The organism is Vibrio sp. Vb0937, from assembly GCF_033338855.1.
The window spans coordinates 749,730-793,126 of record NZ_JAWOTK010000002.1 but is presented as its reverse complement, the minus strand read 5'-3'; the positions used below and the strand labels follow the sequence as shown (position 1 = coordinate 793,126).

Annotated in this window: 37 protein-coding genes and 1 pseudogene (1 of these 38 only partly in view); 14 read left to right on the top strand and 24 right to left on the bottom strand. The window is 45.6% G+C overall.

From position 1 onward, the window contains the following. Positions 1-71 precede the first annotated feature (71 nt). Entirely contained in the window at positions 72-338 is a 267-nt protein-coding gene (locus tag R7P67_RS06900) for a hypothetical protein (RefSeq protein WP_262592067.1), read from the top strand. 395 nt (positions 339-733) lie between these two features. Next, positions 734-1,573 (top strand): DNAase, encoded by an 840-nt coding sequence (locus tag R7P67_RS06895; RefSeq protein ID WP_318085923.1) that lies wholly within the window; start codon positions 734-736, stop codon positions 1,571-1,573. A 507-nt stretch (positions 1,574-2,080) separates the two neighbouring features. Here the strand turns inward: R7P67_RS06895 and R7P67_RS06890 are convergent. The 9 genes and pseudogenes from R7P67_RS06890 to R7P67_RS06850 all read right to left on the bottom strand — a co-directional run bounded on the left by R7P67_RS06890 (position 2,081) and on the right by R7P67_RS06850 (position 12,603). Beyond that, a complete protein-coding gene (locus R7P67_RS06890; protein ID WP_318085922.1) occupies positions 2,081-5,182 on the bottom strand; it encodes an efflux RND transporter permease subunit in 3,102 nt (1,033 codons plus the stop codon). Further along, positions 5,179-6,507, bottom strand: a complete 1,329-nt coding sequence (locus R7P67_RS06885) for an HlyD family secretion protein (protein ID WP_318085921.1) — start codon at positions 6,505-6,507, stop codon at positions 5,179-5,181. The genes R7P67_RS06890 and R7P67_RS06885 overlap by 4 nt, the downstream gene beginning before the upstream one ends. Beyond that, complete coding sequence (locus R7P67_RS06880; RefSeq protein ID WP_021707693.1) at positions 6,494-7,150, bottom strand: TetR/AcrR family transcriptional regulator; 657 nt, start codon at positions 7,148-7,150, stop codon at positions 6,494-6,496. Before R7P67_RS06880 ends, R7P67_RS06885 begins: the two co-directional genes overlap by 14 nt. 192 nt (positions 7,151-7,342) lie before the next feature. After that, on the bottom strand, positions 7,343-8,002 hold the full coding sequence (locus R7P67_RS06875) for an HAD family hydrolase (protein ID WP_104976271.1): 660 nt from the start codon (positions 8,000-8,002) through the stop codon (positions 7,343-7,345). Between the two features lie 2 nt (positions 8,003-8,004). After that, positions 8,005-9,024 carry an ABC transporter ATP-binding protein gene (locus R7P67_RS06870; RefSeq protein ID WP_005373862.1) on the bottom strand — a complete coding sequence of 340 codons (1,020 nt, stop codon included), beginning with the start codon at positions 9,022-9,024 and terminating at the stop codon, positions 8,005-8,007. Further along, positions 9,021-9,809: an ABC transporter permease gene (locus R7P67_RS06865; RefSeq protein WP_005373859.1), complete on the bottom strand. Its 789-nt coding sequence runs from the start codon at positions 9,807-9,809 to the stop codon at positions 9,021-9,023. The genes R7P67_RS06870 and R7P67_RS06865 overlap by 4 nt, the downstream gene beginning before the upstream one ends. Positions 9,810-9,811: 2 nt before the next feature. Next, complete coding sequence (locus R7P67_RS06860) at positions 9,812-10,702, bottom strand: ABC transporter permease (protein WP_170893089.1); 891 nt, start codon at positions 10,700-10,702, stop codon at positions 9,812-9,814. Continuing rightward, positions 10,699-11,523, bottom strand: coding sequence for an alkaline phosphatase family protein (locus R7P67_RS06855; RefSeq protein WP_054574544.1), 825 nt, complete (start codon positions 11,521-11,523; stop codon positions 10,699-10,701). The genes R7P67_RS06860 and R7P67_RS06855 overlap by 4 nt, the downstream gene beginning before the upstream one ends. A gap of 12 nt (positions 11,524-11,535) precedes the next feature. After that, positions 11,536-12,603: pseudogene (locus tag R7P67_RS06850) on the bottom strand (ABC transporter substrate-binding protein). A gap of 210 nt (positions 12,604-12,813) precedes the next feature. On the opposite strand from R7P67_RS06850, the gene R7P67_RS06845 reads away from it, so the two are divergent. Next, positions 12,814-13,542: a UTRA domain-containing protein gene (locus R7P67_RS06845; protein WP_054574545.1), complete on the top strand. Its 729-nt coding sequence runs from the start codon at positions 12,814-12,816 to the stop codon at positions 13,540-13,542. Between the two features lie 61 nt (positions 13,543-13,603). Here the strand turns inward: R7P67_RS06845 and R7P67_RS06840 are convergent, their stop codons facing one another. Beyond that, entirely contained in the window at positions 13,604-15,190 is a 1,587-nt protein-coding gene (locus tag R7P67_RS06840) for a BCCT family transporter (protein WP_005373846.1), read from the bottom strand. A 303-nt stretch (positions 15,191-15,493) separates the two neighbouring features. Between R7P67_RS06840 and R7P67_RS06835 the strand changes: the two genes are divergently transcribed. Then, entirely contained in the window at positions 15,494-17,902 is a 2,409-nt protein-coding gene (locus R7P67_RS06835) for a beta-mannosidase (RefSeq protein ID WP_213903215.1), read from the top strand. Between the two features lie 101 nt (positions 17,903-18,003). Here R7P67_RS06835 and R7P67_RS06830 read toward each other — a convergent pair whose 3' ends face one another. Next, on the bottom strand, positions 18,004-18,258 hold the full coding sequence (locus tag R7P67_RS06830; RefSeq protein WP_017819806.1) for a hypothetical protein: 255 nt from the start codon (positions 18,256-18,258) through the stop codon (positions 18,004-18,006). A 166-nt stretch (positions 18,259-18,424) separates the two neighbouring features. On the opposite strand from R7P67_RS06830, the gene R7P67_RS06825 reads away from it, so the two are divergent. Continuing rightward, the gene (locus R7P67_RS06825) at positions 18,425-18,790 is read left to right on the top strand and encodes a DUF6559 family protein (protein ID WP_054576155.1); all 366 of its coding nucleotides are present in this window, start codon (positions 18,425-18,427) and stop codon (positions 18,788-18,790) included. Between the two features lie 137 nt (positions 18,791-18,927). After that, the gene (locus R7P67_RS06820) at positions 18,928-19,962 is read left to right on the top strand and encodes a PotD/PotF family extracellular solute-binding protein (RefSeq protein WP_064369399.1); all 1,035 of its coding nucleotides are present in this window, start codon (positions 18,928-18,930) and stop codon (positions 19,960-19,962) included. 107 nt (positions 19,963-20,069) lie between these two features. Here the strand turns inward: R7P67_RS06820 and tyrS are convergent, their stop codons facing one another. The 4 genes from tyrS to ppsA form a co-directional block, all read right to left on the bottom strand. Continuing rightward, positions 20,070-21,329: a tyrosine--tRNA ligase gene (gene tyrS, locus R7P67_RS06815; RefSeq protein ID WP_053304596.1), complete on the bottom strand. Its 1,260-nt coding sequence runs from the start codon at positions 21,327-21,329 to the stop codon at positions 20,070-20,072. Positions 21,330-21,411: 82 nt separating this feature from the next. Further along, complete coding sequence (locus R7P67_RS06810; protein ID WP_021707696.1) at positions 21,412-22,218, bottom strand: response regulator transcription factor; 807 nt, start codon at positions 22,216-22,218, stop codon at positions 21,412-21,414. Between the two features lie 193 nt (positions 22,219-22,411). After that, positions 22,412-23,191, bottom strand: coding sequence for a hypothetical protein (locus R7P67_RS06805; RefSeq protein WP_005373824.1), 780 nt, complete (start codon positions 23,189-23,191; stop codon positions 22,412-22,414). A gap of 170 nt (positions 23,192-23,361) precedes the next feature. Beyond that, entirely contained in the window at positions 23,362-25,734 is a 2,373-nt protein-coding gene (gene ppsA / locus R7P67_RS06800) for a phosphoenolpyruvate synthase (protein WP_206953403.1), read from the bottom strand. A 251-nt stretch (positions 25,735-25,985) separates the two neighbouring features. On the opposite strand from ppsA, the gene R7P67_RS06795 reads away from it, so the two are divergent. Further along, complete coding sequence (locus tag R7P67_RS06795; protein WP_005373820.1) at positions 25,986-26,822, top strand: pyruvate, water dikinase regulatory protein; 837 nt, start codon at positions 25,986-25,988, stop codon at positions 26,820-26,822. A gap of 76 nt (positions 26,823-26,898) precedes the next feature. On the opposite strand, the gene ansB is transcribed toward R7P67_RS06795, so the two are convergent. After that, positions 26,899-27,963: an L-asparaginase 2 gene (gene ansB / locus R7P67_RS06790; RefSeq protein ID WP_318085920.1), complete on the bottom strand. Its 1,065-nt coding sequence runs from the start codon at positions 27,961-27,963 to the stop codon at positions 26,899-26,901. 370 nt (positions 27,964-28,333) lie between these two features. After that, positions 28,334-29,590 carry an adenylosuccinate synthase gene (locus R7P67_RS06785; RefSeq protein WP_005373814.1) on the bottom strand — a complete coding sequence of 419 codons (1,257 nt, stop codon included), beginning with the start codon at positions 29,588-29,590 and terminating at the stop codon, positions 28,334-28,336. A 105-nt stretch (positions 29,591-29,695) separates the two neighbouring features. Between R7P67_RS06785 and R7P67_RS06780 the strand changes: the two genes are divergently transcribed. From R7P67_RS06780 to R7P67_RS06770, 3 genes are all read left to right on the top strand, one after another. Next, positions 29,696-30,565, top strand: coding sequence for a LysR family transcriptional regulator (locus tag R7P67_RS06780; RefSeq protein ID WP_005373812.1), 870 nt, complete (start codon positions 29,696-29,698; stop codon positions 30,563-30,565). A gap of 19 nt (positions 30,566-30,584) precedes the next feature. Continuing rightward, complete coding sequence (locus R7P67_RS06775) at positions 30,585-30,977, top strand: ribosome recycling factor family protein (RefSeq protein ID WP_262652663.1); 393 nt, start codon at positions 30,585-30,587, stop codon at positions 30,975-30,977. Positions 30,978-31,054: 77 nt separating this feature from the next. Beyond that, a complete protein-coding gene (locus R7P67_RS06770) occupies positions 31,055-31,669 on the top strand; it encodes a LysE family translocator (RefSeq protein WP_017633575.1) in 615 nt (204 codons plus the stop codon). Positions 31,670-31,762: 93 nt separating this feature from the next. Here the strand turns inward: R7P67_RS06770 and R7P67_RS06765 are convergent, their stop codons facing one another. From R7P67_RS06765 to doeA, 6 genes are all read right to left on the bottom strand, one after another. Then, a complete protein-coding gene (locus tag R7P67_RS06765) occupies positions 31,763-32,284 on the bottom strand; it encodes a DUF2058 domain-containing protein (protein WP_054574550.1) in 522 nt (173 codons plus the stop codon). 171 nt (positions 32,285-32,455) lie between these two features. Continuing rightward, positions 32,456-33,859 (bottom strand): aspartate aminotransferase family protein, encoded by a 1,404-nt coding sequence (locus R7P67_RS06760; protein ID WP_262652665.1) that lies wholly within the window; start codon positions 33,857-33,859, stop codon positions 32,456-32,458. Between the two features lie 41 nt (positions 33,860-33,900). Further along, on the bottom strand, positions 33,901-35,421 hold the full coding sequence (locus R7P67_RS06755) for an NAD-dependent succinate-semialdehyde dehydrogenase (protein WP_262652666.1): 1,521 nt from the start codon (positions 35,419-35,421) through the stop codon (positions 33,901-33,903). 155 nt (positions 35,422-35,576) lie between these two features. Then, complete coding sequence (locus tag R7P67_RS06750; RefSeq protein ID WP_005373784.1) at positions 35,577-36,056, bottom strand: Lrp/AsnC family transcriptional regulator; 480 nt, start codon at positions 36,054-36,056, stop codon at positions 35,577-35,579. A 124-nt stretch (positions 36,057-36,180) separates the two neighbouring features. Continuing rightward, positions 36,181-37,188, bottom strand: coding sequence for a N(2)-acetyl-L-2,4-diaminobutanoate deacetylase DoeB (gene doeB / locus R7P67_RS06745; protein ID WP_115386511.1), 1,008 nt, complete (start codon positions 37,186-37,188; stop codon positions 36,181-36,183). A gap of 54 nt (positions 37,189-37,242) precedes the next feature. Next, positions 37,243-38,430, bottom strand: a complete 1,188-nt coding sequence (gene doeA / locus R7P67_RS06740) for an ectoine hydrolase DoeA (RefSeq protein ID WP_005373780.1) — start codon at positions 38,428-38,430, stop codon at positions 37,243-37,245. A gap of 271 nt (positions 38,431-38,701) precedes the next feature. On the opposite strand from doeA, the gene R7P67_RS06735 reads away from it, so the two are divergent. After that, a complete protein-coding gene (locus R7P67_RS06735; protein WP_080996739.1) occupies positions 38,702-40,135 on the top strand; it encodes a PLP-dependent aminotransferase family protein in 1,434 nt (477 codons plus the stop codon). A 20-nt stretch (positions 40,136-40,155) separates the two neighbouring features. Here the strand turns inward: R7P67_RS06735 and R7P67_RS06730 are convergent, their stop codons facing one another. Next, positions 40,156-41,178, bottom strand: coding sequence for a helix-turn-helix domain-containing protein (locus R7P67_RS06730; RefSeq protein ID WP_262652668.1), 1,023 nt, complete (start codon positions 41,176-41,178; stop codon positions 40,156-40,158). 131 nt (positions 41,179-41,309) lie between these two features. On the opposite strand from R7P67_RS06730, the gene R7P67_RS06725 reads away from it, so the two are divergent. The 3 genes in view from R7P67_RS06725 to R7P67_RS06715 are tightly spaced (at most 40 nt apart) and all read left to right on the top strand, a layout consistent with a single transcriptional unit that may run on beyond the window. Beyond that, entirely contained in the window at positions 41,310-42,071 is a 762-nt protein-coding gene (locus tag R7P67_RS06725; RefSeq protein WP_054574554.1) for an SDR family NAD(P)-dependent oxidoreductase, read from the top strand. A gap of 40 nt (positions 42,072-42,111) precedes the next feature. Then, positions 42,112-42,624 carry a 2,4'-dihydroxyacetophenone dioxygenase family protein gene (locus R7P67_RS06720; protein ID WP_262681479.1) on the top strand — a complete coding sequence of 171 codons (513 nt, stop codon included), beginning with the start codon at positions 42,112-42,114 and terminating at the stop codon, positions 42,622-42,624. A gap of 4 nt (positions 42,625-42,628) precedes the next feature. Next, a protein-coding gene (locus tag R7P67_RS06715) for a zinc-binding dehydrogenase (RefSeq protein ID WP_262681481.1) crosses the window boundary here: on the top strand, positions 42,629-43,397 show its 5' portion. It continues 290 nt past the right edge of the window; only the first 769 of its 1,059 coding nucleotides appear in the window; its start codon is at positions 42,629-42,631; its stop codon lies off the right edge, out of view.

Genomic DNA, 43,397 nt, shown 5'->3' with positions numbered 1-43,397 from the left:
AAAAGTTGGCATCGTATGTGCAATATATAAATTGTAATTAAAATTAACTGCTAATCCTCAAGGAGCTTATTATGAAAAGCGTATTTCTATCTACTCTAAGTCTTATTGCTGTAATGTCATCACCAATCGCTGCTGCTAACACTTTAGACAAACAGGAGTGGAGCTCAGATTTACGTCAGGACTTTTCTGAGATGAAACATGAAGCTATAGCAGATATTCAGCAAATGAACATGGATGCCATTCACGCACGTGGTGAGCGTATCGTGAAAAACATTAAAGATGAGCAAGAACAGTTAGTAAAGGTAACGTGCCACAAAGAGAAAGCAAGCAAGTCATAAACGCCGCTAAAAGAGACTAACAGACGAAAATGAATCCAATACGAGTTCGGTGTTAGTTAGCAGTAAGCACTGACCTTGTTGCTCTACTTGCCAGCCTTTTAAGGCTGGCTTTTTTGTTTCTCATTTCATGGGTGGAGATCAGATCCTCAAGCTTATTATCAATAGTTGGCGTGTTTGATGAGCTATTGCTGGATGGAGCGGATGTAACTTTCAAAAGTGTAGATTTCAGTAAAGTGGAGGTGATGTTAGATATTTAAAATTTAGAAAAGATCCGATCTCCTTTTTGACCTTCATAATACCTTAGTATGTGGCTTACCTTTACTTGAATTAGAACTCATATTGCAGGCTCTCGTTTAAAGGTATTGATGCATATTTGAAGAGTAAGAGATAGACATATGAGTTTTATTAAAATGTGTAAAGATGGTTTTAGAGGAAAGCCGGATTTCTCTGACTTATTACATAATGCGTTCCAGATAGATGACTTAGTGCTGTCATTTGAGTGTCCGAACAACATATATGAAGGACATGTATACCAGGATCTTGTTAATTTAGAACAGTTCGATGTTGAATCAAAAATAGAGAGGCATGAAAGGTTTATAAACTTGGCCACGATTTATTTCTCTTTTCAAAATAAAATAATAAATCCACTATTACCAATCAATAAACAAGGTAGCTTATATATTCGGTTAAGGATTAAATCTTCAGATAAATATATTACTAGTGTTAATCAACTATCTTCATTTATAGAGAAAGAGTACGTGGATTTTTATCATGCTGTAGAGTCACCTGACGGTTCTCAAAAAGGTGATCATACAGAGTTGATGAATGATGCCATTGCGTATGCAAATCATCGTTGGGGAATGGACCCGATAAACGAAGAAAAAAAGAGAGCGAAAGAAGAGTTCCTTGTAGGAGAGTTTCTTCGTGGTTATCCTCCAATCAAATGCCAAGATATCAAGATTGGTGAAAATACATTTTCAAAATATGTAGAAGGAAATTTGGAGTATAAAAAAGACTATCGAAGAGTGTACAATTTGCCTATCAAAAATGAGTTTTACTTTAGTATTGAATTTTTATATGAAATCGAGCCTATGTTTGCTCAAAAAAAGTTTTTAGATTGGGTAAGACACGCGGATGAAATCTTTGAAAAAAATGTTTTAGAGTTGCTAGCACTGTCTCCGCTTATTGATTCGCATACTACCTCCAAATCCGAAAGGTTGGCAAAAAAAAGTTGATCCAGAGCGTTCATACTTAACTTAAAGAAAAAAGCCCGCGAAGAATACCTTCACGGGCGAAAAAAGGGCACCAAATTGGGTGTCTATTCATTTTGGAGGTGGTCGAACGTCCATATAAAACTGACAATAGGCTTGGTGAGAGGCTTACCACCAGCGCGACCAACGAGGCTAAAGTTAACATTGTTGTAATGATTGTTAAAATGTTAATTCTTCAATCAATGTTTTCATTATCGTGAGTTTAAATTGTGAATGTGTTGCCTACGTGTATTTTTACTCTGTGAAATTCCGTTTTTGACAATAAGACATATTATAAATCTTGTGTTGGTTATTTGATTTGGTTATATAAAACTCAACATACTTAATCCTTAACTGTTCATATTCACACTTAATGAGACACAATAACCCTCTGTTTGTTAAGTGATTGTGTGTTTTTTAACGCATTGGTATTGAACAAAAAGCGACCTAAGCCGCTCTTGTTCATTTTGATAAGTTTACTTATCAGTCGTTTTAGATTTCTTCGTGCTTATGGACTAGGCCGAAGTCAGCTAAAATGGCATACGCAGCAGGGATCATAAACAACACCAGCAGAGTGGATGCGAAAATACCAAACACGATGGAGATAACCAGTGGTTGGATAACCTGTGCTTGCAAACTGGTTTCAGTCAGTAACGGAAGCAAACCTGCTGCAGTGGTCATTGATGTTAGGAATACTGCTCTAAAGCGTTCCCGACTGGCTTTGACTACTGAGTCATGCACATTATCCCCTTCATCCACATGATGGCGTATGTACTGAACTAACAGAATCGAGTCATTCACCACAATCCCTGCTAATGAGACGAAGCCCATCATACTTGGCATACTTAATGAGTGACCGAGTAGGATGTGTCCCCATACCACGCCAATAAAAGCGAGGGGAATCGCAAGCATGACGACGAATGGTTCCAAATAACTGCGGAATTGGTAACTCAGAATCGCAAACACGCCAAACAAACCAAGCAAGAAGCCTTTACCCATTGATGCGCCAGTTTCAGCGGTATCTTTGGCTTCACCTTCAAAATCAAAGCGAAGATCAGGATACTTTTGCATAAGCTTTGGTGCTTCATTCTGTTGGAACTGACGAATAATGGCGGTTGAGTTGGCTTTCGTATTGTCGATATCGCCGAATACGCTCACAGTGCGCAAGCCATCAATGCGCTGGATTCTTACGTAATTACGCTGGAAATCCAAAGTTGCAATGGTCGCGAGTGGGATTTGACTGCCATCGGACAAGATTATTGGGAAGTTTGCCAATTGCTGTAAGTCACCAGCTTGCGCTTTATCGAGGCGAACTTCGATGGAAATGTTTTCTACCCCAACTTGGATCTCGTCTGCGGTTTGGCCAAAGAAAGCCGCACGCAATTGATTGGCAATGAGCTGACCGTTAATACCATAAGCTTCCGCCCCAGGACGAAGTTTAACCAAGACTTCTTCTTTACCCATGCGCATGTCATCTAATACGCCATGGACACCGTCAAATTCATTCAAGTATTGCTGAATGTCGATAGAGGCGGCTTTAAGCGCATCCAGATCATCATGCTTCGCTCGAATCTCAATCGCCCGGCCACCCGGTCCCATGGTCGGTTGTTTAAATACCAGCGAGATAGGATCGGTAAGTTCACCAATGTCTTCACGCCATGCATCGATAAATTCATCGATGAGTGTGTTACGACTCTCTGCACCCAGCAAATCCAGACGTACCGTGGCAATGTGAGGGCCAGATTCATTCGCGTCGGCGTTAGCGTTGAATTGACTGGTGATGTGCAGAACCAATGGATTGCCGTCTTCCACTTTTTCTGTCCATTCTTTATCTAGCTTTTGAGCGGAAGCAACGATCTTACCGACGACAGCTTCAGTTTGAGACAGAGAAGAACCCGGAGGAAGAATAATACGCGCTTCTGCAATGTCGCCATCCAGTTCAGGGAAGGGTTGGAACTTGAGCAAACCACCTACTAACGTGGCAGCGGACATAAGAAGCAAGGCAACCACACCGCCCATAAAGGCATAGCGATACTCGACCACTTTATCCACTGCGTTGACCAAGGTGGTGTTGCGGAAGTTTTCAAAAGAAGCGAGCAGCTTTTGTTTGAACTTCGGTGTTTTTCGCTCTTGCTTTTTTTTATGCAGAGAATGAGAAAGGTGGTTAGGTAGGATCAAGAAGGCTTCCACCAAACTCAAACTCAAAACGAGGATCAGAACTTGAGGAACTGCTTTAAGTACCGCACCCATTTCACCTTGCAAGAATAACAAGCTACCGAAAATACACACCGTGGTTAGGAAGGAAGAAATTACCCCCGGCAGTACCTTTTTCACGCCTTTAATTACGGCATCATCGATCTCTTCTCCTCGGTCGAGGTGAGCGGCGATCGATTCGGCAATAACGATGGCATCATCCATCATGATACCGATGGCCATGAGTAACCCGACCAAAGACATGATGTTGATGGACAGGCCAAGTTGCGCCATCAAAAATAACCCACCCAAGAAGGCAACGGGCAAACCAGCCGCGACCCAAAAAGAGTAGCGAAAACTAAAGAACAACCACATGGTGGCGAAGACCAGAATGATACCTTGCCAACCGTTTTTGACCATCATGGTCAGGCGATCCCAAAGTACGGATGAAAGGTCATTGGTCATTTGTAGCATCACACCGTCTGGCGCGATAGCTTGTTGTTCTTCTACAAATTGAGCAACCCGTTCCTTGATACGCAGTGCGTCATCTTCTTTGTTTTTGCTGACTTTTAGTAGGGCAGAAGGGTGACTATCGAAGAGGACTTTCTGTTCGTCCAATTCAAACCGGTCGGTAATCGTCGCAATGTCTCTTAGACGGATGATTGATCCATTTGGACCAGAGCCCACGACGATAGTCTCAAGTTCTTCTGGCGTAACGCGACGTTCGTCGAAGCGGATCAGAAAGTTCTTATCTGGTGTTTCGACATTACCACTTGGCAACTTGACGTTTTGACGACCAATCTGCTCCGCAATATCACCAACACTCAAACCAAGTTGTCGGATAGCTTGAGTGTCTAACTCTACTCGGTATTGGTGGTCAGAGAAGCCAGCAACTTCAACCAAAGAGACATCGTAATCGATTTTTAACGTGCGTTTAAGCTGTTCGGCATACGCTTTTAGCTCTGGCCATGTGGTATCTGCGGTGATGGCGACATCCACAACTGGCTCATTCCAATCTAGCTCTTGGACCACAGGAGACTCAATTTCTTGAGGGAAGTCGTTTATCGAATTGATCTGAGTTTGAACATCAACCAGCATGCGGCCGATGTCGGCTTCTTCATTCAGTTTTAAGATAAGACGCGCAGAGCCTTCAATCGCTTCACACTGAGTTTCTTTAATGTTGGCAAGGCCATCGACAGCATCTTCCATTCGGATACAGATGCTCTCTTCTACCTCTTGAGGGGAAGCGCCGGGGTAAACCACACCAGCTAGGATGTAGGGCGGATCAAACTCAGGAAAAGTTTCACGCTTAATCGTGGAAAGTGAAGAAATCCCCAATATCAGCAGCGTTAGCATCAGCAAGTTGGCTGCTGTTGGATGCTTGGCGAAGAATCGGATCATGAATCAGACTCCTCAATAGCCGTTTCTGACTGGTCAGGTGACTCTTTCAATAGCATGCCGTTAATCGCAGGGAGCAAATCGTTGATGATCAGCTTCTGACCTTGCTCTAGTTCACCATCGATCACCACTTGGTTATTGCGGCGATATAACACTTCAACCGTCACGACTTGCAGACGATTGTCATCGCCCATCAGGTAAATCTTATCGCCATGAAGCGCACGCTCTGGGATGACCCAACTCGGGTTCTCTTGTCCCTCAATCAAGGCACGCACAAACATGCCGTTCACCAATGGAGGCGCAGACGTTGGGTTTAATGCACGGTAGTCTTGTTCAATTTCCAGAATCACACCGGCAGTCGCTTGGCTTGGATCAACCGTTTCACTGATGCGTGCAACTTTCGCAGGCCAGCTTGCAGAGAGGTTACCGCTGCTGAGTTCAATGTTGGCATTAATCGCATTCATATCAGGTTGTGGAATACCAGATTCATCGCGGACAAACTCACCGATGCTCGCCGCCAAAGTTTGCATGTCATGAATGGATAGTTGAGCTTCCACTTCCATGACATCAATACCATGTCCTGTCACCATGGTTTGTTGGAGGTTAACCACTTGCTTTTTCTCAATTTCTACGTCAGCAATACGCAAATCGTAAGGAAGCGTGATGATGGTCTTATCAAGCGAGCGTTCGGCCTCATCCACTTTTGATGCATTAACTTTAACTAGGGCTTCCGCGACTCGTTTCTCATCCGGCATCAAACCAATTTGATTTTCAATATCCAGTACTAACTTACGTTGAGAGAGCGCGCTTTGCTCTTGCTGATCTACATCCGATTGCGAGGTTAAGCCTTTCTTACGTAGGTTTTGTTTACGGTCTAACTCTTTGTTGGCGATAACCAGACGGTTGGCTTCTATCTTGAGTGTGCTTTTGAGATTCGCTTCTTCTTGGTTCAGCTTAGCCAGAGAGGTTTGGGCAGATTTGAGATCGGCTTGAGCTTGAACCAGTTTCAGTTCGTAATCGAGTGGGTCGATTCGCAAGATTTCTGTCCCTGCTTGCAACACTTGTCCTTTTTCCAGCTGCGGATGGCGGTAGACCACTTTACCCGTCACTTCGGCTATCGCTTTCCATTCCACTTTTGGGGCGATCTTGCCAAACCCTACGGCTACTGGAGCAATGGCTTTGAGCTCAAGAGGAATTGTCTCGACCAACCGTGCACGATCTCCAGCGGGTTTTACGGGCAAATCTGGTTTGAGGCTAATCGCCAAAAACAGAATGACGACCCCCACCGCAAGAGCAGGAAAGAACAGCAGCTTTTTATTTATCTTCATATTGGTCGCCCGAGTCTAAAAATCCATGTTTCATCAGTTGTATGTTGTGTTCGAATAATCGGTTCAAGAAGGCTTCAGAAAGTTCAATGCCATGAATGGCGAGCAGTGCTGGTGGTGCCATAAAAGGAAATACCATCAAGCTGATGTAAGAGACGCGACAAAGTTGAGGGTCGGCGTCTTTTCGTAAAACGCCACTGTCGATCAACTTATCAAAGATCACGCCTTGCATTGGCTTGCTGATATCTGCGAAGACTTTTTCGAGCAGTTTGCGTTGGGTTTCCGATGGGGGCATATTCATAACTTGGGCAACTAAGCGTGGGAACTGTGGTACCTTGATCATTTCGCGGTAGTAGGTGCGCATTAGATCGAGAAAGTTTTGCTCGTTACTGTTGGATACCAACGTCTGCATCTGCTTTTGCATCGGTGACAGTGTTTCGCGCAACATGGTCTCGAACAAGCCTTCTTTGTTGCCAAAGTAGTAACGAATCATCGCCACGTTCACGCCTGCTTTCTGCGCGACTAGGCGAGTAGAGACCTTGTCATAAGCCATAATGGTGAAGAGTTCGCGCGCGTGGAAAATCAGTTTTTCCCGTGCGTCGATATTATCTGTGGGTCTTCCCGCCCTTCGATGCGCTTCCGTCACAATCTTCTCTCAAAATATTAAACATTTGATTAATTATAAGACGCTGATTTCTCATGCGACATGTGAAAAATTAATCAGTATTTAATCAAGTGATTAATTTGTGATGAAGAGAAGTAAAAAAGAGCAGAAAGAACTGCTCTTTGAACAAATAGAAAAGTATTTACTTAGGAAGAACGGTCTTGTGAGGCTAGATCACCCCCAACTTAACACACTCCAATTCGGTCTGTTGGCGTGTTCTTTTAGTTGTGGGCATGGATTTACCAGATAAGCGTAGTTCGCGTATTCACAAAGCGGTAAATCGTTGATTGAATCGGTATAGAAATGGATTTCGGAATAAGGCTCAGGCTGATTTTCTAGCCACTGTTTTAATCGCGTGACTTTGCCTTCACGATAACTCGGGATACCGTCGATTTCAGCAGTATAACGGTTGTTTTTCTCGATTAAATCAATTCCGAGTGCGGTTGGAATATTAAGACGGCGACCAACGGCTTCCACCAAAAAAGTGACGCTGGCAGAGATGATAACCATATCTATACCATCACGAGACAGTTGCTCAATCAGGGTTTTGGCTTGAGGGAACTGTTTAGGCAAAATATGGCTTTCAACACATTCTTCAACCAAGGCGTTTACTTCTTCAATCGGCATGTTTTCTAGTGGCTTCATGGAGAACGCTAGGTAATCTTCCATGTCCATTTTGCCTTCAGAGTACAAGGCCATTAGACGCTGATCTTCCTTAATAAATAAAGGATCAGTCGCGATGCCTCTCTCAACCATAAACTCGTTCCAAATCATTGCGCAGTCAGCGTTTATTAGGGTTTCATCCATATCAAAAACATACAAAGGTTTGGACATGTTTAGGCTCTCACTGGTTGAATTTCGTTTAGGTTAAAGAGTAGCTCTAGTTGGCTGCCATTCGCTAGTAAGCGTTCTGAAGAGCGGTTAAGTAAGTCAACAGTGAGCTCACACTCTTCAACGTTCACTTGATAGCGAATAACATTACCTAGAAGCTGGTGGTTGGTGATCGTACCTACTTGTGGCGCTGAGATGTGGCTATCATATTGACGACCTTGCTCTTTTACATATATAGACTCTGGGCGAATCGCTACTTTCCATTCGGTATCAATGTTGAAGAGTTGCTTGGCTTTATTGGCCTCTACAAGGTTGTAGTGCCCCATGAAACCGGCCACAAACTCGTTAGCAGGATGAGTATAAATTTCTTCAGGTGTTCCTGCTTGAACAATTTCCCCTTTACTCATTAGGAAGATACGATCAGACATAATCATCGCCTCTTCTTGGTCATGAGTTACGAAGATAGTGGTGAGATTCATCTCTTTCTGAATGTCTCGGATTTGCTGACGAAGGTGTTTGCGGATTTTGGCATCAAGCGCAGAAAGTGGCTCATCAAGCAATAATATGCGAGGTTTCACCACCAACGCTCGAGCGAGTGCGACACGCTGGCGCTGACCGCCAGAAAGTTGATGCGGATAGTGTTTTTCTTTACCTGCCAGATCCACCAGTTTGATGACTTTAGCCACTTCACGTCGAATATCATCATTCGCAAGCTTTTTCATTTTTAAGCCAAATGCAATGTTGCCTTCGACGGTCATATTGGGAAACAGCGCATACGATTGAAAGACCATCCCAATACCACGCTCTTGCGGGACTTGATGCGTGATATCTTCTCCGTTTACCCAAATCTCGCCTCCATCGACAGGGTTAAGCCCAGCAAGGCTGCGAAGTAGTGTCGATTTACCACAACCGCTAGGGCCCAAAAGCGTAATGAATTCACCTTGCTCGATGTTAAAGTGAATGTCCTCAAATACGGTGTTATCACCAAAACGTTTAGTCAGATTTTTCGCTGTTACGTAGCTCATTGTTTGACTCCTCGGCTGAAACGACTTGCCAACCAAGTCAGTAAAAAAATAAATAGGAAGTAGGTCATCACTAAGGCAGACGTAAAGTGGCCGCTCGTCTGACGCATGTTATACAAGTAGATTTGCAGGGTTTCATAACGTGTGCCGACTAAAATATTGGCGAACACAAACTCTCCCAATAGAAATGAAAATGAAAGGAAAAGCGATGCCATCAGTCCTTTTTTGAGGTTAGGTAAAATGACCATCAAAAACGCTTTGGTTGTGCTTGCTCCTAGCAAGTGTGCAGCGTCCATTAAATCGTTAAGGTTAATTGCTTCGAAGCTATTAGAAATCGCACGATACATGAACGGTAACGCTATGGTGAAGTAAGTACCTACTAGAATCCAAGGAGTACCGATAAGGGAGATTTCACTGTCAGCATAAAGTTGAAGCAAGCCGACGGAGGACACCACTGGTGGTACAGCGAATGGTAGCAAAATCAATACGTTCATGAGCTTATCGAGCCTTGGAAAGTAGTAAAACACCACGAATATCGCTGGCAGAACTAGAATCACACTGAGGGTTAGCGAAGCAATACAAATAAACAGCGAACGCCCAAACGCTTGCAAAAAGCGTGGGTCGGTCAGCAATTTAACGTACCAATCAAAAGTGAAACCATCTGGAAGCACCGTGGCGCCCCAGCGTGATGAAAGCGAATAGACAAAGGTCGCTAAAATCGGGATGAGCATGATCCCAACAATGGAATAAACCACCGTTTTATGGAATCGAGTATTAACGTTGTTCATGACTACTTCCTACCTGCATAGCTTTTCGAAATGAGCCATTGGTTAATCACTGTGATAAAGGCAAGTAACGCCATTAGAATCACCGAAATTGCAGCGGCGAGATTAGGTTCAAGGAACAGGTCTCCCGATACCAGACTCGCAATTCGAATTGTGATGACGTTATAGTTACCGGAGGTCAGCGCATAAACACTCGCATAAGCGCCAATTGCGTTGGCTATTAAGATAATAAAGGTACCGAATAAGGCTGGTGAGAGCACTGGCAGAGCGATTTTCGCCCAATACTGTGATGTTTTGGCTCCCAGTAGCGCAGCAGCTGCTTGCCAATCATCGCTCAACGCGTCGAACGCAGGGTAGAGCAACAACACCGCCAGCGGGATTTGGAAGTAGATGTAAATGGCCAGCAGACCCCATTTACCATAAAGGTCGAAATCACCGAGTAAGCCATACTGCTTGAGCAAAAGGGTAATCGCCCCATTGGTGCCCAAAATAATGATAAAAGCGAATGACAGAGGTACGCCTGCAAAGTTGCTGCTCATGTTCGTAAACGCAATCACACCGTCGCGGACTTTAGAATCGACTCTGCGTAGAGAAGAGACCAACAGAGTCGCAATGGCTAAGCCAAAAATGCTCGACCATACAGCTAACCACAAACTGTTGCCAAACGCCTGCATCATAAAGGCGGAGTCGAGCACTTCAATGTAGTTATCGAAGGCAAACTCGCCATCGTAGATAAAGCTGTTTAACAGTACCCAAATCATCGGTGCGAGTTGAAATAGGTAGAAAAACAGTGCGAAAGGCGCCAACCAAACGGCTGGCTTAAAGCGCTTTAACCAAGTACTTGCCAAATTTGAACGTGATTCGCTAGAGCTTGGGGAGAGGACTGAACTGCTCATAGTGCTAACAATTCCTGAGTGTATGGCTTCGTGTGGTCAAGGTTTAGCAATTGACAAACGGTGCCACAAATATCAGTTTGCTTAATATGACAATCTTGATGGGTAAACTTATCACCAATGACAAACAGGGGAACTTCTCGCTCTTCAGGTAAAATCCCACCGTGAGAAAGATCGTTGTTCATGCCATGATCGCTGGTCACAATGATTTGATACCCATCAGCAAGCCATTGATCGATGTAGTTGGAAAGAATAATGTCTGCACCTCGCGCACAATTGCGGTATTGGCGAGAGTCTAGGCCAAACTTATGTCCTGTATCGTCGATATTCATCGGATGGATCAGTAAGAAATCAGGTTGATAGTTGCGGCGTAAATACTCTGCGTCCAGGAACAAGGCTTCATCAGGATAATGATCCCAATGGTAAAAGTAGCCGTGCTGGATATTCAGGGTTTCATCATGCGTGAAACGATCGCGAACAGGTTCAAATGGCGCGCGATTATAAAGCTCACTTACCCAGTGGTAGGCAGCCGCAGCGGTCACTTTTCCTTGGGCTTTTGCCAAACTGAAAATGGAATCGTGTTTGGATAGACGAACGATATTGTTGTTTACGATGCCGCTTTCTACAGGGCGAACGCCCGTTAAAATGCACTCATAAAGTGGGCGAGACATAGAGGGCAGCTCACACTGCACAGGATAAAGCGTTGCGCGAGTTTCTTGTTGGGAACGACTTTGTTCTAGAAGACCATTGAGGTAGCCCATGCAATCACGGGCTACCTGATAGTTCAGTCCATCTAGAACAACAAGGATGACCTTATTGCTCATAACGACTTACTCTTATTGCTGGTGGATTAAGACACTTTCTTGCCATTGACGTGGCAGCTTACGTGCGGACTTTTCCCAAGCTGAGAAGTCAGTCACTGGGTGAACATTGCTGTATTGGTCATTAGCAATTAGCTTGTCTTGCACTGCTTGAGGCAGTGTGATGTTGGTGCGGATTGGACGCGCATAACCTTCTGCTAAGTTGATTTGCCCTTGATCGCTGAAGATGTATTCACGAGCAAGCTTTGCTGCATTAGGGTTCTTCGCGTATTTATTGATTATGGTTGTATAACCAGAAATCACAGTGCCATCTTGAGGAATGCTCACTGTAAAGCGGTCGCGGTCAATTTTGTCGCGGTAGTTCAATGCATTGAAGTCCCACATGATCGCCACTTCAACTTCGCCTTTTTCTAGGTTGGCGATGTTCGGATCGGTAAATGAAAGACGACCTTGCTTCGCGAGTTCAGAAAAGAATTTGAGCGCAGGCTTGAGGTTGGATTCGTCCCCACCGTTGGCGAACGCTGCGGCGAGAACCGCGTTGTTTGCCTGTGCTGCTACGCCTACGTCACCTACGGTCACTTTGTAGTCGCCTTTTAATAGGTCATCCCACGTTTTTGGCGCGTCTTTTACGAGGTTATTGTTGGAGATAAAAGAAATAGTGCCAGTGTAAGCAAGTGCCCAATGACCATCTTCGTCTTTTGCCCAATCTGGGATGTCATTTCAAGTTGTTGGTTTATATGGCTGAGTGACGCCTTTTTTAACCGCTACACGTGCGAAGGCAAAGCCTACGTCACCAATGTCTGCGGTCGCGTTTTTCTTCTCAGCTTCGAATTTTGCGATTTCTTGAGCCGAGCTCATATCCGTGTCTTGGTGCTTAAGGTTGTAATTTGACTTTAAATCAGCCCAAGTGTCTTTCCAGTTTGCCCAACTGTCAGGCATACCCACACTGTAAACCGCCCCTTCTTTTTGTGCTGCTGCTACCAAAGATTCAATATCGGCTTCTTTCGCTACTGTTGGCGTAGCGAGCGTTACCGCAATGATTGCCGCTGGTGCGGTAATTGAACGACTTAGCAAAGTTTTCATTGTCTCCATCCTTCTGGACTAGGTCAGTAAGTTCGCTTTGTATGCTATGGATGGAATGTGACGATTTAGCGCAAGTAACTTGACAGTTTTGCTGATTTTATATGGCACTTATATTTCATACGTTCAGTATGTGTTCTGTTGATTAATGTCATATTTTTGTTACGTAAACGCCTTATGTTATTCGTCAAATTATCGTTGGACTAGATCAGAATGAGAGCGACAGGCACCGGACAATTTGGTACCCAATTAGGAAAAATTAGAAGCAGCTTAAAACAGCAGATTCTTTCCGGCATCATGTCGGAAGGACAAAAACTGCCGTCAGAGAGAGAGCTCAGTGAGCTGTTTTCTACAACTCGAATCACTATCAAAGATGCGTTGGTGTCTTTAGAAACTGAAGGTCTTATTTATCGAGAAGAGCGCCGGGGTTGGTATGTATCTCCTGAGCGTATCTGTTACAACCCGTTGTCTCGTTCTCACTTCCATCAGATGATTCGAGAGCAGCATCGTATTGCAGAAACTAAGTTACTCAACGTGCGAAGTGAAATGGCCGCAGGTGAGTATGCCAAATCGTTAGAGGTGGAGCGAATTACCCCAATTTATGTGATTGAACGGTTACGTTTTATTGATGGGCGAGCGGTATTGTTTGTTGAGAACGTGCTCAAAGCGGCACTGTTTGAGGGGATATTGTCTGAGAACCTCACCATGTCCCTGACGGGCATTTATCGTGAGAAGTATGGTTACGAGACAAAGCGCTCTCGTTTTGATGTGATTCCCACGTCAGCTCCTGCTCATGTCGCTAAGGCGTTGAACCTAGCTGAAGGACAACCCGTTCTGAAAATTCGGCGGGTAAACTACAAACAAGATGGGTATTTAATGGACTGCGAATTCGAGTATTGGCGTCCAGACGCAGTGATGATTCGTATTGATAGCGTAGGATAAAGCGCAGAATTAAAAAGAGCCCAATTAAGGGCTCTTTTTCGCATATTGGTAGGAAGGCGCTTTAAACGAGGCCTTGCTCTTTCGCCATTCTGCTTGCAATGCCGGGTGCTTTCCAAATGCTTGGCAGCAAAATGAAAGACACAGGCACGGCAGTAATTACAATGAAAGACTGCAATGCAGAAATACCACCAGAGCCCATTGAGATGAGCGCAATAGCGACAATACCCATAATCAGCCCCCAGAACGAGCGAATCACTGCGTTTGGTTCTGTTGAGCCCGTCATCACTACACTGATTGTGTAAGTCATCGAGTCACCTGTCGTCACGATAAATGTTGTCGTTAAGATCAGGAACAGAACCGAAATGATCATTGGGTAAGGTAATTCACCAGTAATCGCTAGCAGTGCTGCGGGCAAGTTAAAGCCTTCAAACGCAGATGAAATCAAACCAGGGTTATCAAGTTCAAACGCAAGGCCACTGCCACCAACGATACTAAACCAGAAGCAAGTAATCAGCGGTGCCGCGATGCTAATAGACATGATTAATTGGCGAATTGTACGACCACGAGAGATACGAGCAATAAAGATCGCCATCATTGGGCCATAACCGATAAACCAACCCCAGAAGAATACTGTCCACCAGCTTAGCCAGCCTGTATCACCACGGTAAAGTGCCATAGGGAAGAAGTTATCCACCATACGACCAACGCCTTGCACGTAGCCATCAACGATAAAGCTTGTCGGCCCGAAGAACAGGATGTAACCAATTAACAGTACAGACAAAATGATGTTGTAACGACTGACGATTTGAATACCCTTGCTCAAACCGCTTAGTGCAGAAAGGGTATACATCAGGATCGCCGCCATAATAACCATACTTTGCGTTACGAACGTATCTGGCAGGCCAAACAATGAGTTTAGCGCGTAGCTAATTTGTAAACCTAAGAAGCCGATAGGACCGATGGTTCCTGCCGCTACGGCAATGATGCTACATGCGTCAGCAACATCACCAATCCAGCCTTTAATGGCTTTATCACCAAACACAGGGTAAAGCAGAGTACGCGGCTTAAGAGGCAGGCCTTTATCGTAATGCAAGTGCATTAAGACAATGGAAGATAGACCACCAAGGATCGCCCAAGCTAAGAAGCCCCAGTGCATAAAAGACTGAGATAGGGCATTGATTGCGGCAGTTTTCGGTGAGGCTTCCCCGTATAGAGGCGGAGCAGTCACAAAGTGGGCGATAGGCTCAGCAGCAGCCCAGAATACACCACCACCTGCAAGTAGAGTACAGAGTACGATTGACAACCACTTAAAGTTATCAATATCAGGTTTCGCTAGACCACCTAGGCGCACATAACCAGTGCGACCAAACGCAAGAGCCAAACCAATTAGGAAATTCAGAAGAAGCAGTACTTGCCAGTAAGCTCCGAAATATTTAGTAGCAAAGCCGAAGCCGGTGTTAACCATTGCGGTTAGAGAGTCGGTATTCGTTAGAGCAAGTAAAACGAATAGAGTGAGGAAGCTACCACTTAACCAAAAGACAGGATTGGTGAGTTCGAGGCGCTTGAGTAAAGATGGGGGATGAATAGCAGAATAGTCAGCATCCTGAATAGGCGCTGTGTGGGAGGCGGCATTCGTCATATTTGACATAATTACTTCGCTTTTTAGGGCTATGAAGCCGTGCATTTCCCCTCACATCGTTTCAACGAAAAGTGTGAGGATGTTCAAAAAGCCGATGATGTTAACATGTCGAAGTTGCAAATATAACCTTAGATTTCGATTAATTTTTAACAGGTTAGCCAAGTTGCTGATTTTTGGGTAGAGATCAAAAGAAAGAGTTTTTACGTGAAATGCACCGCATTTCGTATGTAATTAACATTTCCCTTGTTTTTGCATGGGATTGTCAGGATTACATTGAGAAAACATGTTTTTCCCAAGCTAAGGTTTAACTCGATGGCTCACTTCGAACTTAACGGGCAGTGGATGCTTACCTCGCCACAGCGTCCCAATCTTGAAATTCCAATGTTTATTCCGGGCGATAATGTGTCGGCGCTTTTACAAGCAGAGCAGATTCCAGATCCTTATTTTGCCGATAATGAAAACAAAGTTCGATGGATTGAAGAGTGTGAGTGGCATATCTCACGTGAGTTTGAAGTCGACGCGTTTACGTTGTCTGCCAAGCAAATTTGGATGACGCTAACTCGTGTCGATACATTGGCAACCTTCTATGTTAATGGTGAGCTAGCACTAACTTGCAGCAACATGTTTACCCAGCAACGTGTGGATATTAAACCGCATTTAAAGCAAGGTACTAACACGATTCGGGTTGAGTTTGCTCGGGCGGATTTAGAAGGTATCGCAAGAGCAAAAAAACTGCCATTCCCTATTCCATCGGCAATGGGCAACAACCAAATTCCACACATGAACTTGATCCGCAAAACACAATGCCATTCCGGATGGGACTGGGGCATTTGCTTGATGGTATCGGGTATTTACGACCCCATTCAAATCGACATTGTGAATGAGCTTTGGCTCAAAGGCTTCTCGACAGAGCAGCAATGGCAAGCCGATGGGAGTGTGTTTCTTGATGTAGTAGTTGAAGTGGAAACGGACAGTCAACGCCATGAAATGATGGTTGAATTTAATGGTGAGCGTCAATGTATTCAAACAAAAGGAAGTGGTCACTATCATTGCCAGTTCCACATTTTGGAGCCTCAACGCTGGTGGCCATCGGGTTATGGCGAAGCGTATCTCTATCCCATTACCATTTCTTGCAGAGAGCAAAAGTTAACGCACAACATTGGTTTGCGTCAGTTAACCCTAAATAACCAAGCTGATGAGCACGGCTCTGCAATGGAATTTATCGTCAATGGCGTACCGATTAATGCTAAAGGTGCCAACTGGATCCCTATTGACGCAATGCCGGGGCGAGAGTACGAAACACGTTATCGCAACCTTTTGCAAAGTGCGGTTGACGCCAACATGAACATGATTCGCGTATGGGGCGGTGGTCAGTACGAGAGTGAAACCTTTTATAACCTTTGTGATGGACTTGGCTTGTTGGTGTGGCAAGACATGATGTTCGCCTGCTCGTTGTACCCATCAAACGACGAGTTTTTAAAAGACGTAGAAGAAGAACTTAGATTCCAAATCCCGAGGCTTAAGAAGCACCCATCAATCGCACTTTGGTGTGGTGACAATGAGGTGATTGGAGCTATTGGTTGGTATGACGAATCTAAGCGCAGCAAAGTCAAATACACGGTTAACTACGATCGCCTCAACCGCATGATTGAGAAGGAGATTACCGAGCAAGATAGCACTCGCCGTTTCTGGCCAAGTTCCCCATGTAATGGTGAACTGGATTTCGGTGATGCGTGGCATGATGATAGTAAAGGCGATATGCACTTTTGGGACGTTTGGCATTCAGGAAAATCATTCAGTGCCTACCTTGACGTGAATCCTCGTTTTTGCTCTGAGTTTGGTTTTCAATCTTGGCCATCTTTTGCTGAAGTTAAGCGGTTTGTCCCTGAGCAAGACTGGAATATTACATCCCCAACTTTCGAACAACATCAGAAGAACCCTCGTGGTAATAGTATTATCACAGAGATGTTCACGCGCTATTTTCGTTTTCCCTCTGGATTTGAGAGCATGCTGTATTTAAGTCAAGTTCAGCAGGCAATCGCGATCAAAACTGCTTGCGATCATTGGCGTGCCATTTCTCCAGTTTGTCGCGGCATGCTGTACTGGCAACTCAACGACAATTGGCCTGTCAGTTCTTGGTCTAGTTTGGAATACAGTGGTCGATGGAAGCAGTTGCACTACCATGCAAAACGCTTTTTTGCGCCGCAGTATTTGGTATTTTCCGAGCATACAGGCAAGTTGAGCCTACATTTGCTCAATGATGCAAAAGAGTCCGCAAGCGTCAACGCACTGCTTAAGTGGGTAGATTGGCAAGGGGAAGAAAAGCAATGTTGGAGCTTAGAACAAACAGTCATAGCAGACAGCAATACGATTTTGTGGCAGTTGGATGAATTGATCGAGAAGGATGAACTTACGTCAGGCTTCTTCTATGTTGAAGCGCAAATCGGTGAAGACAGAATAAGCAACACATGGTTTAGTACTCACGAGCTAAAAACCTTGCCGATAGCGAAAGCCAATATAGATGTCTCTATTGAAGGGAGGCGAATTACATTGATTGCGGATAAGCCTGCGTTTTTTGTTCATTTGGAGAGTGATGCTGATGGAAGGTTCAGTGACTCTAGTTTTACTCTGTTGGCCAAGGTTCCAATGACGGTTGAGTATTTAGGTGATCATGTTTCAGGTATGCAGCAGTCGTTGAGGGTATACCACCTTAATGATTAAAGCGGGCATAGAACATCTATATGCTGATAACTAAAAAGGGAGCATTTGCTCCCTTTTTAGTTATTAAGTATCCGTTATTAAGCTCAGGTTGAGACAGAAGTTTATTTAAGTTTCTGATGGACCCGATAGCTAACGACAAAGCCAATGTAGAATAGTGCAGCAAGAGTAATCACTGCCGTCGCGTACGCCAGCAGGCTGTTTAACCCTAAACCAAAAGCCAAAGTGAAGGCGATACCATGAATGGCTTCCGCAGGGATTCGGTACCAAGCAGAGTGGACGGAAGATCCGAAGAGGATAAAGGTACTAAGTAAGACAATCGTGCCGCCTATAAAGCCGACCCATCTGCTGTTGTTCATGTTGCAGTCTCAGGGGTTACCGAGGTAACGTAACAAAATATTTCAGGATCGTATTATACAACCGATCATCGCGAAAAGCGCTAGAGAAATTTCGCGGATAAAACAGAGTGTTTTAATTCGAACAAAAGAATACGACATAGCCAACTTAATACAGGAATAACAAAACATGTTGAGATTTATACAACGTCGCCGCATTAAGAAAGTGATTAAGCTAATGAGTACCAGATTGATAGTGGGATACGGCAGTCGTGAGTACTTTTCGGTTGGTCAGGTAAAGACGAGCACCAGCGAGTTAAGCTTAAGCGCGTGCCAACAAAAAATTGCGTTGGCGTTGTATGCGAATCCGCAAGATCTTGATTTGGAAAACCAACCAGAATTGCAAGCAATACGCTCAGACGTGGCGCATGATTTCTTTTCTGGTGCCGATTATACCGCTCAAGATGTGCTTAATTTACTCGGCTCTGGTGGCTGGAAAGGCGGTCGAATGGAAGATGGAATGTCTCATCATTTTGGTATGCACAGTCGCTATTAAAAACATGCGTTAATTTTATAAATTCGATAAATATTTTTGCTGTTAAAGATTAATTAAATTTTCTTTCAATTGGGTAACAATTACCTAATTATGCACCCGAATCCCAGCGCGTCGCTGGACTGGTTGGATTGCATACCATGAAATTAATCATCAAAGGATTGGGGCTGAGTGCTCTTGTGCTCAGCATGTTTGCTCATGCAGATAGCAAAACGTTGAACGTTTATGCATGGGGTGGCTATTTGCCGGAATCATCGTTAAAAGCGTTTGAAAAACAAGAAGGCGTTACGATTAATTATTCGACCTTTGAGAATAATGAATCAATGTACACCAAGCTAAAATTGCTAAAAGGTTCTGGCTACGATGTGGTTTTTGCTTCTGCGTACTTCATTGAAAAAATGGGGCGAGAAGGGCTGCTTTCGAAAATAGATCACGCTCAAGTGCCAAACATGCAAGACACAATGGACGGTTTACTTGGCCAAGCGCACGATCCGAAAAATGATTACTCGCTGCCTTATATTTGGGGCATTACCGGGATCAGCTACAACGAATCCATGGTTGAGCAACCAGTGACCAAATGGGCAGACTTATGGGAGTCTCAATACGAACAACAAGTCATGTTGATCGATGACGTGCGCGATGTGTTTGGTATGGCGCTTAAGAAAAATGGCCATAGCGTGAATACAAAAGACGAAGCTGAAATCGAACAGGCTTTTGATTCTCTAGTTGCGCTGAAAAACAACGTATTACTGTATAACTCAGATGCGCCGCAAGTCCCTTACGTGTCCGGTGAAACATCGGTCGGCATGCAATGGAACGGCAACGCATTCCAAGGGCAGGTTGAAATGCCTGAACTGAAGTTCGTGATGCCGGAAGAGGGCGCGGTATTGTGGATGGACAACTTCACTATTCCGTCTGGCAGTAAAAACAAAGCATTGGCGCATAAATTTATTAACTTCATGTACCAATCAGAGAACCAAGCGGAAATCGTGACCAGTTTGGGTTATGCGTCGGCAACAAACGCTGGGCGTGACAAATTGCCAGAAGAGTTGAAAAATAACCGTACTATTTTCCCTTCATCAGAAGACATGAAAAAAGGCGAGTTTATTAATGATGTTGGCGCAGAAACGTTAGCGATTTACGAAAAGTACTGGCAACGTTTAAGAACGCAATAAGCAACGTCTTTGCCTATTGTTAGGCTTAAAATCGTTCAAATTTGGATTCCCCTCATCACGAAAGTGGTGAGGGGAATTTTTTTATAGGTTTTGTACTGCGAGTGTTGCTACGCGGCACGCTTTACGAGGCAGAAGTGCTTTTTACCGCGTTGCAGTAACCAATATTGATCAAACAGTGGGAAGCTTAAACTCGGGTTATCAGCCGCCACTTTTTCACCGTTTACACTGATGGCGTTGTTGCTGATGTGTTCGCGTGCAACACGCTTCGAACTTGCTAAGCCCGACTCAATCAACAGCTCAACCAAATCTTGTTGTGTGCTCTCAATGCTTGGTAAACCATCCAACTCCAACTGTTTTAATTCACCCAAACTCAGTTGTTGCACATTACCGCTGAATAAAGCTTGAGTGATACGCTCGGCACTGGCTAGGCCTTCTTCGCCATGAACAAATCGCGTCATTTCTTCAGCGAGAATACGTTGTGCTTGTGGCTTACCTTGGCTTGCTTGGTCTTGCGCTTCAATGCTGGCAATTTCTTCGCAGCTCAAGAATGTGTAGTAACGCAAGAAGTGGTAAACGTCGGCGTCTTCTGCGCCAAGCCAGAACTGGTAGAACGCGTAAGGAGAGGTCTTGCTAGGATCTAGCCATACTGCACCACCTTCAGTTTTGCCAAATTTGGTGCCATCGGATTTGGTGATCAGCGGCAGAGTTAAGCCAAATACTTGCTCACCATTTTGACGGCGAGTTAAATCGATCCCGCTGACGATGTTTCCCCATTGGTCATTGCCACCGATTTGCAAACGGCAACCGTATCGACGGTTTAGCTCGGCAAAATCATACGATTGCAGTAGGGCGTAGCTAAATTCGGTGAAGGAGATACCTTGGTCAGGTCGTTGCAGGCGTTGTTTTACCGATTCTCGGTTGACCATAGTATTGATCGAGAAGTGCTTACCCACATCGCGGAAGAAGTCGATCACATTGATCGCTTTCATCCAGTCAGCGTTGTTCACCATGATCATCGGCTTGGTCAGTTGGTGATTCATCAACTGCTGAATTTGATTAGAAAGATCGTTAACCCAGCCTGAGACGATTTCCTCTGAGTTCAGACTGCGCTCAGTCGCTTTAAAGCTTGGGTCGCCAATCATGCCCGTTGCACCGCCAATCAAGGCAACAGCTTGGTGTCCGGCATCTTGAAAGCGCTTAAGCATAATCAAAGGCACGAGGTGGCCGATATGCAAGCTGCCAGCTGTAGGATCGAAGCCGCAGTAAACGGTTTGTGGCTGTGAGAGAAGTGTCTGAATTTCTTCCAAATCGCTGGCTTGTGCAATCAAGCCGCGATCTTGTAAATCTTGCAGTAATGGTGTCGTCATTCTTTTTGTCTGTTTTAGTGGTTGTTACATTCAGACTAAAACGCGACACCTTTTCTCGATATATCCCTTAAGGGATAGTTTTTTACCTTGAATGGAGAATGAGGTGATTGAGGAAAAGCTGGAATAACTCACTCAATGAAGACACATTTAATTGCGAGTAAATTCGCTTTCGATGATTTTTGACCGTGCCTTGAACTAAGTGTAACCGCGCGGCAATTTCTTTGGTGTCAAACCCTTGAGCGAGAAGCGAAGCCACCTCTTGTTCGCGACGGGTGAGTGATTCTACGCCAAACGTTGCTAAAGCTTGCTCAATGGCTAATCGCATACTGCCAGAATAAGCACTCTGTGCAAAAACAGGCTCAGAAAAGGTAAATTCCGTTTGTTTCCAATGCTGCTGACAAAGCGACTGAATTATCGGGAAATAGGGCTTTAGCTTATTGATTTGTTGCTGAGAAAAGTATTTTCCATCAGTCATATATCCGAAGTACAGCATGACCCAACGGCCAGATTCAACTTCGACTAGCATGCTAAGCTCGTCTTTCCACCCTGTTTGATGATAGAACTGCTCGCAGTATGAGGTGAAGTCAACGCCTTTACGCGCCACGTCTTTGAGCGTAAATACGCCTTGTTGCTTTGTCTCGTTTAGTTTGAGAAAAAAAGGGTCATTTTGAAATGAGTCAGTAAGGTAGCGTTGAAAAAGTAACTCTCGCTCGTTCTCAATTGAGTCGTAGAGATAAATAGGATGTTTACCTTCTCGGTAACCTAAAATAACTGCGCAATCAAAATGAAAAAGAGTGCGAATGACACGCATAAGTTTAGGAGTAAAGTTAGGCGTGTTAAGAGCAGAAATTGCTTCTGCTAGTAGATTATTAAAGTTATTGTCAGGCATGGGATACCGAATTGCAGGTGGTTTTGCGCAAGCATAACCAAAAGCAATCCAACGAGAAAGGGAAGTCGCCATCTTCTGGTGACTTCCATAGAGAAAGTTGCGTAAGTGCTCAGTTTTGAGGAATCATATCCCCGTTAACTTATTGATAAGGGTGCATAACAACGGTTTTATTTAAGCGATTAGTTACTATGCATTACTGCGAGTTAGTGAGCTCTTCGTTAACCCAATATTTAGAACCAGACACGTTAGCATCGATGAGCAAACCTTTAGCGTTCAACTGATAGACGGCGACGCCGCTGTTAAATTGTTTTGAAAGTTGCTCTGAATCTTCGCCCGCAACAGCAGAGGCTTCACTTGTGGCCTCCCATCCTTCGTTGACGAACGTATCAAAGTCTTCTTTGCTCTCAAACAGAACCACTTGTTGGTAAAATTTGCCGCCAGCCCCAAGTGCAACGCCCAAACCAAACATATTCATATAAGTGCGTTCTTCTGTTTCCTTATTCACTGCGACTCCTGACCCTGAGTTGGTGTGAAACAGCAAAGATAATTTACGAGAATCAAAGACCGCGTAGCCGTACGCGTTGTCGTAAATAGCTTTTGCCTCCGGCTTTTCATTAAATAACTTGAGCAAAGCGCTATCTGCCATTAAGTCCACGGCTTGGCGAGCTTCTTCTGGCGTATCGCCTTCCATCAGCTCATCAATTTTTTTGTCGGCAGCATCTATCCATTCTTTACTTTTCTCGATGCTGGCTTCTGTCCATTCGCCAGCGGTATTGATCGCTTCCTCGGACCAATTCGTGAAATCTTGCCACGCTTGTTTTGAAAACGCTTTGGTGTCGTCCCAAGCATCTTGTGCAGTATCAGAAACTGCGTCGCCAAGCTCAGACATTTTATTGGAAATTTCATCCCAATCGGCATAAGCAGGGGATGCCAGGAGCATCAATGTAGTAAGGAGTGCGATAGGCTTTTTCATCAAATTCTCTCTGGAGTTATCGATATACCATTCATTTTAGGTCATCAGACTTTGATAATGAAATTGACTAAATGACGAACTTGAGAGAGGAATCACGAACTGATTGTGAAATGACGTGTGAATAACAAAGCCCTCACAAGGGGAGTGTGAGGGCTAGAGTTTATCGTGTGTTACTTGCTGCTAACTTTACCGAGTTTTAACCAAGTATCGATAACCGTATCTGGGTTTAGTGATACAGAGCTAATACCTTGATCCATTAGCCATTCCGCTAGGTCGTCGTGGTCTGATGGGCCTTGACCACAAATACCAACGTATTTGCCTGCTTTTGTTGCCGCATCAATCGCCATCTGAAGCATCACCTTAACCGCTGGGTTGCGCTCATCAAATAGATGTGCAACATCGCCAGAGTCACGATCAAGTCCAAGCGTTAGCTGAGTCATGTCGTTTGAGCCAATCGAGAAGCCATCAAAGTACTTCAAGAACTCATCGGCAAGGACCGCGTTGGATGGCAGTTCGCACATCATGATGACTTTAAGACCCTGATCGCCACGGCGCAGATCAAACTTCGCTAGCAAATCAATCACTGATGCTGCTTCGCTTGGTGTACGCACAAATGGGATCATGATTTCAACGTTTTTCAGACCCATTTCGTTACGAACGCGTTTGATTGCTTGAGTTTCTAGCTCGAAGCAGTCTTCAAACACTGGAGAAATGTAACGAGACGCGCCACGGAAGCCAAGCATTGGGTTTTCTTCATGCGGTTCGTATGCTTTACCGCCAACCAAGTTGCTGTATTCGTTAGACTTAAAGTCAGACATACGAACAATAACGCGTTTCGGCCAAAATGCCGCAGCAATGGTTGCGATACCTTCTGTCAGTTTGCTTACGTAGAAATCGATAGGATCTTTGTAACCACGAATACGCTGAGTGATTTCTGCTTTTAGCTCATCGCTTTGTGCATCAAAGTTAAGTAATGCTTTCGGGTGGATACCAATCATCTTATTGATGATGAATTCAAGACGAGCAAGACCAACACCTTCATTTGGAATTTGTGCGAAGTCAAACGCACGATCAGGGTTACCCACGTTCATCATCACTTTTGTTGGTAGCAGTGGCAGTTCATCAACAGAAGAGCGTTTTACATCAAATTCAAGTTCACCTTGGTAAACGTAGCCCGTTTCACCTTCAGAACAAGATACGGTCACGGTTGCACCATCGGTTAACTTGCTTGTCGCATCGCCACAGCCAACGATTGCAGGAATACCAAGCTCACGAGCGATGATGGCTGCGTGGCAAGTACGGCCACCACGGTTGGTTACGATTGCAGATGCTTTTTTCATCACTGGTTCCCAATCTGGGTCAGTCATGTCTGTAACTAGCACGTCACCTTCTTGGACTAAAGACATTTGGTCCAGAGAGTCAACCAAGCGAACCACGCCTTTACCGATGCGCTGACCGATTGCACGACCTTCAACTAAAACATCCGCTTTGTTTTGTAGCTCGTAGCGCTCAATCACGTTTTGTTCCGTTTGTGAACATACGGTTTCAGGACGCGCTTGAACAATGTACAGCTTGCCATCAATGCCATCTTTTGCCCATTCAATGTCCATTGGACGCTGATAGTGCTTTTCGATGATCATTGCTTGTTTTGCGAGCTCTTTAATCTCGTCGTCGTTCAATGAGAACGTGTTGCGTTCTTCATCAGAAGTATCAACGATATCAACTTGTTTGCCGATTTCTTGGTTATCTGAGTAGATCATTTTGATCAACTTAGAACCAAATGTTTTCTTAACGATTGGGTGTTCGCCTACTTCAAGCATTGGCTTGTGAACGTAGAACTCGTCAGGGTTTACTGCACCTTGAACGACCATCTCGCCTAGACCCCATGAAGAGGTGATGAAGACAACTTGGTCGAAACCCGATTCAGTGTCTAGTGTAAACATAACACCCGACGAGGCTTTATCTGAACGCACCATACGTTGGATACCCGCAGATAGCGAAATGCCACGGTGGTCGAACCCTTGGTGAACGCGGTAAGAAATCGCACGGTCGTTAAATAGAGAAGCGTAAACGTGCTTAGTTGCTTCTAGTACTGCGTCGATGCCTTTCACGTTCAAAAACGTTTCTTGCTGACCAGCAAAAGAAGCATCAGGTAGGTCTTCTGCCGTAGCAGATGAACGAACTGCGACTGAAAGCTCAGGATTGCCTTCGATCAGTTCTTGGTAGTTTTCACGAATTTCTTGTTCAAGGTCCGCAGGGAAAGGAGCCTCTAATACCCATTGACGAATGTTTGCACCTGTCTTACGCAGAGCTTCTACATCTTCAACGTCTAGTTCATCGAGTAATTGGTGAATACGCTCATCCAAACCTTCGTGGTCAAGGAATTGGTTAAACGCGTATGAGGTTGTCGCAAAACCATTTGGTACAGAAACGCCTGCGTTTGCGAGGTTAGAAACCATTTCGCCAAGTGAAGCATTCTTACCGCCGACTTTGTCGACATCATCCATGGATAGGCCATTGAACCAGAGGGTGTTCTTTTGCATGTCTTTCTCCAGAAACATTGCAGCTTAGTAGGGGGACTTAAATCGATCTAAACAATCGCATGTTGGCTGTTATTACACGTTGACCATACATTGCTTCATTTAGATTGATATCAAAGGCAAACGATTACGTTCTGGCTGAAAAAAATTCAAAAGAATTTTTAAAGCTGTGGTGAACCTAACTGAAAGCCAAACTGATTTATTAATATTATGTGTACCATCCTACTCAAAAGATTTTGAAAAATTAAACAGAAATGCAAATAAATAACCAAAGTCGTGATGTGTTCTATGTTTCTGACGGTACGGCGATAACATGTGAGACATTAGGGCATGTTGTTCTCGGTCAATTTCCGTTCATTCCTAACGAAAAAACCTTTCCGTTTGTAGAAAGCCAGGACAAAGCTACTGACGTAGTCAAAGAAATTGAAACTTCCTACCAGCGCAATGGCGTCAAACCTCTGGTCTTTTTCTCAATTGTCGTTCCAGAAGTACGTGAAATGCTGCTTGAAGCGCCGGCATACAGTTACGATGTGTTGGAGAGTATTGTGCAGAAAGTGCAAGACGACATTCAGATGGCACCAAAGCCTAAGTTGCAGCGTTCTCGCAGTGTGGGGAAAGATTCCGACACCTATTTTGACCGTATTGCGGCTATTGAATACACATTGGCGCATGATGATGGCATCACGCTAAAAGGGTTGGAACAAGCCGATATTATCCTGCTGGGAGTATCGCGCAGCGGAAAAACGCCGACTAGCTTGTACATGGCGATGCAATTTGGTTTACGTGTTGTGAACTATCCGTTCATTGCGGAAGATGTGAAGATGATGCGTTTGTTGCCTGAGTTTGAGATCCATCGTCATAAGTTGTTTGGGCTGACGATCGATCCCGAGCGCTTGACTGAAATCCGTGAAAATCGTTTGTCTGGAAGTGATTACGCTAGCACAGAGCAGTGCAAGCTGGAGCTAGACACTGTTGAGGCGTTGTTTAGAAGAGAGGCGATCCCATATATCAATACGTCCTCTCTGTCTGTTGAGGAAATTACTACGCGTATTCTGGAAAAAGCAGGAATGAAGCGTCGCTTGTTTGGCTAACAAGAGACGCTCATGTCGCTATGTGTAAGAGGAGGTAAGATGTATACCTCCTCTATCGAATGAACCTTAGACAGAATTAATAGTATTGGAACATCTTTTGGATGTCTTGATAGTTTTTGGTCTGAGTTAGTGACAGCATCAGTAAGATACGTGCTTTTTGTGGGTTCAATGTACCAGCGGCAACAAAGCTGTATTTTTCGTCATCAATTTCAGCATCCAAAGTGGTTGAGCCGCTAGGCGTTCGGGAGCTTCTTACAACAACAACGCCATCTTTACTCGCTTTCTCTAGCTCATCAAACACAGTGTGGTACAAGTTACCATTACCGACACCAGCACTTACGATGCCGTCAAAATTCGCATCCACAAAGGCTTTCACCGGCAAATTGGAGGCATTTGCATAGTTATAAACAATACCGACCTTAGGCAACTTAGTAAGCTTTGATACATCGAATGGGGTTTCTGTCGTATGTTTACGCTCTGGGCTTCGTTGATATTTGGCATCGCTATTATGAATGTAGCCGATAGCACCAAAGTTGGGTGACTGGAAAGTGCTGACGGAGGTTGTATTGGTTTTTGTCACATCTCGCGCATCGAAAATCGTGTCATTCATTGCGACTAGCACGCCACGTCCTTCTGAATCTTCATCGGTGGCTGTTACGACTGCATTGTATAAGTTGACTGGTCCATCAGCACTCATTGCGGTGGAAGGACGCATTGCACCAACGATCACGACAGGCTTTTTGCTCTTGACGGTCAGATCAAGGAAGTAAGCGGTTTCCTCTAACGTATCCGTACCATGAGTAATGACGATGCCGTCAACATCATCTTGAGCGAGTAGCTCATTAACTCTTTTCGATAATTTTAGCCACACATCATTATTCATATCTTGTGAACCGATACTGACCACTTGCTCTCCAGAAATATCGGCAATGTTGGTCATACTCGGCACCGCAGAAATCAATGATTCAACGCCGACTTTACCTGCTGTGTAGTTTGACTCTGTTGCAGATTGACCTGCGCCTGCTATGGTGCCACCAGTGGCAAGGATTTTAATGTTCGGAAGATCGGATTGCGCAAAAGAGAACGAACTGATGCATAAACCGAGAGTTATCGTACTGAGGCGGAAAAGATTTTTCGTCATGGGAATCACCTGCTGTTAGGTTGGATGTTGGGGAACTCATCTATCCTAAAAACAGCGGGTTAGATTTTTTGAGTACTAGTTCAACAAATTGCAGATGAAGATCGTGTTCAACTGATCACTTAAAGAATATCAAATCAACCAGTTAACCTAATTGACGTGCTTCTTTAACAAGTGAGATGTGCTAGTAACGTGCACAACGTGTTAAGTCCTATAATTTATTGATTTATAAATAAAGGAGGTAGGAGTCTCGTGATGAGGTTATTAAACATGAATTTAGCCGTGCAATTTTCCAAAGTTTACAGTGTAAAAAAAAGCGGCTTTACCCCGGAACAGATAAAAGCCGCTTGCCAATGATGTGTTAATTCACATCTTATCGCATAATCATTTGTTCACGACCAGGACCCACAGACACCATTTTTACTGGTACGCCCATGAGTTCCTCAATGCGTAGAACGTATTTCTGTGCTGCTACTGGAAGCTCTTCAAACTTACGACAACCTGTGATGTCCTCGCTCCAGCTTTCCATCTTCTCGTAGATTGGCGCAAGAGAGGCAGTTTGAGGCCAGATTGGGTTTTCGCTGTGGTCGCCTTCGTAGCCAACACAGATTTTCAGATCGTTAAGGCCAGTCAAACAGTCTACTTTCGTTAGTGCAATTTCAGTTGCGGCTTGCAGTTCAACGCCATTCTTCGTAGCGACTGCGTCGAAGTAGCCCATGTCGCGTGGACGACCCGTAGTTGCACCGAACTCGCCAGCAAGTTCGCGGAAAGCGTCTTGCTCTTCCATTGCAGTGATCAACGTACCAGTACCCACTGATGAGCTGAAGGCTTTTGCAACCGCAATAACGCGTTCAGGACGAAGTGCCGGAAGGCCACTACCGATACCCGCGTACATTGATACAACGTTAGAAGATGTTGTCCAAGGGTACTCACCGTAAACAAGGTCACGACCCGCGCCAAGCTGCGCTTCGAACAATAGAGTTTTGTCTTTCGCTTGTAGTTCTTTTAGAGGAAGCGTTACGTTGCAAATTGAATCGCGCCAAGGTGCAGAGACTTCTAGCAGCCAGTTCGCCAGTTCTTCAGCGGTTTGTTCAAACTCGAACGTCGGGTAAAGTGCACGCAGTTGCGGCAGTTTCCAATCCATCATGAATTGAAGGCGTTCAACCAATACTTCTGGTTGCTTCAACCAACCAACTAGGATGCCTTTCTTCATTACGCGATCACCGTACGCAGGTGCAATACCTTGGCGAGTTGAACCGTATGCTTTGTCGCCTAAACGTTGTTCTTCTAGCGTATCTTCTAGTGCGTGTAGAGGTAGACACAGTGTTGCGCGATCAGAGATGCACATATTCACTTTTACGCCCGCTTCTTCAACTTCCGCAATCTCCTGAGACAGCAACGCAGGGCTGATAACCATACCCGGACCTAACACTGCCAAACAGTCAGGGTTGAATACGCCACTTGGAAGCTGGTGCAGCTTGAACGTACCTAGATCGTTAACCACGGTGTGACCCGCGTTGTTACCACCTTGGAAACGAATGCTCGCAGAAGCTTGCTCTGCCAAAAAGTCAACGATGCGGCCTTTGCCTTCATCACCCCAGTTTGCACCCACAACAACGATAGACGACATAATTTAATCTCCAAAAACAGATGCAAAAATCTTAAGGTGTTCGCCATAATAAGAGAAATTAATTATACTCATTAACTTGATAAGAATCTCATATCGGAATTGGCAATGTTAGATTTGAACTGGCTGCGAACCTTCGTAACTCTTGCAGAGGTAAAACACTTTGGTAAAACAGCGACGGAACTGCACATGACGCAGCCGAACGTAAGTTTGCATATCAAGCAGTTGGAGCAAGCCACGCGCACGAAATTGATTGAGCGAAATCCCGTGCAGTTGACGCAAGCGGGGAAGCGTTTGTTAGCTACGGCGCAGCGGATGCTCAATGAGCTGCAAATTTGTCAGTCAGATCTCAATGCCATCAACGATCTTACGCAGGGGACGCTTTCTATTGCGGCGAGCGATATTGTTTCACGTTTACTGCTTATCAAACCATTTCAGCAATTCAAAAGTGAATATCCGGGGATCGACTTGGCATTGTTCAACACCACATCTTCTCAAGCGGTGGATTTGGTGAAAAGTGCGCGTGCCGATATCGGCTTTGTTATCGCACAAAAAGAGAGTCAACCGCTGCATTTTACGCCTCTCACGCAAATTCACTGGTGTGCGTTTGGTGATAACATTTTTGAGTGGCAAGACAATCGAAAAGAGAGCCAGACGCTGATCCTGCTAGGGCACGATACTCGAACCCGAGAGCTGATTGATGCGTCTTTACCTGAGCTAAATCTGCCTAAGCATCGCGTGATGGAAGTGGGCAGTGTGGAAGCACAAATCGACTGGGCGGAAGCGGGATTTGGGACTGCTATTGTGCCGGATTTCTCGCTCGATCCGAGATTAAAGCTTTCTCGTGAAGTTACGCCTTTGCCAAGTTTTCCAAACACTGATTTCGGCTACATCGTGCGTCAAAATCAGGTGTTATCCAAAGCGGCAAAACAGTTGTTGGCTTGGGTTGGCGAGAATGTGTCGGTGGTTGAGGGCTAAGGCGATGAAAGAAAAGGCCATGAAAGAAACGAAGATTACGATTTCGCTCCCATCCTTGATTCACCGTATTGGGGGCGACCATGCCAAGCGAGCGAAAACACTCGCAGCAGAAAAACAGTGCGATCTTAAGCGAATTAGACGATCTCGTCACTGGCAAATCTCAGGCGAGGCTTTGGATGTAAAAGCGTTTTTAGAGCATCTCAAAAACGAAGCAGCAGAGACGATGCGATTTGCGATCAACAAAATCGAACAAGCTCTACTTGCTCACCAAGACAAATTGGAACCTTTGGACGTGAAGTTGATACGTTTGGTGAGACAAAACCCAAACATCACCTTAGCGGAGCTGATGGCTGAAACGAACTGCACGTTAGTTCAAGCTCGCACGGCACGATTTGATGCTGAGTTGCTTTAAGATCGGTTTGTGGTTTACTCACTTTATTAACAGATGTTAGGGTACCGATCAAAATCACTCACTAAGACCATTTTATTATGGATATTTGGCAGCTTCTCCTTTTTATTCCAGCTTGCTTCGCTCTAAATATGGCTCCAGGCCCAAACAATTTATTGGCAATGAATAATGCGCGTTGTTACGGCTTTAGGGCCGCGTTTACGGCCAGTTTAGGCAGAATTGCTGCTTTTTCAGCGATGATTGCGTTGTCTGCATCAGGTCTGGCTGTGATTTTGTATACGTCAGAAATGCTATTTTTGGCAATAAAGTTGGTAGGGGCGCTGTATCTACTATGGATTGCGTTCAACCTTTGGCGCTCAGAGTCCAGCCCGATCTCTGACTTGGACAATTCGCGCAATTACGCAGGACTTGCGAAGCAAGAATTTACGCTCGCTGCTGGCAACCCGAAAGCGATTCTTATTTTTACTGCATTCTTGCCGCAATTTGTTGATGCCAATGCCAACGTTCAAGAGCAGTTTTTTGCCCTTGGCTCCACGTTTTTGATATTAGAAATGGTCGCCATTTCAATCTATGCCATCTTTGGTTTGTACTTGAGACACTGGTTTTCAAACCCCAAAATGGCGAAACGTTTCAATCGCGGATGTTCGTTGTTTTTAGCCGCATCAGGTGCGAATTTGCTACTAAGTAAGCAATAACAACACATCATCTCTGTAGATTATTTTTCTATAAAAAGAGCCGCTGATGTTACATCAGCGGCTCTTTTAGTTGATGCATCGATTAATTTATTGTTACCACATCAAATCGTCAGGCACGACGAAATCTGCGTATGGATCGTCTTCTGCTGGAATGTCCGATTCAGGTTCTTTTTGTTCGATGATGACGGACTCATCACGTTGAGTAATTTTATTCGCTACTCCACGTGGAATGACAACATAGCTTTCACCAACAATTGCGATTGCCAAAATACCTTTGATCAACTGCTCGCGGATAAGTGAATCTACATAAAGTGATTTCACTAGCGTACCGTGAGTGAAGTTGTATTTGATGTCGCCATCTTTTAAGTCGATCTTGTTCATCTCAATCAATTGATTGATCTGCGCTTTGATCTCTTTATTTAATCGCTCAGCATTTTGTTGCTCGCTCAATTGTTTATCACGCTCTAACTGTTGGCGTTTATTCTCTTCAACCGCCGCTTTTACTTCGCGTGCTTGAACGCGTGATTTTTTAGAGCCTTTCTTCGCTTTCTTTAGTTTCTTTTCATTAACTAAGCCAGCTTTCAGCATTTGTTCTTGAAGGGTAAGTTTTGCCATGTTTTATCCAGTTAGTGCGCAATTTTGGGCATTTTACCCACTATTGCCACTTGTAGTAAATAATAGTGCTTTCTATGGGTCTAAAATGTTTGGTTGGCTTGCTATCTCTTTAAGGAAAGTGCAAAGCGGGCCTTCTCCAAAGCCCGCGAGCGTTACTGAAATCTAGGTGGGTTATGGCTGCCACTGTTTAGATGTGACGAGGTTATCCATCACTTTGTTTACCGCTTGATGCGCTTTGTCGACAATGGTGTCTATATCGTTACGGTTCGCGATAAGCGGTGGAGCAAATCCGAGGATGTCACCATGTGGCATGGCGCGAGCGATTAAGCCTTGCTCTAAACAGGCCGCCGCGATTTGCGGGCCTACTTTCAAGTTTGGATCAAAGTGTGCACGGCGGAGCTTGTCTGAAGAAAACTCCAACGCATGCAACAAGCCAACGCCACGAGTATCACCGACCAATGGATGATCGCTAAACGTCTCCGCCATGCGTTGCTGCAAGTAAGCGCCGACTTCGGCTGCGTTTTGCACCAGGCCTTCACGTTCAATGATATCGAGGTTGCAGTTCGCGGCTGCCGCTCCCATTGGGTGACCAGAGTAGGTATAACCGTGTCCGATAGCACCCCATTGGTCGGTACCGTTTTCTAGCACACTCCAAACTCGTTCACCGACGATCACGCCAGACAGCGGTTGATACGCTGAGGTTAACCCTTTCGCTACCGTGATGAGATCTGGTTTCATGTCGTAGTGGAGTGAGCCAAAATCGGAGCCGAGGCGACCAAAGCCACACACCACTTCATCCGCAATCAAGAGTACATCGTATTTGTCGAGTACTTTGCGAATCGCCTGCCAGTACCCTGCTGGTGGTGGCACAATACCGCCAGTACCGAGCACTGGTTCTGCAATCATTGCTGCTACCGTTTCTGGGCCTTCTTCCAAGATCATCGCTTCGAGTTGATCTGCGCAATATTGAGAGAATTCGAGCTCAGACATACTCTCGTCTTCACGGCGATAATAATATGGCGCGATGGTGTGTTTGATGCGCTCAAGTGGTAAATCAAAATGGGCGTGGAACAGCGGCAAACCTGTCATTGAACCGGACGCGATACTTGAACCATGGTAGCCGCGGTCACGCGAAATGATTTTTTTCTTCTCTGGTAGACCACGAGCATTGTTGTAATACCACACCAACTTAAGTTGAGTTTCGTTCGCGTCGCTGCCTGACATGCCGTAGTAAACTTTGCTCATGCCTCCAGGCGCCATTTTGATGATGCGATCTGACAGTGTCACGAGCGCTTCGTTCGTATGACCGACGTAAGTGTGGTAGTACGCCAGCTCTTTGGCTTGTTCATAAATAGCATCGGCCATTTCGGTCCTGCCATAGCCAATGTTTACACAATACAACCCGGCAAAGCCGTCTATCAGCTCGATGCCTTCTGAATCGGTGATGCGTATTCCGCTTCCGCTCGAGATAATTCTTCCCGAAAGCTCCCCGGCCGCATACTGCTTCAGGTGGGTTGAGGCATGAAATACTCTCTGACGATCGATCTCTAAAAGTTGTTGGGTTTTGTTACTCATGATCCTTCTCCTCGAATAATTGGATATCCATATTTCGTGCCTCAACTGCCACTGACGGTTGGTATAGCGCCTAAGCAGCAGTATTTGATTTCGCTGTATTCTTCAAATCCGTGACGGCTTCCTTCTCGTCCAAGACCAGACTGTTTCACGCCGCCGAATGGGATAGGGTGCCCTGTCATTTTGACGGAGTTCACGCTCACCATGCCAAACTCCAAACCGCGCATGCAGTGCCAAATTTGGTGAATATCGTGACCATAAACATAGGCAGCTAAGCCGTACTCAGTGTCGTTGCTCATTTCAATCACGGTATCTAAGTCTTGGTAAGGCAATACGCCTGCCACAGGACAAAAATTCTCTTCGCGATACACCGCCATTTCAGGGGTTACATCGGCTAGCAATGTCGGCGCGAAGAAGTTTTCGCCTGGTACGGGCTGGTGGTATCCCGCTACCAATCGCGCGCCTTTGTCGAGCGCGTCACGCACCAAATCATGCGCTTTATCCACCGCAGTGCGATTAATAAGCGGTCCCATGGTGGTTTTTTCGTCTAAGCCATTGCCCAAAACGATGTGGCTCATTTCTTTGGCAAACGCTTCCAAAAACGCTTCGTACTTATCGTCAGGGACGAAAATACGGTTTGCGGCCAAGCAGTCTTGTCCTGCGGTTTGAAACTTCGCATCCACGGCGGCTTTGGCTGCTTGCTCGACATCCATATCTGGCAGCACGATGAAAGGGGCGTTACCACCGAGCTCCATACTGCACTTCTTCACGGTTTGTGCCGCGTCGCGTAGCAATAGTTTGCCTACTCGAGTTGAGCCTGTGAACGAGAGCGCTTTGACTTTATCGGAGTGGCACAAGGTTTGTGACACCATCATCGCATCGCCAGTGATAACGTTAAATACACCAGGTGGAAAGCCAGCTCGGTCTGCTAACTCTGCCAACGCTAACGCAGAAAAAGGCGTTTCACTGGCGGGCTTAATGAGCACCGGACAGCCTATTGCTAGTGCGGCTGCGGCTTTGCGTGTGATCATGGCATTAGGAAAATTCCATGGTGTAATCAGAGCTGCGACACCAATCGGCTCGCGTACCGTCGATAGTTGCGCATTCGGGATATGACTTGGGATGGTTTCGCCATAACAGCGGCGTGCTTCTTCGGCAAACCAACGAACAAAGGATGCGCCGTAGTCAATCTCACCTACAGCATCACCTAGTGTTTTTCCTTGCTCCATCACCATCAAATGAGCAAGATCTTGCTTTGATTCTAGAATCAGGTCGTGCCAACGCATGAGAATTTCAGCGCGCTCTTCTGCTTGCATTTTTCGCCATTGACGAAAGGCTTGGTCGGCTTCATCAATCGCTTGATAGAGTTGTTGCTGAGATAGCTTAGTGATGTAACCGATGACCGTGCCATCTGCTGGATTATTCACCGGATGAAATTGATCACCACTTACCCATTTGCCATTCACGTACGCTAAACCTCTCACCAAACGTACGTCTTTCATTATCGCCATCATGTCGTGCGAGGCTTTTAATTCTTCAGCGTGTAAGCTGTGCAGTGCTGCCATGAGTCCTTCTCCCAGCATCGTTGTCCATAATGAAACTGTAATGGAGAAGTGACCGAAATAATTTCTGATACCGAGGTTTAAAACGTCAGAAATTTCTTTTTAGTGCCGTTAAATATGGTGTTTTTTCTGTTCACGCCTGATGCGCATTTTCCCTTTTATAACAAAGCGTTTTGGTTTACTTCGAATGTGCCCGCATCACGTTTGATTGTTTTTGTCACAATGTAAGTAAAGTAGCGCTCAATGCCCACATCTGAGTCTAACCAGTTGTCGATAAGCCGCTGATATTGGTCGATATCTTCTGACTGAATTTTAAGGATGTAATCGACACCACCGCCCGTGGCATAGCAATCAGTGACTTCTGGTGAATGTTGAACCAGTTGCTCGAAGCGTTTGAACGCTTGGGCGTTGTGTTCTTTGAGTGTAACTTCAACCATAACCGACGTTCGTTTGAACAAAATATCGGTATTTACTTTTGCTCCGTAACCTTCAATGATGCCTGCTTCTTCCAGTTTTTTGACGCGCTCCCAGCAAGGGCTCACGGATAGGTTGATGGCCTCGGCAAGGTGAGATTTGGTGATACGACCATTATCATGAAGTATTTGTAGAATTTTTACGTCGTAGCGATCGAGGCGCATTATGAGTCTCCCTGTTGAATACTAATCATTTCATGAAAGGCTGATGACTGGTCGCTGTTATAAGGTGCTTTCCAGTTTGCTTCTGGTATGCCATTTGTTTTGATTTCTTTAGTTGGCTTTTCAATCAGCCTATCTCGCCGCAGTCTTCGGCTATAACTGCGATAGTGTCACCGATATTCACCATAGCAGGAAAACGACGTGCCGCGAAAATACCATTGCGCTGTGACTTGTACTCAACGGGGGCGGTACCTGTGCGCTCGGTCGAGAAGATTCTCACTAATACATCTCCCTTTTTGACGGTATCGCCAAGATCAAATAAGTATTCTGTGATGCCGTGGTGTTGGCTTTGCACATAACAACTTGCATCAGGCATATCTAATAACTTAGTTGGTTGGGTTGGTTGTTCGTAGTCACCGGGCAAGTTGCCTGAGAAGCGTAAGAAGTTGCGAATGCCACGGTCGGAATAAGCGATGGTTTCTGGAGTGCTGGTTCCGCCTCCTCTTAGTTCGGTGGTAACAAAGATTTTTCCCTGAGACTCCACGGCAGTGTCATACAGGCTGGTGGCGTCCATTTCGAGCAAGATCATGGTGTAAGGTGCGCCAAACAGTTTTGCACCTAATATGCAGGCTTCTTCTTGATCGAGATTGTTGAGACGATGGGCAGCGGCGAACGGAACGATATCTAACGTTTTACCACCTGAGTGAATGTCTAACGCAAAATCGCACTTAGGAACTAGGTAACGAGTAAAATAATCCGCAATTTTCTCGGTCACTGTGCCTATGGGGTTGCCGGGAAAGCTGCGATTTAAATTCCCCTTATCGATAAACGACGTACGTGAGGCATTTTGTACCGCAGGTAAGTTCATCATGGGTACAATAATGACACGACCTTGGATTTGATCTGCCTGAAGCGAGTTCGTCAATTTTAGCAGGCTGGTGATGCCTTCGTATTCGTCTCCGTGATTACCGCCAGTAAGCAGTGCGGTTGGTCCGTGACCATTTTTGATCACGGTGATAGGTATCATAATACTGCCCCAAGCGGAGTCGTCATGTGAATAGGGCAGCGTTAAAAAGCCGTGCTGTACACCTTCTCGGTCAAAGTCTATGGTGGCTGTGATCGAGCTTTTTTGCATATCAAGTCCTTTTAGTTCTCAGACCTGGCTCAACAGAGCTTAAGGTTTGAAAAATTAGTGTTTAACAAATAAGTGGCGTGGAAAATCACACAATGTTTTTGCTCCATCATGGGTAATGACGATACTTTCCGTTGTTTCTAACCCCCAATCTTTGAACCACAGCCCCGGCATAAAATGGAATGTCATACCTTCTCTCAAGATGGTTTTATCGGTGTCTCGCAAACTCATGGTTCGTTCTCCCCAATCTGGCGGGTAGCTCAAACCTATTGGATAGCCACAACGGGCGCCTTCGCGTGAGAATCCCGCTTTATCGAGAACCTGGTTTAGTGCATTGGCGATGTCGGCGCAGGTATTTCCGGGCTTTGCCACTTTCAAGCCCGCTTCAAGTCCTAGAGTTAGGGCTTCGTCGGCTCGTTTAAACTTGTCGTCAGGCTCGCCAAGAAAAATAGTGCGTGAGAGTGGGCAATGGTAACGGCGGTGCGCCCCTGCGATTTCAAAAAACGTCCCTTCGCCTTTCTTGAAGGGTCTGTCATCCCAAGTCAGGTGAGGTGCGGAAGCATCAGAACCTGATGGCAAAAGCGGCACAATCGCGGTGTAATCGCCAAAGTGGTCTTCATGCCCGAGCACGGCTTGGCGGTTAATCTCGGCAACAAGGTGGTGTTTCGGTAATCCTGGTTCAATCATGTCGAACGCAACACGGTGCATATTTTCAACAATGCGAGCGGCACGGTACATGTACGCCAGTTCTTGATCGGATTTAACGGCGCGGCACCAGTTGACTAGTCCAGTTGCATCGAGAAGTTGAGCATTCGGTAGGTGCGTGGTGAGTGATTCGTAAGCGGTGGCGCTAAAGTAATAGTTATCTTTTTCTACACCGATGCGACCACGATCCCAAAGGCGCGGAGCCAGTACGGCTTCGACCAGGAAATCCATCGGGTGTAGCGGCGGATTCATTACATAATGGTCTGGATAGTAGGTGATGTTTTCTGCCGACATATACGCAGTCCTGTATGCTCCGTTGGCATCTTGGCAGCGTCCAAACCAAACTGGCTCATCAGATGGACCAACAACGACACACTGTGGCACGTAAAAAGACCACCCATCATAGCCTGTCAGCCACGCCATGTTAGAAGGGTCATGAATGATAAGGACATCCAATTCTCTTTCTTCCATCGATTGCCGAACTTTCGTTAACCGATCCTGGAACTCATCCAGTGTAAAATGCAAAGCAACGCCTCTCATATTTTCTCCTTGTTAGAAATCCGACGCCTTATGGGCCTTCGGAGACGCTGAGGTATTTCTACCTTCTACCAGCTAGCCAGATCTGCGTTAAAAATGATTGCAATTTACCTCTGGGGTTGTATTTGGATTGAACGATGCTGTTTAACATGTTTGTTTAACCCATACATTTCATGTCAATCATTACAATTGTGGTTTATTTTTGTGCATTTCACCTCATTTTGTGAGTTAAAGTTCGCTGTTTGTTAAATGGAAGTTACAATGAGCGTTAAAAATGAATCAATTAAAATATTGTGTCATGACAATTTCTTTGAACCCGATCATTCGGCCAGGCACCGCTAAATACATCTCCATTGGTAACTATCTTGTCGAATGTGTCCGCAGTGGTTATCTAAAACCGGGGACTCGATTACCCACACATCGTGAGTTTGCAGAGCAAATTGGCGTCAGCGTACAAACGGTGAGCCATGCATATGGTTATGCAGAGAAAAAAGGGGCGATCGAGTCTTGGGTTGGGAATGGTACTTTTGTCAAATCAGGTTTTGTGGATGAAAGTACGGACACGGAGTTCATGCTGACACAAGAGATGAAAGAAACGCCGGATGAAATTGATATGTCGATTGCACATCCAGTGGTGACCGATCGCCACATTACGCTTTTTAATCAGGCGTTAATGGAGATTGCTGGGCAAACAAACAATCGTGGTTTGATCAGTAAAGCAAAGCCGGTAACAGGTCAGCCTCATCATATTGAGTCAGGGGCACGATTTCTAAGTAGCCAAGGGCTGGATGTGGGTGCCGATCAGATATTACTCACAAATGGTGCATGCCATGGTTTAACGTTGGCTTTAAGCACAGTTGTTGAACACGGTGATTTAGTTGCTTGTGGTCACTTGGTTGATCATGGCTTGATCTCTCGCTCGAGAATGCTTGGATTTAAGTTGCAACCACTTGAAATGGATGAGTTTGGTATAACGCCGGATGCATTTGAATGGGCATGTAAACACAAACCAATCAAGGTATTGTGTTGCACACCGAGCATGGCTAACCCGACTAGTGCGCATATGGATGTTGAACGCCGAGAGGCGATAGCGAATATTGCGCAGCAATACGACATCTATGTCATTGAAGATGACGTGTATGGAGCACTAGAACCTAACCGTGTCCCACCCCTTGCCACATTGTTACCCGAACAAGCTTTCTATGTCACCAGTTTAACCAAAGTTGTAGCGCCAGGCATGCGCACTGGCTATCTGACGGTCCCACGTCATTTTTTGCAGCACGCGATTGGTCGTTTAGCGGCAACGAGTTGGTCTGCGACTCCATTACCATTTGAAGTCGCTCATTTGTGGATCGAGAACGGTACGTTAAATCGACTTATTCGCTTTCAAGTCAATGAGTTTGCTAAGCGACAGCGAATAGCAAAAGCCGCTTTAGAAGGGCATGTTTATAGCTCGCACCCGAATGGACAGCACATTTGGTTGAGACTACCCGAGCAGTGGAATAGCGATGACCTGGTTGCTTCGGCAAAGCGTTCAGGGGTGCAGATCACGGGATATAAACCGTTTGTTCTCGATACAAATCAGCCAATGCCTTACGTGCGAATCAGCTTGGGAGCAGAAACAAACCGAGGCTACATCAAACACGGGTTATCTGTGATTGCTGAAATTCTCGATACCAACCCTCCCACCTCACACTTTTTGGTCTGAGCGATAGGTTATCTATGCTTTTATCTGATGGGCTTAAACGTTTGTAACTGAGTTTTTTCTTGTCGCCATTGTCTCGGCGATTTTCCCGTCCAACGGCGAAAGTGGCGGCTGAAGACCGCAGTTTCTGCATAGCCCAGTTGCAACGCGATATCGGTAATACTCTGAATATTCTCATGCAATCGCTGTTCGGCGAAATCCTGACGCACTTGTTGTAAAAGCTGTCGATAATTTGTGCCCTGTTGTTTCAGCTTGTTTTGCAGCATTCTCGGATGCAGGTCCAATGCTCTTGCAACGCGCTCAACGCTGCATTCTCCGGTTGAGAGCAGACGGCCAATCATGTTTGCTGCTTGGTCACTGAGATTGTTGGGGTAACGGGTTTGCAGCTCTTTGAGGTGCTGTTGAAAATGGCGCTCTAGTGCGTCTTCATCTTGGTGGTTCTTAGCGTTAAGCAGAGTCGCTTTAAGTAGGATACCGTCAAACTTATCACCGAAACGCAGTTTGTTCTGCTGGGCAAACTTGCTTTTTTCTACTTCCAATGTTGCGTGTTGAGTCAAATGTAGCGCGAAGTGACTTGCTTCAATATCAAGCAGACTGGCAATAAACATCGCCAGATGCGACACACTGAGCTGCATCAACTGCGCGATACCTCGTTCGCTGTGCACATCAATATTGAGCGACAACCGTACCCAATCATCTTGTGGCGTCATGTTGAGAGTGACCCCTGACGAATGCAGATAGAGAAAATCATTCACCCGCGCCAAGGCTTCACCGACCGTTTGCGCCCGGGAAACCAGCATTGGTAAGTCTCCCAAGCTCTGTAGGTTTTGACGCTCGGCGAGCAACACGCCAAACAGCGGTTGCTGACAACGAGCAGCCGCTTCTTCCAGTAATTCAGCCAACCTAGGGTAGGCGAGATAGGTATCGGGATCGCGAAACTGCGCGGCAGACAGGCCAACAGCGGCCATTATCTCTTGCGGATTGTGACCTAATTCTGAAACCAAGCTATCAAATTTATCAGCAGCGCCACTTCGTACGATATACATGTCTCGATTTTAAAATGTTAACAGGTTGTAAATCGCAATATATCAAATTTACTTCGTAAAAGGTCAAGTGAGTGCCAGTGAGTTGATCTAAGTTACATTTCGATAACAACAACGCATGGATGAGAAGCTGTATGGAACTTATCAATAAAACTGCCATCGTGACTGGCGCTGCGGGTGGAATTGGGCAAGCTATTATTGCAAAGCTAAGAGAGCAAGGAGCCAAAGTGCTTGCTGTCGATATTTCAGAGCAATCACTGCAAATGTACACAAGTTTTGACTCAAAGCAGTTGGGAACCTTTGTCGCGGACGTCACCGATTACCAACAAGTTGAAGCTATGGTGAAGTGCGCGGTCGAACAGTTTGGCTCGCTTGACATCATGGTCAACAACGCGGGCATCGGTGCACCGAAACCTCTGCTTGACCACGACCCAATTGCCGATTTTGAGCCGATCTCTAAGGTCAACCAAAATGGCGTTTACTACGGCATTCTTGCCTCTGGAAGACAATTCCAAGCGCAAGGCACGCCGGGCGTGATCCTCAATACTTCTTCTGTTTACGCACGAATGGCGTCTGAGATGACCTTTACCTACAACGTCAGTAAAGCCGCAGTCGATATGATGACCAAATGCGCCGCATTAGAACTCGCACCATTGGGTATTCGTGTTTGCGCTGTCGCTCCGGGACGCGTTGATACTCCGATGTTAAGGCAATACGAAGAGATTGGCCTGTGGGACCACATCCGCAAAGAACAGATGCGTCAAAACTTCACACAACCAGAAGAGATTGCTGATGTGGTGGCGTTTCTGGTCAGCGAGAAAGCCAACTGTATCAACGGTTGTACCATCAGCGCATCTGACGGTTTCGAGAATTTTAAGTACCCACTTATGGGATAGGTGAGTACGCCACATTACAGCAATAGCGAGGATGTAAGTTATGTCATTACCAGAAGTTATTCAGCACCAAGATTTCTTATTCACTCTTAATACCAATGAGGAGTCGCTCATCAAAGACGCTCTACCGGGTGTGGATGTTTACCCGTTGTTTCTTGACCCAGAAAACGGTACTTGGGTGATTCGTGCCAAATTCAAACCGGGTATCACTCTGCCTAAGCACTTCCACACTGGTGTGGTGCATTTCTATACGCTGAGTGGCGCTTGGCACTACATTGAATACCCAGATCAAGTCCAAACCGCTGGCAGCTACTTATATGAGCCGGGCGGTTCGATTCATACCTTCCACTGCCCTGAAAGCTCAGGCGGTGCCGACGGTTTTATGGTGATCACTGGTGCAAACATTAACTTTGACGAAGAAGGTAACTTCATCAATATCATGGATGCGGGTTGGATTGAGCAAGTTGTTATTGCAACAGCGAAAGCACAAGGCTTCACCGCGCGCTACATCAAATCGGGTGCGATTGCTGGCCTGAGTGATGATCTTGCGGAGTAACCCCATGCAACAGATGAACAGTATCGTAATGCAGGATGGTAGTGTCCGCCTGAAGCAAGTCGAAATCCCCAAACCCGCTTCGGGACAAGTGTTGGTTCGCAGCCTTGCCTGTGGCATTTGTGGCTCCGACCTTCACATTACTCGACACGCGGATGAGGTATTTGATGTATTCCACCAGCTCGGGTTGATGCCTGATGAAGTCGGTGACCACGCTCAAGTGATGTTGGGGCATGAGTTCTGTGCGGAAGTTGTCGAATACGGCGCCGATACGCAACAAACGCTACCCGTTGGTAGCCGAGTCACCTCAGTGCCGATGTTGCTTAGTCAAAATGGCGCGGGCGTTGGTGTTACTCCGGGTACTTATGGCGCTTACTCTGAGTACTTCCTGCTTGATGAAGCGTTATTGCTCCCTGTGCCAGACGGAATGCCGTCTGAGGCGGCGGCATTAACCGAACCACTGGCAGTCGGTTTGCACGCGGTCAATCGCAGTGAAATCGAAACGGAAGAAACCGCGCTGGTTGTCGGTTGCGGCCCTATAGGGCTGGCGGTGATTGCTGCACTGAAACAACGCGGTGTGAGCAATATTCTTGCGGTCGATCTTCAGGAAGAGAAACTGCAACTTGCTAGTGAGTTTGGCGCAAATCGATTGATCAACCCGACCAGGGAAGACGAGATCGCCGTTGGTGAGCAGTACGCGATGAACTCACGTCTGGTCATTTATGAATGTGTTGGCAAGCATACTTTGATTGATGATTTTCTGCGCCGTGCTCCTG

Bases quoted from the DNA above. Each gene is read 5' to 3' on its own strand.
- R7P67_RS06775 (WP_262652663.1), top strand. From the start codon at position 30,585: ATGAAAGAAACGAAGATTACGATTTCGCTCCCATCCTTGATTCACCGT.
- R7P67_RS06735 (WP_080996739.1), top strand. From the start codon at position 38,702: ATGAATCAATTAAAATATTGTGTCATGACAATTTCTTTGAACCCGATC.
- R7P67_RS06855 (WP_054574544.1), bottom strand. From the start codon at position 11,523: ATGAGCAATAAGGTCATCCTTGTTGTTCTAGATGGACTGAACTATCAG.
- R7P67_RS06805 (WP_005373824.1), bottom strand. From the start codon at position 23,191: ATGAAAAAGCCTATCGCACTCCTTACTACATTGATGCTCCTGGCATCC.
- R7P67_RS06825 (WP_054576155.1), top strand. From the start codon at position 18,425: ATGTTGAGATTTATACAACGTCGCCGCATTAAGAAAGTGATTAAGCTA.
- doeA (WP_005373780.1), bottom strand. From the start codon at position 38,430: ATGAGAGGCGTTGCTTTGCATTTTACACTGGATGAGTTCCAGGATCGG.
- R7P67_RS06755 (WP_262652666.1), bottom strand. From the start codon at position 35,421: ATGGCAGCACTGCACAGCTTACACGCTGAAGAATTAAAAGCCTCGCAC.
- R7P67_RS06780 (WP_005373812.1), top strand. From the start codon at position 29,696: ATGTTAGATTTGAACTGGCTGCGAACCTTCGTAACTCTTGCAGAGGTA.
- R7P67_RS06870 (WP_005373862.1), bottom strand. From the start codon at position 9,024: ATGAGCTACGTAACAGCGAAAAATCTGACTAAACGTTTTGGTGATAAC.
- ansB (WP_318085920.1), bottom strand. From the start codon at position 27,963: ATGACGAAAAATCTTTTCCGCCTCAGTACGATAACTCTCGGTTTATGC.
- R7P67_RS06865 (WP_005373859.1), bottom strand. From the start codon at position 9,809: ATGAACAACGTTAATACTCGATTCCATAAAACGGTGGTTTATTCCATT.
- R7P67_RS06795 (WP_005373820.1), top strand. From the start codon at position 25,986: ATGCAAATAAATAACCAAAGTCGTGATGTGTTCTATGTTTCTGACGGT.
- R7P67_RS06810 (WP_021707696.1), bottom strand. From the start codon at position 22,218: ATGCCTGACAATAACTTTAATAATCTACTAGCAGAAGCAATTTCTGCT.
- R7P67_RS06860 (WP_170893089.1), bottom strand. From the start codon at position 10,702: ATGAGCAGTTCAGTCCTCTCCCCAAGCTCTAGCGAATCACGTTCAAAT.
- R7P67_RS06890 (WP_318085922.1), bottom strand. From the start codon at position 5,182: ATGATCCGATTCTTCGCCAAGCATCCAACAGCAGCCAACTTGCTGATG.
- doeB (WP_115386511.1), bottom strand. From the start codon at position 37,188: ATGCAAAAAAGCTCGATCACAGCCACCATAGACTTTGACCGAGAAGGT.
- R7P67_RS06770 (WP_017633575.1), top strand. From the start codon at position 31,055: ATGGATATTTGGCAGCTTCTCCTTTTTATTCCAGCTTGCTTCGCTCTA.
- R7P67_RS06840 (WP_005373846.1), bottom strand. From the start codon at position 15,190: ATGTCAAATATGACGAATGCCGCCTCCCACACAGCGCCTATTCAGGAT.
- R7P67_RS06900 (WP_262592067.1), top strand. From the start codon at position 72: ATGAAAAGCGTATTTCTATCTACTCTAAGTCTTATTGCTGTAATGTCA.
- R7P67_RS06725 (WP_054574554.1), top strand. From the start codon at position 41,310: ATGGAACTTATCAATAAAACTGCCATCGTGACTGGCGCTGCGGGTGGA.
- tyrS (WP_053304596.1), bottom strand. From the start codon at position 21,329: ATGACGACACCATTACTGCAAGATTTACAAGATCGCGGCTTGATTGCA.
- R7P67_RS06720 (WP_262681479.1), top strand. From the start codon at position 42,112: ATGTCATTACCAGAAGTTATTCAGCACCAAGATTTCTTATTCACTCTT.
- R7P67_RS06730 (WP_262652668.1), bottom strand. From the start codon at position 41,178: ATGTATATCGTACGAAGTGGCGCTGCTGATAAATTTGATAGCTTGGTT.
- R7P67_RS06835 (WP_213903215.1), top strand. From the start codon at position 15,494: ATGGCTCACTTCGAACTTAACGGGCAGTGGATGCTTACCTCGCCACAG.
- R7P67_RS06820 (WP_064369399.1), top strand. From the start codon at position 18,928: ATGAAATTAATCATCAAAGGATTGGGGCTGAGTGCTCTTGTGCTCAGC.
- ppsA (WP_206953403.1), bottom strand. From the start codon at position 25,734: ATGCAAAAGAACACCCTCTGGTTCAATGGCCTATCCATGGATGATGTC.
- R7P67_RS06895 (WP_318085923.1), top strand. From the start codon at position 734: ATGAGTTTTATTAAAATGTGTAAAGATGGTTTTAGAGGAAAGCCGGAT.
- R7P67_RS06830 (WP_017819806.1), bottom strand. From the start codon at position 18,258: ATGAACAACAGCAGATGGGTCGGCTTTATAGGCGGCACGATTGTCTTA.
- R7P67_RS06750 (WP_005373784.1), bottom strand. From the start codon at position 36,056: ATGCGCCTCGATCGCTACGACGTAAAAATTCTACAAATACTTCATGAT.
- R7P67_RS06845 (WP_054574545.1), top strand. From the start codon at position 12,814: ATGAGAGCGACAGGCACCGGACAATTTGGTACCCAATTAGGAAAAATT.
- R7P67_RS06875 (WP_104976271.1), bottom strand. From the start codon at position 8,002: ATGTCCAAACCTTTGTATGTTTTTGATATGGATGAAACCCTAATAAAC.
- R7P67_RS06785 (WP_005373814.1), bottom strand. From the start codon at position 29,590: ATGTCGTCTATCGTTGTTGTGGGTGCAAACTGGGGTGATGAAGGCAAA.
- R7P67_RS06760 (WP_262652665.1), bottom strand. From the start codon at position 33,859: ATGAGTAACAAAACCCAACAACTTTTAGAGATCGATCGTCAGAGAGTA.
- R7P67_RS06885 (WP_318085921.1), bottom strand. From the start codon at position 6,507: ATGAAGATAAATAAAAAGCTGCTGTTCTTTCCTGCTCTTGCGGTGGGG.
- R7P67_RS06765 (WP_054574550.1), bottom strand. From the start codon at position 32,284: ATGGCAAAACTTACCCTTCAAGAACAAATGCTGAAAGCTGGCTTAGTT.